This window comes from Bacteroides sp. K03 (genome assembly GCF_019734355.1).
In the GTDB taxonomy this organism is placed as follows: domain Bacteria; phylum Bacteroidota; class Bacteroidia; order Bacteroidales; family Bacteroidaceae; genus Bacteroides; species Bacteroides nordii.
The window spans coordinates 57,672-115,342 of record NZ_JAASHC010000008.1 but is presented as its reverse complement, the minus strand read 5'-3'; the positions used below and the strand labels follow the sequence as shown (position 1 = coordinate 115,342).

The 57,671-nt window shown below is 38.7% G+C and carries 41 protein-coding genes (2 of these 41 cut by a window edge); 10 read left to right on the top strand and 31 right to left on the bottom strand.

The genetic code is table 11. The features are described from left to right. The 5 genes from HCG69_RS08395 to HCG69_RS08375 form a co-directional block, all read right to left on the bottom strand. A protein-coding gene (locus tag HCG69_RS08395) for an IPT/TIG domain-containing protein (RefSeq protein ID WP_221649685.1) crosses the window boundary here: on the bottom strand, positions 1 to 2,255 show its 5' portion. The gene continues 49 nt to the left of window position 1, outside the view; only the first 2,255 of its 2,304 coding nucleotides appear in the window; the start codon lies at positions 2,253 to 2,255; its stop codon lies beyond the left edge, outside the window. A gap of 70 nt (positions 2,256 to 2,325) precedes the next feature. Continuing rightward, positions 2,326 to 3,750: a right-handed parallel beta-helix repeat-containing protein gene (locus HCG69_RS08390; RefSeq protein ID WP_221649684.1), complete on the bottom strand. Its 1,425-nt coding sequence runs from the start codon at positions 3,748 to 3,750 to the stop codon at positions 2,326 to 2,328. A 132-nt stretch (positions 3,751 to 3,882) separates the two neighbouring features. Continuing rightward, the gene (locus HCG69_RS08385; RefSeq protein WP_221649683.1) at positions 3,883 to 5,163 is read right to left on the bottom strand and encodes a hypothetical protein; all 1,281 of its coding nucleotides are present in this window, start codon (positions 5,161 to 5,163) and stop codon (positions 3,883 to 3,885) included. 369 nt (positions 5,164 to 5,532) lie between these two features. Next, on the bottom strand, positions 5,533 to 7,464 hold the full coding sequence (locus HCG69_RS08380; protein WP_221649682.1) for a sialate O-acetylesterase: 1,932 nt from the start codon (positions 7,462 to 7,464) through the stop codon (positions 5,533 to 5,535). Positions 7,465 to 7,476: 12 nt separating this feature from the next. Continuing rightward, positions 7,477 to 9,288, bottom strand: a complete 1,812-nt coding sequence (locus HCG69_RS08375; RefSeq protein WP_221649681.1) for a hypothetical protein — start codon at positions 9,286 to 9,288, stop codon at positions 7,477 to 7,479. A 254-nt stretch (positions 9,289 to 9,542) separates the two neighbouring features. On the opposite strand from HCG69_RS08375, the gene HCG69_RS08370 reads away from it, so the two are divergent. After that, positions 9,543 to 10,406, top strand: a complete 864-nt coding sequence (locus HCG69_RS08370; protein ID WP_221649680.1) for an AraC family transcriptional regulator — start codon at positions 9,543 to 9,545, stop codon at positions 10,404 to 10,406. A 91-nt stretch (positions 10,407 to 10,497) separates the two neighbouring features. Here HCG69_RS08370 and HCG69_RS08365 read toward each other — a convergent pair whose 3' ends face one another. Genes HCG69_RS08365 through HCG69_RS08345 form a run of 5 tightly spaced genes read right to left on the bottom strand, consistent with a single transcriptional unit; the run spans position 10,498 to position 18,696 of the window. Further along, positions 10,498 to 12,744 carry a glycoside hydrolase family 3 N-terminal domain-containing protein gene (locus HCG69_RS08365; protein WP_221649679.1) on the bottom strand — a complete coding sequence of 749 codons (2,247 nt, stop codon included), beginning with the start codon at positions 12,742 to 12,744 and terminating at the stop codon, positions 10,498 to 10,500. A gap of 12 nt (positions 12,745 to 12,756) precedes the next feature. Further along, entirely contained in the window at positions 12,757 to 13,959 is a 1,203-nt protein-coding gene (locus tag HCG69_RS08360; protein WP_221649678.1) for a hypothetical protein, read from the bottom strand. A gap of 39 nt (positions 13,960 to 13,998) precedes the next feature. After that, a complete protein-coding gene (locus HCG69_RS08355; protein WP_221649677.1) occupies positions 13,999 to 15,990 on the bottom strand; it encodes a glycoside hydrolase family 2 protein in 1,992 nt (663 codons plus the stop codon). A gap of 24 nt (positions 15,991 to 16,014) precedes the next feature. Continuing rightward, positions 16,015 to 17,658: a sodium:solute symporter gene (locus HCG69_RS08350; RefSeq protein WP_221649676.1), complete on the bottom strand. Its 1,644-nt coding sequence runs from the start codon at positions 17,656 to 17,658 to the stop codon at positions 16,015 to 16,017. A gap of 24 nt (positions 17,659 to 17,682) precedes the next feature. Further along, a complete protein-coding gene (locus HCG69_RS08345; RefSeq protein WP_221649675.1) occupies positions 17,683 to 18,696 on the bottom strand; it encodes a glycosidase in 1,014 nt (337 codons plus the stop codon). 322 nt (positions 18,697 to 19,018) lie between these two features. Between HCG69_RS08345 and HCG69_RS08340 the strand changes: the two genes are divergently transcribed. Continuing rightward, positions 19,019 to 19,171 carry a hypothetical protein gene (locus HCG69_RS08340; RefSeq protein WP_221649674.1) on the top strand — a complete coding sequence of 51 codons (153 nt, stop codon included), beginning with the start codon at positions 19,019 to 19,021 and terminating at the stop codon, positions 19,169 to 19,171. A gap of 339 nt (positions 19,172 to 19,510) precedes the next feature. On the opposite strand, the gene HCG69_RS08335 is transcribed toward HCG69_RS08340, so the two are convergent. From HCG69_RS08335 to HCG69_RS08265, 15 genes are all read right to left on the bottom strand, one after another. After that, on the bottom strand, positions 19,511 to 21,043 hold the full coding sequence (locus tag HCG69_RS08335; RefSeq protein ID WP_221649673.1) for an arylsulfatase: 1,533 nt from the start codon (positions 21,041 to 21,043) through the stop codon (positions 19,511 to 19,513). Positions 21,044 to 21,135: 92 nt separating this feature from the next. Continuing rightward, positions 21,136 to 23,319 carry an alpha-N-acetylglucosaminidase gene (locus tag HCG69_RS08330; protein WP_221649672.1) on the bottom strand — a complete coding sequence of 728 codons (2,184 nt, stop codon included), beginning with the start codon at positions 23,317 to 23,319 and terminating at the stop codon, positions 21,136 to 21,138. 5 nt (positions 23,320 to 23,324) lie between these two features. Continuing rightward, positions 23,325 to 24,410: an acyltransferase family protein gene (locus HCG69_RS08325; protein ID WP_221649671.1), complete on the bottom strand. Its 1,086-nt coding sequence runs from the start codon at positions 24,408 to 24,410 to the stop codon at positions 23,325 to 23,327. 36 nt (positions 24,411 to 24,446) lie between these two features. After that, positions 24,447 to 25,694: a GntP family permease gene (locus HCG69_RS08320; RefSeq protein WP_221649670.1), complete on the bottom strand. Its 1,248-nt coding sequence runs from the start codon at positions 25,692 to 25,694 to the stop codon at positions 24,447 to 24,449. A gap of 71 nt (positions 25,695 to 25,765) precedes the next feature. Next, positions 25,766 to 26,908, bottom strand: a complete 1,143-nt coding sequence (locus HCG69_RS08315; RefSeq protein ID WP_195449127.1) for a glycerate kinase — start codon at positions 26,906 to 26,908, stop codon at positions 25,766 to 25,768. A gap of 131 nt (positions 26,909 to 27,039) precedes the next feature. After that, positions 27,040 to 29,202, bottom strand: a complete 2,163-nt coding sequence (locus HCG69_RS08310) for an alpha-N-acetylglucosaminidase (RefSeq protein ID WP_025866834.1) — start codon at positions 29,200 to 29,202, stop codon at positions 27,040 to 27,042. 72 nt (positions 29,203 to 29,274) lie between these two features. Beyond that, on the bottom strand, positions 29,275 to 30,669 hold the full coding sequence (locus HCG69_RS08305; RefSeq protein WP_221649717.1) for an alkaline phosphatase: 1,395 nt from the start codon (positions 30,667 to 30,669) through the stop codon (positions 29,275 to 29,277). A 23-nt stretch (positions 30,670 to 30,692) separates the two neighbouring features. Further along, positions 30,693 to 32,225 (bottom strand): T9SS type A sorting domain-containing protein, encoded by a 1,533-nt coding sequence (locus HCG69_RS08300; protein WP_221649669.1) that lies wholly within the window; start codon positions 32,223 to 32,225, stop codon positions 30,693 to 30,695. 116 nt (positions 32,226 to 32,341) lie between these two features. Further along, positions 32,342 to 33,118: an endonuclease/exonuclease/phosphatase family protein gene (locus HCG69_RS08295; protein ID WP_221649668.1), complete on the bottom strand. Its 777-nt coding sequence runs from the start codon at positions 33,116 to 33,118 to the stop codon at positions 32,342 to 32,344. A gap of 5 nt (positions 33,119 to 33,123) precedes the next feature. Next, positions 33,124 to 33,978, bottom strand: coding sequence for an endonuclease/exonuclease/phosphatase family protein (locus HCG69_RS08290; RefSeq protein WP_221649667.1), 855 nt, complete (start codon positions 33,976 to 33,978; stop codon positions 33,124 to 33,126). Positions 33,979 to 34,057: 79 nt separating this feature from the next. Next, positions 34,058 to 35,785 (bottom strand): RagB/SusD family nutrient uptake outer membrane protein, encoded by a 1,728-nt coding sequence (locus HCG69_RS08285; RefSeq protein WP_221649666.1) that lies wholly within the window; start codon positions 35,783 to 35,785, stop codon positions 34,058 to 34,060. 20 nt (positions 35,786 to 35,805) lie between these two features. Beyond that, a complete protein-coding gene (locus tag HCG69_RS08280) occupies positions 35,806 to 39,210 on the bottom strand; it encodes a TonB-dependent receptor (protein WP_221649665.1) in 3,405 nt (1,134 codons plus the stop codon). Positions 39,211 to 39,250: 40 nt separating this feature from the next. After that, the gene (locus HCG69_RS08275; RefSeq protein ID WP_221649664.1) at positions 39,251 to 40,183 is read right to left on the bottom strand and encodes a FecR family protein; all 933 of its coding nucleotides are present in this window, start codon (positions 40,181 to 40,183) and stop codon (positions 39,251 to 39,253) included. A gap of 121 nt (positions 40,184 to 40,304) precedes the next feature. Further along, a complete protein-coding gene (locus HCG69_RS08270) occupies positions 40,305 to 40,859 on the bottom strand; it encodes an RNA polymerase sigma factor (RefSeq protein ID WP_195570075.1) in 555 nt (184 codons plus the stop codon). A 329-nt stretch (positions 40,860 to 41,188) separates the two neighbouring features. Next, entirely contained in the window at positions 41,189 to 41,677 is a 489-nt protein-coding gene (locus HCG69_RS08265) for an HU family DNA-binding protein (protein WP_002558429.1), read from the bottom strand. 364 nt (positions 41,678 to 42,041) lie between these two features. Here HCG69_RS08265 and ychF point away from each other — a divergent pair, with 364 nt between their 5' ends. Genes ychF through HCG69_RS08245 form a run of 4 tightly spaced genes read left to right on the top strand, consistent with a single transcriptional unit; the run spans position 42,042 to position 45,555 of the window. Next, positions 42,042 to 43,145 carry a redox-regulated ATPase YchF gene (gene ychF, locus HCG69_RS08260; protein WP_196039873.1) on the top strand — a complete coding sequence of 368 codons (1,104 nt, stop codon included), beginning with the start codon at positions 42,042 to 42,044 and terminating at the stop codon, positions 43,143 to 43,145. Positions 43,146 to 43,148: 3 nt separating this feature from the next. Next, positions 43,149 to 44,057, top strand: a complete 909-nt coding sequence (locus HCG69_RS08255; protein ID WP_221649663.1) for a ketopantoate reductase family protein — start codon at positions 43,149 to 43,151, stop codon at positions 44,055 to 44,057. Positions 44,058 to 44,074: 17 nt separating this feature from the next. Next, positions 44,075 to 44,917: a prolipoprotein diacylglyceryl transferase gene (lgt, locus tag HCG69_RS08250; RefSeq protein ID WP_221649662.1), complete on the top strand. Its 843-nt coding sequence runs from the start codon at positions 44,075 to 44,077 to the stop codon at positions 44,915 to 44,917. Further along, positions 44,914 to 45,555, top strand: coding sequence for a chloramphenicol acetyltransferase (locus HCG69_RS08245; RefSeq protein ID WP_221649661.1), 642 nt, complete (start codon positions 44,914 to 44,916; stop codon positions 45,553 to 45,555). The genes lgt and HCG69_RS08245 overlap by 4 nt, the downstream gene beginning before the upstream one ends. A gap of 75 nt (positions 45,556 to 45,630) precedes the next feature. Here the strand turns inward: HCG69_RS08245 and mutS are convergent, their stop codons facing one another. Further along, positions 45,631 to 48,246: a DNA mismatch repair protein MutS gene (gene mutS, locus HCG69_RS08240; RefSeq protein ID WP_221649660.1), complete on the bottom strand. Its 2,616-nt coding sequence runs from the start codon at positions 48,244 to 48,246 to the stop codon at positions 45,631 to 45,633. Positions 48,247 to 48,702: 456 nt separating this feature from the next. Here mutS and HCG69_RS08235 point away from each other — a divergent pair, with 456 nt between their 5' ends. After that, positions 48,703 to 50,715 (top strand): T9SS type A sorting domain-containing protein, encoded by a 2,013-nt coding sequence (locus tag HCG69_RS08235; protein ID WP_221649659.1) that lies wholly within the window; start codon positions 48,703 to 48,705, stop codon positions 50,713 to 50,715. A 140-nt stretch (positions 50,716 to 50,855) separates the two neighbouring features. Here the strand turns inward: HCG69_RS08235 and HCG69_RS08230 are convergent, their stop codons facing one another. The 5 genes from HCG69_RS08230 to HCG69_RS08210 form a co-directional block, all read right to left on the bottom strand. Next, positions 50,856 to 51,275, bottom strand: coding sequence for a DUF3836 domain-containing protein (locus HCG69_RS08230; RefSeq protein WP_221649658.1), 420 nt, complete (start codon positions 51,273 to 51,275; stop codon positions 50,856 to 50,858). A gap of 185 nt (positions 51,276 to 51,460) precedes the next feature. Further along, positions 51,461 to 52,036, bottom strand: coding sequence for a hypothetical protein (locus tag HCG69_RS08225; RefSeq protein WP_221649657.1), 576 nt, complete (start codon positions 52,034 to 52,036; stop codon positions 51,461 to 51,463). Positions 52,037 to 52,736: 700 nt separating this feature from the next. Continuing rightward, positions 52,737 to 54,089, bottom strand: a complete 1,353-nt coding sequence (gene creD, locus HCG69_RS08220; RefSeq protein ID WP_221649656.1) for a cell envelope integrity protein CreD — start codon at positions 54,087 to 54,089, stop codon at positions 52,737 to 52,739. Between the two features lie 143 nt (positions 54,090 to 54,232). Then, positions 54,233 to 54,529, bottom strand: coding sequence for a transcriptional regulator (locus HCG69_RS08215; RefSeq protein ID WP_002558440.1), 297 nt, complete (start codon positions 54,527 to 54,529; stop codon positions 54,233 to 54,235). 3 nt (positions 54,530 to 54,532) lie between these two features. Further along, on the bottom strand, positions 54,533 to 55,117 hold the full coding sequence (locus HCG69_RS08210) for a hypothetical protein (RefSeq protein ID WP_007483031.1): 585 nt from the start codon (positions 55,115 to 55,117) through the stop codon (positions 54,533 to 54,535). A gap of 309 nt (positions 55,118 to 55,426) precedes the next feature. Between HCG69_RS08210 and HCG69_RS08205 the strand changes: the two genes are divergently transcribed. From HCG69_RS08205 to HCG69_RS08195, 3 genes are all read left to right on the top strand, one after another. Continuing rightward, positions 55,427 to 55,918, top strand: coding sequence for a DUF3836 domain-containing protein (locus HCG69_RS08205; RefSeq protein ID WP_221649655.1), 492 nt, complete (start codon positions 55,427 to 55,429; stop codon positions 55,916 to 55,918). A 90-nt stretch (positions 55,919 to 56,008) separates the two neighbouring features. Further along, complete coding sequence (locus HCG69_RS20840; protein ID WP_221649654.1) at positions 56,009 to 56,224, top strand: transposase family protein; 216 nt, start codon at positions 56,009 to 56,011, stop codon at positions 56,222 to 56,224. A gap of 302 nt (positions 56,225 to 56,526) precedes the next feature. After that, positions 56,527 to 57,671, top strand: partial view of a T9SS C-terminal target domain-containing protein gene (locus HCG69_RS08195; protein ID WP_221649653.1) — the 5' portion only. 13 nt of this gene lie beyond the right edge of the window; 1,145 of the gene's 1,158 nt are visible here — the first part of the coding sequence; its start codon is at positions 56,527 to 56,529; its stop codon lies beyond the right edge, outside the window.

The following is a 57,671-nucleotide window of genomic DNA, read 5'->3' as shown; positions in this document are numbered from 1 at the left end:
TTTGTAATTTCCACAGTAATAGTAGTTGGACCACTTACATTTTGTAGTTTAATCTGTAATTTGCCATACCATTTATTTATTTGATTTTTTTGTTTCATAATTGATGAAAAAATGGGACGTGTTTCGTCCAAATAGTTGATATCTGTTTCTGTGTTATTTACAATTTCGAATGCTGCATCTGCGGGTGAAACTATTCTTATAATAGTACTCTTACCACTCTTGAGACAAGTTGCCACTTTTTTATCATTTGAAAGAGTCATACTTCCCGTTTGTGGAGTATGCCCAAGCCAATATACGGTTGAACCATTTTTTTTAGGAGTAAATTCATCTTGAATAGTAATAGTTTGAGTTACCCTGTTTAGCTTAATTCCCCGTATATATTTGTTCATATCACGTTTGTATATATCACTCATATCTAATATATAGAAACCACTATTATTTCCGGAATTTTGATTGGTCAGACGAGCTATCCCCTTCGGATTTTGTTCCGGACGGGCATCTGGATTGACAACCAAACAACTTTTTCCTTCAGTACGGACTCTGTAATAATAGAATCGCCCGGGAGAACTGGCTGTAGTAGTGGAATTACTTTCATAATAAGGTGCAGTTTCATCAAAGTAATCAGCAGGATAAGGATTTGTTGTACCCAGACTACCGATAAAAATGCATTCTCCATTAGCCTGAACATAGAATGAACCGGCATCTAAATGCCCGTGACTGGCACTGTTATCTCCCCCATGCATACCCACATAAAACGAATTAATATCTGAATTATTCTGGTTGATATACATATAATCCGCCCCTTTAACATACCCTTGTAATGGGATTTCGCTGACTATTCCCTGGTTAACTAATTCCGGATAATAGAACAAAAGGTCATGGTATCCATTCATCATTCCTTGGCGACTTATACATTCGTCGTAATGTTTCTTAGCCAGATTGGGATCGTTAAAAAAGTGAGCAAACCAAAAATAGGATAGGAATTTATTTGTTTTACCGTAGTATAAATAATCATCCCCAAAGGTTGCTGTTCCTACTGGTCCGGATACATTATATGGAAACCAACCTGTTTTTGAAATACCGTTTAAATCTGTTAATCCATAAGTTGTTGTCAGGTTTCGCTGCATAGCTTCCAATGCCAGGAATGCGTTGGTTAATCCGTAGGACCAATACATCAGTCCTTCTTCACTGGCCCCATCCGGTTCGAAAGATTGCATATATATCATCATTTTATTTGCAGCTAAGGCAATCAGCTGGCTCATGAAGTCGGGATCTGATTCATAGACAGCTAATGCCGCACAGATAAGTCCTCCATTGCATATTCCGTTCCAGTTGTTATTACTATTATACCAAGCCCATGCTTGTCCTTGTCCGGTTTCTATTTGTATTTTACCCGGTTCCAGTGCCAGACGACGAAGTCCGTCAATTAGCTCACTTCTTTGTTTATCATTTAAATAGTCATAAATTGCGTCATAGGCCATTGCAAATCCGCGTGCTCCAATTCCGGTATCGAGAAAATGGCGTGAGGCCCCCCAATCTTTCCAACTGCACATAGACTGCATTTGTCTATAACAACGTTCTGCATACTTCACATCTTTTGTGAATAGATAGGCTAAAGATAAAACCGGTAAATCGGTATTACCTATTTCATGGATTGTACTTATTCTTAAATTAGCATCATCCAATTTCCAAACTTTGAGTGGTGCTGAGAGTAAATTTTTGGCTTGATTTATGATATCTGCATAAGTTCTTGCCGCAAATTTTCGGTCGCCATTCACCACACTCATAATTTCAGCAATTCGTGCTTCGTTATAGAATAATCTGGGATGGATACCTTCTACTCCTGCTTTTAAGAAACCTTTTGTAACACTGTTTTTATCGATGGGAATTTTATCGGAAATCGGTTCGTCCGACTCTTTCTCTACATTGAATGAGTAATTACTTTCGAACTCTTTCCCACCTAACTTTATTTTAATAGGATAATTACCTGATGTAATATGGGCAGGGATCACGAAAGTGATTGTATTTTCATCGCCTCCAGATGGAATGATTTCGTTTTCACCCAGTAGAACTAATTCATACGCAAAATTTTCAGCAAAATTATTTCCGGTAATCGTAACTTGCGTGCCTGATCTTCCAGAAAGAGGTGAGATCTTCTCTATTGTTGGAATTTGAGTATCATTCCCATTATCTGTAACGTTATCTTTACATGCAAGAAGAAAAAATAGAAATATGAAGGGATAAAATATTCTCATATCAGTAGATTTAAGAAAAAGCAAAAGAGTGGTTCACACGGAGATCACCCTCCTTTGCTTTACAATAAATTTATTTTAAAATTTTACATACAACAGATTCGTTTCCACGTTCGACTTTTATTATATAGAGCCCTGCATTTAAAAGGGGTATATTGTATTCTGCATTTGTCTTGTTATAAATCATCATCCCAAGGCTATTAACAATAGTCACTTTATCAGTATTCTGTATACCTTCGAGATGTAATATATCATTTACTAAAGATATTTGAATATCCAACGTTACTACATCTTTTAATCCACTTAGAACAGAACCGTATTCATAAGCTCCCATATCGGGGGCTATTCCACTTATTCTCTTATTTCCACATATGTCGGTAATGAATACATCGGAATAAGATTGAGTATTAGGATTGGCTCCATTAATTCGAATAGGAATGTTTCTGTCTGTTCCGGTATTTATGCAAACTGAACCTTCTTTCAAGCTCCAGTCTGAATTTGAAATTTCATCCCAATCACCTTCCAGTAATTCTACACCACTAAAAGAAGTGGGTTTCACGAAAATATCATCTAAAGAATAATTAGCAGAAATCAGATTGTCTTTGAAATAATTTGTTAGATAGTCATCTTTAGCTGTTGGGTCATAACCTTTAATAGCTTCTGCACCTTCTTCTTGTATGAGATTATTAAACGTTGCCAATAATGGACCTTGTTTTTGATAAAGTTGTGAAACTCCGCCTTCATTACCAATAATAATATTATTTTGAATACAGCTCCAGCCATTCCAATCACCCAAGAATAAACCTCCACAACTACTATCCGAAGTATTATTGGCAATAACACAATTTATAACGTCGCCTACCGAACCGTTTTCAATAAATATACCTCCACCTTCGTCACCAGCATGATTATTAATAATAACACAGTTGTAAAGACAACCCGCTATACCAGGAGCACCTGCTGCCTGACATTTTTTCATGGCTACACCTCCGCCTTTTTGCCAGGCTTTTCCTTCGGTAGTGTTATTACGAATGACACAATTTGAAAGGACTGAACGATAAGATATAAACGCTCCCGCTCCTAAGTCATTTCCATTTTGAATATAAAAACCGTCCCAAGTTGTTGTATATTGGAATAATATATCCTGATTTTGAAAAAGGACACGTGATTTTTTCTCTCCATCCAAATAAGTTTTATTATTTTTCAAATCTCTTATTCCATTGTCAACTGCGGAATATGCCCCATATACATTAACTCCGTCTTTCATAAGGAAACCTCCGTAATAAGTACCGGCAGCTACCCGTACTTCTCCTTTATCTGCATTAGCCTCTACTTCATCTACCATGGCTTGTAAGTCACCCGAAGCATTTTCCCAAGACGTTCCGTTGCCTGTAGCATCTTGCTTCACATAACGGATAATTTGTTCTGCATCGACAGTAAAAGAATTTACTGTTAAGATACAAATTGCAACCAGCAATACTTTTGTAATTTTTTTCATGAAATGTAAAAGTTTAAAAATTAAACAAATATAAATTACTTTATGACAAAGATAGTGGATTAGAATATTGACACATTCCACTATTCAGTTCAACTATTGTATTATTTTGCTTTGATTATTCTCCAAGTTCTTTTATCTATATAATAAAGTTGGATTATGCATCAAGCAATCAAAATAATTAGCCGCAAAACTTTTAGATCCATCCGGACGGATAAGCCAGAATCCCCTCATTTCATCGGTCTTTCGTGTATCATTCAGTTTTCTTAATTCTTCGTTTTTAGGCTCATTACAGTAAAGTTCCCACTGAATTATATAAGGTACATTGAGTGATAGGCATACAGCTATATAAGTATCCCAGTTAGCTACTATAACCTCCTTAGTAGTCAGACCTTCATACCGTTGTTCAGGTATACCGATTTCTCCAAGAAATACTTTCTTCTCTTTATTCATATATGCACTTGGAGTAAAATTTTGTTTTACAAATTCAATACCTTTATAAAGGTTTATCCCCTCATCCAATCCCGTTGTAGAAAGAGCATCATAACATGACCACGATACCATATCTACCCGAACTTGTGGAAGTACCGAATTGATAATGCCCGGAATACCATTCATGCTATCCATCACCTTATTGGCTTCAATCGCATGGTATATTTTGCATTTAGAGTACCATATTTCCGAACGTGCTCTTTCTACGCCTCTTTGGCGGGCATTGAACCATTTTATCATACTATTGATACGTTGAGTCGAATCCGAAGGAACAAGAACTGTGTAACGATCTCCATCTACAGCTTTAATAAGTTCACCGGCTTTACGTGACCAACGAGCCTCATCTCCTGTTCCTCCGCGCATAATCCAATCACCCTCCCAATTATGTAGTACAAATTCAATTTCCTTATTTTTATATTGTTCAAGTAGATATTTAGAAAGTTCATAAATTTCATCCTCTTCCTGAATAGCTGTTTTATCAGTCGTATTGACTCCGGCTCCAGGGATACTCAATGCAATTGTACTAAAAGACATATCAAAACACGTCTTGTAATATGGGTGTTCTGCCAATTGTTTTAAAGTAAATTCTTTGGGTAAACTCCAGTTTGAGTTATACGGATATCCCCCTCCTCCTTTATTAAACCATAGCTTTACCACTCCATATCCCATTTCTTGCATTTTTTGGCATCCCTCTATAATATAAGGTTCTTTAGTGAAGTAATATTTGCCACCGACGTGAGTAGCTCCAAGACGTTTATACATATCTGTTGGAACCGGATATTTATTGGTAGGTTTGTGTTCATTAATAATGGATAAAATTTCTTTATCCGTCAGGCATTTCATTTCATTTTTAACCGAATTGCATGAACATACATTCAGCAACATTGAGAAAAGGAATAAGATTGATTCAATTTTTCTTTTCATAATATTAGTTTTGAGGAATTTTTGTATTGCATACTAACTTGTACAATACAAAATTACGGTAAAAGTTAAAGTCAATATGGACATATTTTGCTCAAACAATATACTATTTTGCCAATTTACTTTTGCAGAATAATATTATGATTTAAGAGTGCAGAAATTTTCATTCATATATAAAAACATAATGGAAGAATCGTATATGTGATTTTAGACTATAAAAGTGAAATATACACTATAAAAAATGGACTGACGAATACCGATAAGTATTATTATCAAGAATTCATGTTCCTATCCGGGGTAAATTATATAAAAGATATGGAATACGTATCTGTCCGAAATATTAGTAATACAAATCCTTTAAGTTATACTTTTTTAGTTCCAATTGTCTGTACGAAATGGTACAGCCGGTAAATCGTCGGAATTATATAAGTTTACTTCGGGATTATCAGCCCAACCGTAACGTAACGATACCGGATTGGGTACTTTGTCAGAATATACAACAATCGTTTCTCCTTCTATGTATGCCGTATCAGTCCAATAAAACTGCTGATCACTTCCAGCTATTGCAAACGATTTGGGTTGATTTCCATCTTTTGTTTTTAATCCGCCGGAAACATTATCGAAATAAATACGGATTTTATCTCCTTCAATTTCCATTTTACGGAAGGTGGGTCCCCTTCCAATGATCGAAGCATCATAGACAAGTGACTGTGCCTGCTGATAAAGTCTCCGCCCTACATCAAGTTTATTACGTGGATGAATATCGTTTGTTTCACCAATATCAATTGTAGTAACTAATCCCGTATTAGGATAGCGTAATGACATGGCTTGGGCCTCACGCAATTCTGCCCATTTAGACTCTAAAGGCTCGGATGCTCGTTTCATATAATTTGCCAATTGAATAGTAATAAATGGTAAATTACCCTGCTTGAAACCAATCCGCCAACTTTCTATCAGTTTAGGTAACAGACTTTGATATTGCTTGGCCTTTCCTACATTATTTTCTCCCTGATACCAAAAAATTCCGCGCATACTATAAGGCATTAATGGGTGAATCATTGCATTGTAAATTACGGTATGAGTATTATAATAGTTTTGCCAGCCTGGTAATTCTGGTTCAAGTGTAGCATTAAATTTCCATGAATTATCCAACCTGAATGATTGCATACCGTTTTGCGTGGTAAGAATGAGAGGCTGCTCGTCAGTACCAAGCCAGGCACTGCCCCAATGGATTACTACGCGTGCTGTAAGCTGGTTTTTGCGTTTTAACAGGCGTGCGGGAAATTCGAACTTTTTGCTAGGTAGTGGAGTTAGTTTGGTTCCATTCAACCAAAGTTCAATGTTTTGTACATTGATACTTCCGTCAAGCAATAAAGATTGTTTGGAGAGATTGGCTGGAACTTCAAAGTCCGTACGTAACCATGTCACCCCCCAATAATTATTGAGTTTCATCTTATTCGTATTTACAGGAGTATCCACCGTCAACCAATCATCATCTTTATAATTGGGGCTGAATACTTTCTTACGAATACCATGATTTGCATGTGTAGCGATACTGTCACGTATACGGTCATTCTTCTGGCTTTGGCATACATAATTCTGCCATTTTAGGCTATCCGTGTCAAATTCTTCAACCCATTTGGTATATGCATTATGGGTCCGGAGTACGTCAGCACTCATCCAGGCCTCAATATCAGTAGCTCCCCAGGATGCGGAGATAATACCTATCGGTACGTTGTGATGTTGATAAAGTTCCCGTGCAAAATAATACGCGATAGCAGAAAAACCTTTGACATGTTCCGGTGTACAAACTTCCCAATCAACGGGTGCAAGTTTTTCTATGGGAGTGGAGTGGGTTTCGTTTGGTACGTTAAGAAAACGTATCTGTGGATAATTTGCATCGGATATATCCTGATCTGTATTCGGACCTACTCCGTTTTGCATTTTCCAAGCCATATTGGATTGTCCTGATGCGAGCCATACTTCGCCAATATAAATGTCTTTTCTTTTTATTTGTTCATTATTACTTTTTACAATTAGCTCATAAGGTCCTCCTGCGGAACAGGCAGGTAGATAAAGAAGCCATTTTCCGCTACTGTCTGCACGACCATATCCCCGATTATCTCCTATTTCGGCCACTACAGTAGCATTTGGGAGTGCTTTTCCCCAAATAGGGATTGGTTTTTCTTGTTGTAGTACGCCATGGTCTGAAAAAGGAAAAGCTAAATATAAATTGTTTGAAGCCAAACTGGGTATAACTATGATAATTTTGAATACTAACAATATTAATTTGACTTTTTTCATGATCGTACCTGTTTAAAATGAATTCCAGTTTTTTGAATAGTATGCTTTATCTATTTTCTGGGCCAGTTCTTTATCCCCTTTCTGTAAGGCCACCTGTTTCATATCATGATAGAGGTAGAATGCAAGCCAATAGCCATATTGATAACGTTCTTTTACTGAACGTGGATGACGGTAAAAATTATACCATTCTACATTAAGGCGTTGCTTTTTAGCAATCTCAACTACTTCTTCCGCCTGTTTCCACATATTATCTGATACGGTTTTAAAAAGTCTATGCATATCATCATACGACTGTCTGGAAGTATCGATAATTGTATTCCGGTCGTCAATACCCAGTTCCAGTAAAGAAATGCGTTCTTCAAAATGCCGGTCACCATCCAAGTCATATTCTATAAGATCAATGAATCCATTATTATCGGTATCAGTATATTTTACCAAACCAAATTTCTCCGGATCGGGATTCATGCGAAAATAATTCCATTTGTCGTATAACCCTCCGAAACCTTGAAAATTGTAGGCTGTCTGGTCAATTCGCCAACATCCCCATTCTGCCCCATAAAGATGTATACGCCCATCGAAAGTTCCCACATAAAGACTTCCTTCACCTGAATTATCCAAATCCCATTCTCCGCGGTCACCTATTGCATCCGATTGGGCATTGTTGTCCAGTCCTCCCTTGTGCAGACCAATGGCATATAAATCTTTGGGCTCATAAAACTCTACCCTTTCCCAACGATTACAATCGTCATCTTCATCGAACACAAACCAACATTGGTCGTATTTTCCTTTTCCACGTTTAAAAAGTAATTCCAGTGCTTTTTTCGGGTCAGGATAAATTAGTTCAGTTTGCTGTCGCCAGCGTGGGTCGTAAATAAGTTTATCCGCTTCGGGTAATCCACGGAGTTTTTTGAAAGTATGTACCTGATCTGAATAATCGAATCCTTCTCCTCTAAAATGGAGGCTCATATCAAAATCGAACTCATTACCGGGACAGTTGTCATTGTCCAGATCCCATGACAGGGCAGCCCAATCTATTTTCTGAGTAAATTGAATTTCATAACGTTCGTCTATATCTTTAAAATGTGGCGAATTTCCTTCTTTAGGACGAAAATAAGGAGTATCCACCATTCGAATCGAGAATTCTGATAATCCATCGCCATCCTGATCGAAAAAGATAAAAGGATTTTCCCAATTATACCTCAAATCAGCAATATTGAAAGTTGAAGCATGCATCTTTAGAAAGAGCGTATTACCGTGATAGTCGGTAAAGAAATTGCAATGCCCACTGTGTGCCCAACACATTAATCGGATCTGGTTCCAATCAATATAATTATGAATTCCATCTTTCTCGTTAAAATCTATGATATACATGAAATCGGCACCCCAATCGAAATAACCGAATTTCTCTCCTTTTCCATTAGATACCACCACTTGAAGATCGGCAATCCCATCGTTGTTCTCATCAACCCAGTCAAGACATAAATCCATAGGGCCACCGAATACTCCATCGCGATTGAGATCTATCAGCAGACAGTCATCTATCATATCTCCTTCGGTATCTCCATATTCCATATTGTCATTATCGTCTATCCACATAACCGGGATATCACCAAATATGCGGGTAATAAGTATGTCCGGGTCGCCGTCCTGATCAAGATCAATATATTCTACCGGAGCATTTATCATAGGCATACGCCAAGGGGTGAGTTGTGTGTGCGTGTTCCAATAAGCAATGGAATCAGTGGTCTGTGCCATCATTCCGACACAGAGCCACCATCCAAAGGTGATTCCAAAAACAATCTTCCAACCTAATGTTTTATTCATATTTCAATAAGATTTTGACAAAGTGAAAATGCCACTATAAACAAGCAGCTTTCTTCTGCTCTTAATAGAGTATCCTGTCTCATAATATATAGTATGTTTTTTCATGAATGGTATTATAGTCGCAAAGTTAGGGCTTTAGCTATATCTATATGAATACTTTACGGCATAAGCATGATACTATTTTGCTTTTTATTTGGGATTTAAATAAAAAGACGTAATATTGTAACCATATTAATCTATAAAATACTGATATAATGAAACGCATTATTCGGGAAATAACCCCCATTAATAACGATGATTTTTTCGTCTTATTAAACCACCCGACCGCAGGATTTGATTTTCCTACTCATTATCATTATGAGTTCGAACTTAATATGGTGGAACATTTTGAAGGAAAACGTATTGTAGGCGACTCAGTGGAAAATATCAATGGTTCGGATCTGGTACTGATTGGTCCAAATACTTTTCATGCCTGGGAGGCTGATACAGAGTTTCGTACTCATGTTATTACAATACAGTTTAGTTCTGAATTGTTTGGTTCTTCTTTTATCAACAAAAATCTTTTTCGTCCGGTAAAGGAGTTACTCGATCTCTCTGCACGTGGTATCGTCTTTTCAGAAGCGGAACAAAAACGTATTTTGCCTCGTCTGCTTGCTTTGGCGGACAAAAGGGGCTTTGATTCGGTAATCGATTTTCTGATTATTTTGAATGAGCTTGCTATTTCGCCTGATAAACGGGTATTGTGTAGTCCGAATTTTACTCAGAATCATTATGAGGTAAAAAGTAGACGCATTAAAATCATACATCAGTATCTACAAAAGAACTATAGTAAAAGAATCACTGTCGGAGAAGTTGCCAAACTTATTAATATGACAGAATCAGGATTTTGTCATTTCTTTAAAAAGCGGACTCAAAAGAGCTTTATTGATTTTCTGAATGACTTGCGTGTTGGTGAAGCCGCCCGTATGTTATTGGAAACGACAAATACCATATCAGAGATTTCATATAATTGTGGCTTCAATAATATTTCCAATTTTAATCGCATTTTTAAGAAGAAAAAAGGTTCAACACCGACGGATTATAGGGAAAGAAATATGAATAAGATGACCATCTACTAAATTATAGCTTTTCATTTTTAGGATTGGCAAGGAGACGATTATATCTTTCAACATACTTACGATTCAGTGAGCGAATATTGCTATGCTTGGCCTATTTTACTGTTATTTCTCCTTCCAACCAAGGAGTCGTACCTAATTCTAGACTCCGGGCAATGGGTAAAGAAGTGGAAACAAAAAGTTTATGTGTTCCCGGTACCAGCATGCGATGTCCTTCCATATTGAAATCCGAAAAGCGGGCAGCAGGAATACGGAAAGAGTACTGATTTTCTTTACCAGGATTAATTCGGATACGCATAAAATCTTTCAAATCGAATTGCGGAGTCCGGAATTTAGCGTTTTTAGTCTGTTGATATAGTTGTATGACTTCTTCCGCAAGAACACTTCCGGGATTGCGGACGGAAAAGGACACCACCAGAGTATCGGTCAGAGTAAGGTATAAAGCCGACTTCTGTTTCTGAGAGTATGCCGGGAGTACTTTGATCTTTAAATTGCTTAATTCAATGGTGCTGTAACCCAATCCGAAACCAAACGGGAACATAGGGGTAACGGTAGAATATTTATAGGTCCTTCCTTCCATAGAATAGCTTTTATAATCCGGAAGTTGATTCTCATCCATTGGAAAAGTAATGGGCAACTTACCTGAAGGAGATACTTCTCCGAATAATATGTTTGCCAGAGCATCGCCTCCTTGCTCACCCGGATACCAAACAAATAATAATGCGTCGGATAATTGGTAAACCTCTCGTAAATCGACAGGACTTCCTCCCGTAACGACAACGATCAGTGGGGTATCTTTGATCGTTTCGCGCAACTCGCGTAAATATTTTAGTTGTGTAGCCGGCAGGGTGATATCTTTACGGTCACTATGAAAGTCTGAGGCAATGGCTTCCCCCTCTTCCCCTTCAGATAATGTACTTAACCCGATAACGGCTATTACTGCATCCGAGCCACGCGAGTCAGTAAATGCCCAGTTCTCACTATTCTTATTTTCCTGATTATATGTAAATCCTTTACGATATTCCAGTCGGGTTCCTAAGTCCACTTTGGCAGTAATTCCTTCCAGAATAGTACGTGCTTCTCCTGTTTGCCCGTTGTAATTGCCTAACAGCACATCGACATCTGAAGCATGAGGACCGAGTAGATAGAGACGTTTTATTTGGGGAGAAAGTGGAAGGGTTGGCATGTTGTTTTTTGAAGAAAGAGAATTTTTTAATAATACGATAGACTTCTGCGCAGCTTCGAGTGCCAGCATCTTATGTTCCCGGTTTCCCACAGCGGATAACGGAATCGCATTATAAGGACAATCTTCTTTCGCATCGAAAAAGCCCAGTTTAAAACGGGTACGATATATATTGGTTACAGCGCGATCAATATCTTTTTCATCTACCAATCCTTGCTTTACTGCATTTGGCAAGGCCCGGTAAGTATCTCCACAATTCAAATCGATTCCCCTATGTATGGCAAGGGCGGCAGATTCTTCGGGAGTTTTCGTCACCTTATGCCCTAAATGAAAGTCTTGTATGGCCCAGCAATCCGATACGACATGCCCTTTAAATCCCCAATCTTCGCGTAATAAATGATTAAGCAGGTCGTTGGCACAGGTTGGTTGTCCGTAAAGTGCCGAATAAGCCCCCATAGTTGCTTCAACATGGGCTTCTTTGACCAATGCTTCGAATGCCGGAAGATAGGTCTCATATAAATCCTTCATTGGAGGTTCGGCATTAAAGTTATGTCGTTCGCCTTCCGGTCCACTATGAACCGCAAAATGTTTCATGCAAGCCGCTGTTTTTAGGTAGTGTGGATTGTCTCCTTGCATACCTTTAACAAAAGCAATTCCCATTTGCGAGGTAAGCCAGGGATCTTCACCCCATGTCTCCATTCCTCTTCCCCAGCGTGGGTCCCGGAAAATATTTATATTAGGTGACCAGAATGTCAGCCCGGTGTATTGGGTACGGTTTTCCATTGCTTGTGCAGCATTGAATTTAGCACGTGCCTCATCGGATATTGCTACAGCCAGACGGTAAATCAATTTAGTATCGAATGTGGCGGCAAGTGCAATAGGCTGGGGAAATACAGTGGCACGTCCGAATCGGGCTACCCCATGAAGTCCTTCGCTCCACCAATTATATTCGGCAATTCCCAATCGTGGAATTGCAGGTGAATCATGTAGTAATTGAGCACATTTCTCTTCCAGTGTCATACGTGATACGAGGTCATGCAGACGTTCTTCCAAAGGGATACTCTTATTTTGATAAGGCAGTAACCCCTGCGCGGATACCATGAAGGAGATGCTGCAGAATATAATAATTCCCAATGTCTGCTTAAATAGTTTTTCCATAAATATCCGGTTCTATTTTAGTGCTTCAAAACTGATAGCGGCCTTAAGAAATTCTTCTTGAGAAGGCATCCGATTCTGCTTTTGTGTGAAGTTTATTATCCACTCACGGCTTTCAATATAGAATTTCTGATATGTATAATAAAGAGGAGTTTTACTTCCTTTTTGGTCGATTAGCCAAAAACCGCGGTTGGAACCGTCATCATTTAATTCATTGTTGTACATTTCCCAGAAAAGGATAAAAGGACATCCCCATTTCATTGCTGTTTTTATTACCCATTTGGCACGTTGGTCTATTTCTTCCTGCGAATAAGCAGCTTCGCTCCAACCATACTCACCAATGAAAAGACGCTTTCCTTGTATCCCAGTCTTTGGCTTCATTTTCGAAGCTATGTGGTTAAGGTGTATTGTAAGAGTTGAATCCATAGCTGCTTCTGTTGCAGGAGGATTGGTTGCTGTATAAGAAGAAAAAGAGACATAATCGGGATTGATTTGTGGCAAAATGGTATTAACGACGCAAGTGTCTCCTTTTACAGCAAGGTCCGAAAGGTTTACCTCTACATAATGATACATTTCTATATTACTATGTGGAGTATCCCGTTTGGCATCATCAATGGCTTTTTGGCGGACATTGAGCCAACGTGTCATTCCTTCGACTGTACGCGGATTTGCAGGTTTGTCCCGATTGTAATCCCAACGCAGATGCCAGTCTCCTTCCCAATTACCAAGATAGAAAACTTTTCCCGTTCCCGAATACTTTCTTAATAGATAGCAGGCTAAGTCATAGATTTCTCTATATGATTTATCAGCATATTCGTCACTCAGTCCATCAACAAATTTAATTTGGTATTCATCTCGTTTTTCGCCTTTGGGTTCTTGTGTATATTGTGAAAATTCATATATCCATATCTGGTAATATGTAAAATCCATATTGAACACTTGGGCTACTGACTTTTCTTGGGCTAAATCCTTGAGGCTTTTTATTTCCGGTTGGTAAGGGATATCATAGTTTTCCCAGTAATATCGTGGACTCAGACTCATTTTTAGTAAATTGGAACCCATTTTACGGATTTCCACGGCTGTTTCCACCAAATTCGTCTCTTCGGTAAATTTATATTTTGCTCCGACGGTTTGTGTTCCAATGACATAATTGTAGGAGTTGATTTCTTTTTCAAGATTGTTCCCATTAGTACAAGACAGGCAAATACAGCTACTCATCGCCAAGTATATTACAGTTTTTAGGATAAGATTCATAAGTTAATTGGAGTTTTGAGTTTTTAATTTCATTATTTCATAAAAAGATTGAGCTGCAGGTTTTAAATTTCCCTCGTAATCGATAATAGAAGTGTTGGAAGGACAGGGAAAGCAGTCGTGTCCCATCCAGATTAAAAACCCTCCACATGCAGGGAAACGGCGTTTTGCCTCAGTCAATGCAATGGATAAACCGCAACATTGCCTTTCCTGACTCCACTCCACATATTCTTCAATACTGACAGGAGCATTGCCTTGATGTGCTTTTCGAAAAGCATCTTCTTCCATCCACCATGAAAACTGTGCCCAAATGGGATTATCGACAGATATCGGCAGAGGTTGATAACTACCGCAATAACGCTTTATAAGGCTTACCGATGAAGCTCCGTTCACTCCGGCCTCAGAATGGAGCAAAGCGTCAGAATTTTGCCAATAACTCCGTATGTTACTCATAAATTTATCTATAGGCTCTTCAGGTAGTGTCCAAGGCCCATGTACATCCCATTGAATACCGCGCCCATAATGCTTTGGATCGTTGTATATCACCGGACCTGACGGCGAAGCTGGTAGTAAGCGATGGAACGGATCTTTTTCTTCTACTGTCCGGGCAATAGCTTTTAGCATGGCATGCTCAAAATTCAGTGGATGTTCATTGGTTTCGTCATATAGTTCGTTACCTCCACTCCATATGACAAGCGAAGGATGATAGTGGCGTCGAAGTATGTATTCGTCAACAATATCTTTCATTCGTCCGATTCGCTCGGAGTCGTCCGGAGGAGTATTGTTAATGCCCGATGACGACAAAGGAAATTCTTGCCAAACCAGCAAACCGAATTCATCACATAACCTATAAAAACACTCTTTTTCGAGGATAGCACCTCCCCATACACGTAGTATGTTAAACCCCAGTTCTTTATATTGTAAGAGTCGTTCCCGGTAGAGTGATTCGTCGACATCCGCAAAAAGTACACGAAGAGGAGTCCAATTGACTCCCTGTAGAAATGTGTCAATACCATTTATACAACAAAGCCATGGGGTAGCTTCGGGAGAAGCATTGGCACATGATTTCCATTCTATACGCCGGAACCCGACAGGCCGTTGCCATTGGTCATGTGGATTGTTTTCCGGGTCGAAGGATGTACAACGAAGATTATATAAAGTTTGGGAACCTTGGTTGTTAATATTCCAACGATTGATATTGGGAATATTAACGGTAAAACAATTCATTTTATTGGGCACAAGTTCGTTGCTACAGATGCGAAGTTCCGTAATTATTCGCCCATCTGTTTCGGACAGGCAAATATTGATATCTCCTTTTTGTTCATTCTTCCCACTTATCCTAATGTGAATTACTCCTGTTGTGAGGTCGGGTAATAATTCTGTATACGTATAAATGTCCGGTAATAGGTAGTCATCGGTTATTTCAATGAAAAGGTCATCCCAGATACCTGTTTGGACAATGCGGGGACACCAATCCCAGTTATAGTAAAACCGTGGTTTTACTATCTGTGTACGAGACGTCCAGTATACTTGTCCCTCGTAACGTTCGGGACTGGTAAAGAGAATGCAAAGACGGTTGTTGCTTAATTGTATTTTGTCTGTAATATCAAAACAATGGCTATGATAAGCAGTTTCGAAACCTCCTATCAATTGCCCGTTGAGCCATATCTCTCCACAGTTGTCAAGGCCTAAAAAGCAGAGGCTTACCCGTTCATTCTTTTCATGTTGTACAATTCTGTCGGGCAGATCGAGAAAATAAAGCCAGTGCCGATTCTCAACCCATTCACACTGGCGATAGTTGGTGCCGATATTCCAATCGGGTAGAATACCAGCATTGAATAATGCTTGTTGAACCGAACCTGGAACAGGAGCCGGAACTGGTTTTTCTTCCGGCTGAGTGATTTTCATTTGTTCCATCTGTCTGTCCAGCTTCCAATAATAGGGCTTGGTTCCTACCAATTCCCAGTTGAGTCCGGCAAGTGAAAAATGTCTTTTCATATCCGTTTTTTATTGTAAGGCTATTTATAAGAAAAAGAGATACTCCAATACACAGAGTATAAAAAGGATGAGGCAAAGAACACGGAAATTTTTATACCATATTACTCCTTTCAGTTCTTTGGTCTCTTCGGTCCATAAATATTTATTCCATGTATTTGAGGCAACTTGTTCTTCAAGAGGAGGAGGAGTGGCATAACTTACGATAACAGTTACAAGCATACTTGCCAACATCAGTAAAGGTGCCAGTATCAAATAGTGTATTGGTATTGAAATACCGATAATATACTTGGTCAGCATAATTCCTATTGCTGCTGTTAAACCAAACATTAATCCGGTAAAAGCTCCTTGTGCATTCCCCCGCTTCCAGAAAAGCCCCAGTAGAAATGCTCCCACGATAGGAGGAGCAATATAGGATACCATCTCCTGATAATAGCCGACCAATGAATCAAACTTTTGAATGAATGGTGCCCATGAGACAGCAATAACCAAAGCGATGAAGGAGGTGATTTGACCTACCCTCACTAATTTTTTGGGGTTGCTGTTTTTTACTATCCGGGGATAAAAATCCATAGTGAAGAGAGTTGATACCGAGCTTAATGTTGCACTTAAAGTTGAGGTCAGAGCAGAAATCATGGCAGCGATAATCAGACCAATAATTCCTGTCGGCAGTAATTTCAAGATGAGACGCGGATATACTTCGTCAGTGTTGATTCCATAAATACTTTTTAGTGTACTACCTGGGATAATATCATAGGGAAGTGAGTTTCCAAGCCCAAAAAGATCGATACCACGGGCTATAATTCCAGGCATGATGATAATAAACAGGGTAAACATGTATAGAAAGCCGACAAAAAGGACCCCTTTGCGCCCTTCATCAATAGACCGGGCGGATAATACACGCTGTACCATTACCTGGTTATTGCCCCAGAAATAAAAACTAAGTATGGTAACTCCAAATATTAAACCCGGCCATGGAACTGTAGGATCGTCGAGCGGGCGGATAAGCTTGAGCCATACTCCTTCATGAAAGTGTTCCATAAAACTGTCCCAGCCACCAATACTTTCGAAACAGAAGAGAGAGAGTATGATTGAACCAATTATTAAAATAATAGATTGTATAACGTCCGCATTAATTATGGAAGACAGTCCGCCTACAATTGTATAACTTCCTGCCACGATTGCCATACCCAATATAATATAAAAAAGGTCTATTCCGGGAAACATCATTTTTAATATCAATGCACCTGTATATAATGCGGCTGCCGCATCCAGAAAGATGTTTCCGATAATGGTAATGAATGAAAAGTAAAGCCTCGAACGGCTATCAAATCGACGTCCCAGATATTCCGGTATCGTGAAGATGCCCGACTTGATGTAAAACGGCAGAAAGAACATTGCAAAGAAAATCATTACAAATACTGCCATTAGATTATAATTGAATACTGCCACGCCACTAATGAATCCTTCACCGGCATGTCCTATCAGAGTGGAGCTTGATATACTGGCTGCAAATAGTGAAAGCCCGATCATTGGCCATGTGCAGCTTTTACCTGCTAAAAAGTAAGAAGCCGAGTCACTTGTCTTACTGTGGCGTAGCGCCCACCAAATAATGAAGACAATGAATAAGGCAATAATTATTAAATCGACGGTTGATAAGGATTCTGACATGTTCTTAAAGTATTGAATAAATTATTATTTTGAATCTGTTTTGATGAAAGTAATCAGTTCATCAATATTGCATGTGGCTACGCAACACCATTGATCCGAAGCGCCATAATATACGAATAATGTTTTGTCCCGCAATACAATTCCCGTAGGGAACACGACTCCCCATTTGTATAATCCGTTACATTCAATTTCTGTTTCAGGTTCGAGAATAAAATGGCGTGTACGGTAGAGAACAACTGTCGGATCTTCAAGACTAAGTAAACAGGCTCCTATCCGATACACATAATTGTCATCCACCCCATGGTAAAGTAGAAGCCAGCCTTCTGAAGTACGGATAGGAGGAGTATTACCTCCAACCTTTATTTCCCAGGATTCTCTTCCCTTTAATAGTAATTTGCTCGGAGTGTTCCAACTCATCAAATCTTTGGATGATTTAATCCATATGGCGGGATATTCTGTATCATAAATTGCTCCGATATAATCTTTTGGACGATGTAACATATAAAATAAACCATTAATTTGTTCAGGGAAAAGAATAACATCCCGATCGTCCAGCGAAGGTTCAGTCAGTCGACCTACCTTTTTAAAACTAAATAAATCTTTTGATATGGCCAATGCAGTATTCCCGATATTCTCCCGCAAACAACGAGGCGCCAGTTCATCATGTTCGGGGGCTTTGACCTGGTCGTATTTATATTTCCAGTATTGCCCGGGAGGATAAGGGCGAAAAGCATAAGTCATATAGTATTCCCTTCCTATTTTTACTATTCTCGGATCTTCTACTGAACCTGCGTCAAAGTTGTCTTTGGTCGGACTTAATACCGGCTTGTCCGAAACCCGGTTAAAATGGAATCCATCGTCACTAACAGCCAATCCAATATGTATATGATGTGCTTCATCATTACCTGCTGCCCGATAATAAAGATAGAATTTACCATTTTCATACCATGCGCCTGGATTACATACGACTAAACTTTCCCACTGATTATCTGTGTTAGGAGATAATATTGGATTTCCTTCAAACTTCTTTAATAGCATATTATTTAATTATACATTTAATGATGTTGCAAAGATAGGTGTTGTGAGTAATCTGTCTGAATACTATTTTGTTCATTCATTATACTTTATTGTACAATAAACAATTTCTTCATTTACATTCTACTATTTTCTAACTAAACTCAGACTCCAACTTAATTCTATTTTTTCTAAAGAACTATTGATATAATTCCACACTATTTGGTACACAAATATATAACATAACGACTTAGAAAAAGACATACTATTTTGATTAGACGCATAACCCATCATCAAGTTTCAAACCGGGAGGAATAAAAAGGGATACTTAAACAGACCGACGGAAATGGGCAAAGCAATGTCCAACAGATACCCGGTAAAACTGGACGAAATAGGAACATTCATGCCGGTACTAACCTTGCGCAAAGGGAAAGAACAGGAAGAAATCGGAAAGACGGGCAAACACCGTAATGCACAAAACATGTTGCGGGAAGTGTAAACTGGAAAATCGCAAGATTAAGATACTTGGGTTAGTTAATAATAGCCTTTGAAGCAGACAGACTATAGCTTTCAAAGAAGAGTTACCAAGTGGATTGAGTATACAAAACATCCGGGTGTTCTTATCAAAAACATCCCCATGTTATAAATCAAAACATCCGGGTGTTTTTGCACACAACATCCGGATGTTTTATATTCATGAAACAAGAATTATGAATGCAAAGATATGGTATACAACATCATAAGTATGTATATACTTTATCCAGCAAAAGAGTACCTTATTATACTATATTTATAAAACCAGATAAAAGAAAGAGAATCGATCTACTCCCACCAGTTTCTAATTGGTTTCAACTTCCTCTGACTTTGGATAGTTCGGACTGTAGAGCAATCTTTCTTTACGAACAACCAACTTCCCTTCTTTCACGAATCCTTCTCCCCGTTCACTCAAATGCTTCACCATTGCCTCACGTAAATCAGCCAGTCTTTTCCTATAATGTTTCTCCGACACAAGATTTTGCAATTCTCCCGGATCCTTTTTTAAATCAAAAAGTTCTTCTTCTCCTGTATAGAAATTCCACACATATTTAATTTTGCCATCGGTCAAAGCACACCAGTAATTTTCCTTCGCATAGCAAGTTGCATGCTCCAGATCAATATATTGTCTCCATGTATGCTTTCTGCTTTCGTCCACTAAAGCCAACAATGAGAGTCCATCCATCTCCTCGGGAATTTGTGCTCCGGAAGCATCTAAAAAGGTAGGCAAAAGATCTCGTAATTCCACCGGTTCATCCACTTTTATTCCTTCTTTAATACCAAACGACTTAGGCCATTTTACAATATATGGAACATGTGTGGAACCCTCATAAGGATAAGTCTTCCGCCAATGATAATGATCGCCCAACATATCCCCATGGTCGGAAACATAGCAAATCAAAGCATTATCATACATTCCTTTATCTTTCAGTGTTTGTATTATTTTTCCTATTTCCTCATCAATAAACGTAACATTGGCATAATAGTATTTTCGGGAATTTTTAGCATATTCAGCTCCAAAATTGGCAAACGGAGCATCCTTATCAGCTTTTTGCGGATCAAGCTGAGTAGCGTATTTACTACACCAGTCACCAATATAAGGAGCCGGAATTTCTTTCTCTTCATACTCATCCAAAAGACGTTGGGGAGGGTCATACGGACTATGAGGACGTGCAAAAGAAACTTTCAGAAACAACGGACTTTCATTATTATAATTCTGTATCAATTCACATGCCATTTTTCCTGTCCAGGCGGTAGGATGTAACTCTTCAGGTAATTTATAAGTACCTGCCCTGTGTTCATTCCAACCAATGCCTGTCAGATTAGGATTTACTCCCGGCATTTGCATCTGTAACCATAGCCGATAATCGCTGATAAAATATTTCGTCTCAGCACGCCCGCTTTCATCTATCAATGTTCCATGAAAACCATGCAAAGATTTTTGTGGAGACCAATGCATCTTTCCAATACCGAATGTATAATAGTGTTGTTCTCTCAGCATAGCAGGCATTTCGTATTTGTATTGTATAGCTACCCGACCATATCCCAACATACCATGCCGCCAAGGGGACATGCCGGTCAGTAATCCTGCACGGGCCGGTGTGCTACTTGGAGTAGACGAATAGCCATTACAGAATAGCGTCCCTTCTTCAGACAGCCTATCAATATTCGGTGAAATAACCGCCGGATTCCCCATACATCCCAAAGCATCGCCACGATGCTGGTCGGCCATAATCAAAATGATATGGGGTTTTTGTTGTGCTCTGACCTGTTGAATCGAAAAACCGATTCCGGAAGTTAAAACCAACATGCCATTTAATATTGGAATTATTTTCATTTTTATAAAAGTTGATTTATAGTATTATCTGATACACATTTTCTTAATTAAACGTATGAAAAGAGTTTTTCATACGTTTAATCTATGGTATATTACAAATCCTTTGGAATCCGTCGTCCGTATTTCTGTAATAAGAAACGAGCGTATTGCATCAACTCACCCTGAGGTACTACCCGAATAGGATCTGTAGAATCTACCCAGGCATCTTCAAAACTTTTTATTGATTCATCCAATTTTTTCTGATCAAACTCCCGGTTGTCTTCCACGGCAGAGATTACCGCATCCATATACATATCCCAACGTTCCGAATAGTAATCTTTAATGAGCCCCGCCCATGTACGACTGGCATAATCATTCAGACTACCTCCCCAAGTCGTAATCAGATTACGGGCATTCTTCTCATAATAATCTTTCACTTCAGGGGTCGTACCCAATGCACGGGCATCAGCCAACCATTTATCCAAGGCACAACGGCTATGAAAAGCATTCAAACGATCCAGATCATTAAGAATCTCTTTCATTTCCGCAGCTCTGGCTTTCAGCCCCGGAAGATCTTTGACTGTATACATACGGTCAAAATCATCTTTCACTATAAGAAAATAATTACCCAGTAATTGACGGCCTACAGTAATGATATCCAGCCGCAGAGCATCTCTGTTACAGTCTGTAGCCTGTAACAGTTTTTCCCAGGCTTGTAACAAAGTAGCATTTGAATAATCAATAACCGTACGTCTATTGGGTTTGTTCATCACCGGCCGATGGTTAGGCAACACTCCTAATGTTTTGGGAACCTGTACGTATATCTGGTTGAACAAGATATCCCATGCCTCACGAACTGGTTGGGAAACGGTTCCGGCATGGCGGTCGGCAAGATTTTGTAACCATGCCTCATTGTCGAGATTCAAATCCCACGCCTTCTCAAAGATATATTCATAGGGAAACTGCATAACATCCAAGCCTTCGAGCGTAGAACCGATACCCCGAAGGTTACTTCCACCATTTATTAACGCATTGTCAAGACGGTCACCACTCTCCTTTACATTACCGGTAAGAGTCGTATTTCCCCCAAAATTACCTAAATAGCACCAAATGTAAGGTTGTCCATGAAAGTGTTCAGTGTTTTTCCAAAGTTCTACATTCTCACAATGATAATCAAGTAAAAACATCTTATCCTGCGGCACTCCGGTTAGTAAAGCTTTGATACGCGGAGCAGTCCAGTCCTTGCGGTCATGATAAAACATCCAGGTCATCTGCATCCATTCCGCTTTCGGATCTGCTGCTGTCAATGTCCGATACATATCCGAAGATACCTGACTGAGATATTCGGGTTCCCAGCTTGGTGGATCTACCTCGTTAAAAGGATCTACGCCATAAATATGATCGGTACCGAATAAATGCGTCTGTTCCTGAAGAAAATGTTTTTGAATGGTAGCAAACAGAGGCTCTTCGGGATTCAGGAAGTAACAACGATACGTATCAGCAAAACCTGCCCACTTACCAAGATGCTGAATATTAGCTTCCGGATAAATTCGTTTCAGAGCTGCAGGTACATGACCGGCAAAAGCCGGCAATACCGGTTTCATATTCAATTCGCGTTCCCGTGCAAGTATCTTTTTCTGTAGTTCCACCTGATTATCCAACCACTCCATGGGTAGCGGACCGTTCCATCCATCAATATTTGCCATACGATGCCAGGGTAGATAAGTAGGACCCGTAAAATAGGAACGGATTTCTTGATCCGTCAAACCTAATTTCTTCCATACTTTATACCATACGGCTTCCTGACCTGTAATGGCCAGAGGCATATTAACCCCGTTCAGAGCCATCCAGTCAATAAAACGTTCCCAATCCTTCCATTGCCAATAAGGCATAGTATAGCCATAAGTACAGTAGTTCAAAAAAAAGCGCCTGTCTACTTTTGCTTCCGCACTAAAAGTTTTTTTCAACACCGGAAGAGTATCAGGCATTTCAACAGGGATATCAGCATACCATGAAATTGTGGTAAGACAATAATACTTTAAATAATAATTCAGCCCCATTGCCATTGAGTTAGCATTATTACCGCCAATCACTATTTTTCCAGAGCCGGAAGCATCCAACTGGAAGCAGTCTTTTCCATCAATGGGTTTTATTTTTTTAAACTGAAAATTCTCAGCATATGCCGGAATGAGACGTTTTACCATTGACTGCATAGCGGCTACATCTTTCTCCTTTGCCCCTGCTGATAGTGAGAGGAACAACGTTACGATAACCAGATAAATGTTTCTTTTCATCATTTCAATTATAGTTTTATGTAAATTTGTTTTTTAAACAGAATGTATCCAACAAGCCAGTTAAGCGATAGGAAAAGAACTGCATACATGAATGAACCGAAATAGTTGCCGAATAGGGGTTGCAGGCAGGCATCGAACAGGGACGTGTTAACTTTCCATATTCGCAACAGATCACCGAAGATTTCGGCAAATACATAAAGAACCAGTGGATTTACTCCGAAAACATTGAAGAAAGTGCACCATCTTTTCTTTTGTCGAACATCGATTATTTCGATCAATACAGCTAATGCTAAAGCTGCTATTCCGCAAGTAAGTAATACAAAACTCGGAGACCATAGACGCTTGTTGAGCGGACAGGTATAACTAAACAAGAATCCGGCGAACAACATTAAGGAACCAAGAAAGAATAGCTTTTGCATCCGGTCTTTGTTATCCTTCAAATCGATAATCATTCGTCCACATACAAAACCAATCATTACCTGGGCTATGGCAGGAATAGTACTTAAAATTCCTTCCGGTTCTACAAACTGACGCCCTTGCAAATACATATGATTTGTTCCCAGAACGGTAGAATCGACTATAGCCATAATATTACCAGGACTTTTCTCGAATCCGTTTCCTATCAACTGAAGAATAAAATATCCTGCTAAAAGTAGAAGGGCCACCTGAAAAAAGCGCTTGTGAGGGATAAACAACGCCATGATAGCTGTTGCTCCATAGCAGATGCCCAGACGTTGCATCACTCCTAAAAGCCGCATATGCTCCCAATCAGTCCAGATACCGGTTTCACTTGAATTTATAATCCATTTCATGGCAATACCTATCAGTATCAGGAGAAAAGCACGTTTCATAATCTTTCCGATAGCAAGGCGCCATTGGAAATCATATTTGCGCAGAGATATGTAGGTGGATATTCCCATCAGAAACATAAACATAGGAAACACAAGGTCGGCAGGAGTGAAACCATCCCATTTGGCATGACGCAAAGGGGCATAGCCGTACCCGCATGCACCGGCATTATTGACAAGTATCATTCCGGCAACTGTGAATCCTCGCAGGACATCGAGAGAGAGAAGACGATTATTGGCAGGCATGAGTTTATAATTTATGAATTATGATGTATTAGATGATCACCAAACGAGACATAAGAGGGTAGTAGAGGCTGCCAATACTGCTCCTATGAGGGTTTCATAAGGAATGAGTTTCAGACGTTGCTTAAAAGTCAATTCGCAGACTCCACCGGTAGCATGAAAAAAAGAGCCATGAGGTAAATGATCCAGTACTGTGGCACTGGAGTTGATCATGGCAGCTCCCCATGCAGCGGAAATGCCGACAGCAAGAATTGCTTCTGCAAAAGAGGCGGAAGCGAGAGTGGCTCCGGCAGTAGTAGAGGCTGTGGCGGCTGACATTAATGCACCAGATACGGGAGCTATCATTATTTCATTGAAATGGGCTTGTTCCAGTAGTTGCAGAATCCAGTCTTTTAGAGTAGAGTTTTTGATAACTCCTGCAATTGTTCCTGTACCGATTAAAAGTACAGCTACAGTGGACATTTTTTGGAGACCGTATTCCATACTCGGCAGAATATTTTTCCATTGTTTCATACAAAGGATGCCACAAATTCCGCCGATGGGTAGGGCAATTAAAGGATCGATGGTAATACCAGTCAAAGGACGCAGGGCAAGTAAGATGATAGTGACGAAAGGTGCCACCAGACTATTGGTAAGAGAAGGTAGTTGTTTATCATCTGTGATTTCTTCCTGTCCTGGAGCGACAATAGTAAGTTTTTGGGGGATAAGGCGGATAATAACAAAAACCGTAAACACTAACCCGATAATTGCCGGAAGAATATTGTAAAACATGACCGATGATAAATCTGCTTTAAAGTTTTCGGCTGCAATAATTGTATTCGGATTCGGGGAGACTATATTACCGCATTTTCCTCCACCAATCATGGCTATCAATAGTACGGATGGTGACAAGCCCAAACGTTTTCCGATAGACAATGCAATAGGGGCTACTGTAATAACAGCCACATCAATAAAAACACCAACAGCACATAGCAACATAGTTGCCAAAGCTAATGCAGCAAATACCCGTTTCTCTCCTAATGTATTTATAATAGCATTAGAGATGGTAGTCGCTGCTCCTGTTTTAATAAGCACACCGGACAATACCCCTGCTGTAAGAATACGGATGATGGCTGGTGTAACGTCTTTGACGCCATCTGTCATCACCTTTACTGTCTCTGTCAATGGTAATCCGCCTAACAACCCGCCAACAATTGCTCCGGCTATTAAACTATAAGCCGGAGATATTTTTTTTATGATTAAAAGAACGGATACTAACAATCCGATTAAAGCGCCAATTGCTGTCATAGAAAAGATTCATAGTTTATGCTTCATAATCGTGACTTTTATTAACCACGACACTTAAGCTGATTTACACTTTACGACTTAAAGCATTTAATAATACGTATAAGTTGAGTCACGGTTCTTTCGATATTCTTAAGAGCAAATTCCTGTTGCATAGCCTGATCTAAAGAGACAGGAGCCGGCTGAACAGACAATACAGCCGTAAATCCCATTTCATTCAACTGCTCTACAGCCTCTACACATCCTCCTAAGGCTATGACGGGGATATTTTCTTCAACAGCTATTTTCAAAATACCACCTAATGCCTTCCCCATACCAGTTTGTGCATCCAGTTTTCCTTCACCCGTAAAAATAAGGTCTGCAGACTGAGCATACTCCCTGAAATGAAGAATATCCAAAATTGTATCAATACCCGACTTCAATGTTGCATTCAGAAAAGGAAGTATTCCCCCACCCATACCACCAGCCGCACCAGCACCGGCTATTAAAGTAATGTCCATCCCTTTCTGTTCTTTAAGAACCATAGCATAGTGTTGTAACCCCTCATCCAATGCTTTAACTTCATCCGGGTTTGCTCCCTTTTGTGGAGCAAAGACAAAGGCAGCCCCTTGTGGCCCATAGAATGGATTATTTACATCACATGCTATTGTAAAAACAGACTCTTTTAAAGCAGGATGTAAAGTAGCAGTATCAATAAGTGCAATATGGATAAGATTACTCCCTTTCGGTTCGAGTTCTTTCTTTTCTTTGTCCAGAAAACGAACCCCCAAAGCGTGCATCATACCTATACCGGCATCATTTGTTGCACTACCACCTATACCCATAATAAAATGACGGCATCCACGATTCAATGCATCCAAAATAATTTCTCCTGTCCCGAAAGAAGAAGTATGCATTGGGTTTCTCAAAGCAATAGGAATCAGAGGAAGCCCACTGGCAGAAGCCATCTCAAAGACTGCTGTTTTCCCATCTTTGGTTATTCCATACGAAACTTCTATCGGATTCATCAGCGGATCATGGGCAATACAAGAAACCCTATTTACATCCAATTGAGTACAAATTGCTTCAGTAGTTCCTTCTCCACCATCTGCAATCGGGAAATGGATCAATTCACAATGAGGATACTCTTTCAAAATAGCTTGCGCAGCATATCGGGCAATATCAAGTGAACCTACAGATCCTTTAAATGAATCAAAAGCAAGAATAATCTTTCTCATACAGCATAAATTGCAAATTAAAAACTTATCAAAGATAAGACTTTATTACTCGTATCAAATAAAAAGACAGAGTACTTCTCTTGCAATATTTACAAGAGAAGGGGGGATACTCTGCTTACCTGAAAACTAAATCAAAATACCTTTGCTTTATTCACAAGTTCAACGGCAATATTAACAGGATTTTCAAATGGTTTTGTTGTGTTGTGCCATGGAGTATTTATCCATGTTTCTTCCCAACGATCCAAATCTTCCCACTGTTTGGAGAAATAAAGTTTTAAACGTGGTATATAGTAGTCTTTTATTAATCCACTCCAAAAACGAGCAGCATAATCCTCTTGAAACCCTCCCCAAGTAGTAATAAGGCGTTTTGCATTTGATTCATACTTATCCTTTTCTTCAGAAGTGGTACCGCTATTTCTTGCTAATTCTACCCACTCTTCAAGACGATAAAGAGGATGTGAAGCAAGAAGCTTATCCACATCTAACAGCAAGTCAACAACCTGTCTCAATGTGTATTGTGCCGCAAGCTTATCACCAATCGTATTTTCTTCAAGAGCTTTCACATAAAGTTTGTCTGCTTTGGCAGCCACATAATATGCAGCATACTCTATGGCATCATTCACATAAAGTTCCGAGTTTTGCAAACTGTCTGCACAAGTGAGAAACAATTCAACAGCACGTAAAAAATCATCACTGGTATCTATCTTGCTAATTCGTCTCTGATCCGGAGTCACTGTCTGCCAGGTAAAACGAGGATAAGAGTAAAGTGAACTATAAGCACTTTTTCTAAATAATACCCAAGCCTCTTTCATTGCATCCGGATATTTCCCATAGCGAGCTTCACAATATGACTTTAACCATTTATCAAGATCTATACTCTGGTCCGTCCACCCCATATCGGCCAATAGCTCATAAACTACTTCATTATTTTCAAGCCCCTCCGGAGCAGAACCAAATCCTATAAGATTTCCACAAGATTTAGAATGTAACGCTTCAGAAGAAGAAGAAGCATACATCTGCAAATCACCAGTCATAGGAGTTTTGCCACCAAAATTGGGAACATAGCTAAATATCCATTTCTTACCGTAGAAACCATCGTGTACTTTCCAAGTCTGTTCTGTGTTCCAAACCCATTTGGGGTAATCATTGCCCAAATCTACAATAATCATCTTATCATCCGGTACCCGGCTCAACAGAGCCTGTAAACTCTCTTTGTCCCAGAAAGAATGCTGGTATCCAAAAGTCCATCCTTGCGTAACCCATACTGCATCCGGATTACCAGCCGTGATAGAACGATAAATCGATTCACCATATTGAGCCAAAAGTTTATGTTTTCCTTCTATATCCTCTTTTTCTATCGGAAGTTCCATTTCATTAAAACTGTCTGAAAGATAATAAGTATTTCTACCAAATTCTTTCTCCCATTCCTCAATAAACATTTTCCCAATCTCTTCAAAGAACGGAGAATCCGGAGGAAGTACATAAGCATTATATTTATCATCAAATCCTCCCCATTTCAAATGTTTGAATTTTACAGCAGGGTGTTTCTCTGCAAAAGCCATTGGTACAAATCCCGCAAATGCCGGAGCTATCGGCTGCATCCCCAGCTCACGCATACGATTAATGATAAGATGTTGCATCTCAATCTGACTTTCTTGCCATTTATCGGACAAAGGCCCATCCCATGTATTCAGGTTGCCCATACGATGCCATGGCAAATGAGCTGGTGCTGTAAAAAACGCCCGAATTTCTTCTTTTGTAAGTCCCATACGTAACCATACTCTTTCGGCAATCGCTTCACTCGCCACAGTAGCCAGAGGCATATTTACACCTCTAAGTGCCATCCAATCTATTTCTTTTTCCCAACGATCCCAATTCCAATAGGGAGTAGTATAACCATAAGTGCAAACATTCAGAAAGTATCTGTACGAATAAGGAGTCGTTTGCTTTTTAGCGATATAATCAGGCCATATTTCAGGTAGCTCTATATGTTCTCCACTCCAGGTCTTCATAGCATGGCAAGCCTCCTTCAGGTAGGTATGAAACGCATAACAAATAGCTACAGTACTGCTTCCTTTCAAAACCAGTACCCCATCCCGAGCCTCTATCTCAAAGGTTTCTTTTCCGTTAACCGGTTCTATAACCTGACAAGTAATTTCATTAGCCCGGATTCCAATCTGACGCTCTATAAGTTGTTTAGCAGGAACCAATATATCATTTGATTCCATGTTACAGGCATATAAAGCAATAGACAAACAAAAGATAAACAAATACTTCAATATAGAATATCTCATAATATAAAATCAAAATTAAAAAAGAACCAATAACCGAAATCCAAAGCAGACCCGGAAATTGGTTCATACTCATTATTGTATCAATGCCCGTATTTTCTTAGGAATATCAACGTTATCCAATTTACCACAAAACTGTTCCGAACCTGCTCCTATAGCAAAAACAGGAACATATCCAGCAGAATGCGTACCACCTGCCCAACCTAAAACAGCAATTTGATTCATCACTTTTCTGGCACATACAGCCAATGGTTCGATTTTTGAATACAATCTTTCTTCAAACTTCACTTTATTTTTCACAAAAGAAGTTTCAAATACGGTATACAACAACTTTTCTTGCTCTTTATCAATAGAAAGTTTACTCCAGAATCCCATCTCCATACTTAATAAGGCCTTAATGTCATCCCAGCTAACTTCATTCTTCCGCATTTTTCTAAGCTCAGAGATTTTATTTGAAAGCATCTCTATCGAGCATTTCTGATATTGCAACGCCTGTAAATTAAGATTGTACTTTTTTGTACCCAATACAATGCCACCCGTTTCATGATCAGCCGTAATAACAATCAACGTTTCCTGAGGATGCTTCTTATAGAAATCATAAGCCACAGCAATAGAACGATCAAAATCTTCCACTTCCCAAAAGACAGTAGCAGCATCATTACTATGGCAGGCCCAATCTATTTTTCCACCTTCAACCATCAGGAAAAATCCTTCTTTATTATTTTCCTTCATCAAAAATTGTATAGCACTTTGGGTTATCTCGGGTAAAGTCAAATCATCATCATGCTGATCGATAGCATAAGACAAACTCAAATCCGGTTTGCCCTCTTGCTGTATCAAAATCATTTTATCGGCTTTATCTACCTGCTTTCTAAAATCTTCGATTCCCCGAGCCACGGTATAACCCGCCTTTTCTATTACTTGATAGATGTTAGAACCATCTTTAACGTCAGATGTTTTATTAGGACTCAGGAAACCAGAACCGGCATAAAAATCAAAACCAGCTTTGGGCAAATCACAAGCTATTTCATAAAACATCTTTCTATCGGGTTGATGAGCATAAAAAGCTGCCGGAGTAGCATGGTCTATACTAACACTAGTGGCAATCCCGACTTTTTTACCTTTCGTTTTAGCACATTCGGCCACGCTCACCAATGCTTGTTTACTCATATCCACACCAATGGCTCCATTATATGTTTTCTTTCCCGTGGCCAACGCTGTTCCACCAGCAGCCGAATCCGTGACAGGATGAGTTACCGAATAAGTACTCACCACACCTCCGCTGGGAAATTGAGTAAATAATAAAGGATCAGTACCTATATGACCTTTTAAAGCCGCTCGGTACATCTCCGTTCCGTTTACCTGATTTACTCCCATCCCGTCGCCTATAAAATAAAATACATATTTGACCTGCCCTTGGACCGTTATTACAATCCACAGGAAACATAACAAACTAATCAGGCGTCTTATTTTCATCTATCAGTTCTCCTGTTTTATTCAGAAACAACGAATTTCACAGTCTCATTATCTACCTTGGCAATATACATACCTGTACTTATATTTACCGTTGTTGCCACGTCGTTTTTTACCACATTTTCAAAAACCAATTTTCCTGTTAAGTCATATATCTTTATAAGAGCCATTTCCTGAATGCCACTCACATATATGTTATTACCTACGCTATAAACTTTAATCTCACATTCATCTGCAGTAGTATTTCCAATGCCACTAGGTACAGAATATTCTACCGCACCCACAGAAGGTGTAGCAGGGCGTACTTTACCCAATTGATCTGTAGTCGGAATTTCAATACCGCTTACAGTAGCAACTCCTGCACCTAAAGCAATACTATTCTCGGCAATCATAGCAACCATCCTATCACTTTCCAGCACACTCGTTTGATGATTAAATGACATATCACCTTCATCCCATGGATTCTTTTCTATGGCTTTAAAAATAGTATTATTGTTAAAATCTATTTGCTTATTAGAAGAGTCCTTGAAAAAATCTTTAGAAGCAAAAACATACAAGTTATTCATACAAGTCGGAAAAACCGTTTGCGGTATTGGCTGATTGTTTCCATCTAACTCACCACCCATATAAAAAGCTAAAATATCATATTGAGTCTCATCCTCCAACCACGTGCTACTATAATTCTCAGCAAATAAATTATTAACGAAAGTCGGTTTCATAGAAGTTGTAGCTCGCGACCATACACAAAGAGCTCCACCATTATTCCCCAGATTTCCTACAAACGTACAATTGACAATTACTGGAGAAAAAATATCTACCGTAGTTCCTGTCTGCATATAGATAGCCCCACCACGACCATCAGCAATGTTATTAGCAAAAGTTGAGTTAGCAATGTAAACAATAGGAGAAACATTTTTAGCTGTCGCGTTTATTCCAATAGCACCACCTGCAGCACCTTCATTTTCTACAAAAGAACAATTCTCAACGCGCAATTCCGATGCTGCATAAGCACAGACCGCTCCACCACCATAGGAACCTCCACATCTGTTCTTGATGAACAAAGAGTTCTTCAACACGGCTTTTGCACTACTGACACGTATCACTCCACCGTTATTAATTGCACCTGGAACTGCTTCATAATTATTTGAGAACTGACAGTTGTCAACATTCAAAACAGAACTACCACTCAATCTGATGGCAATACTTTTGAAACCATCAATTATCAGGTCATTCAAAGAAAGTTCTGACGATTCACTGACCGTAAACAGGGATTGTACCCCTTTAATAAACACACGTTTCCCGTTTTTTTTGTTTATACCATTTATTGTCAGATTTTTACCCTTGATAATAATCCCAGTCCCTTCACCATAATCAAGCTCTTCACCATCAAAATTAAATTCAATAATACTGCCCGATTCAGCATTTTCAATCACATAAGGCAATGAACCGGCAATTGTTACATCCATTTCAGATGTAGTTACTTCAATAGATTTTGCACATAATACACTTGTAAAAAATGCAAATACAAATAATAAACCTGTAATTTTTTTCATAATAAAATACATTTAAATGTTTAACATAAACGGTATAGTAATGTAAGTCCGATGTTAATTTATCATTTCATATTCTTCACTTATCAGACTCAAGTTATTTTAAGAGCTTTCCTTATTTAAGGCCTTATATATTCCAATTCCGTGATAATAGGCAAATGATCGGACAACACGGATTGGATTGTTTGGGTACGAATTACTTTCCAACCTTTCTGCGGTTTGGCAAACAGGAAATCTATCTTTCGATAAGGTTTCCATGCCGGTACAGTAGGAGTCATATCAGCATCACAGAACCATTCCTGTTTTAACTCTTTAATCACTTTAGAGGAAACATCAGAATTAAAATCTCCTCCAAGTACAGTAGGATAATCCACTTTTCTAAAATGATTATTAATAAATTCAGCTTGTAATTCCCTCGTTTTTGTAAGCTTAGCATCCAAATGGGTAGAAGCAAAAACAATGGTATCGCCGTTCATTTCAAAAAGCCCCTCTAACAAAACACGTTGTTCATAATCTTTTCCAAGTTGAGGTAAAAGCGTTTTCTGAATCTTGATATAAGGGTATTTTGAGAGAATTCCAATACCATAATACCCTCCTTTATATTCTATTGTTTTGCCATATAAACCGAACATGCCAGTATAATAGGCTAATTCCGATATAAAATCCTTTCCTCTCTGATGAGGTGTACGATCACGATTGGTTTTAGAGTCAACTTCCTGAAGTGCTACAAAATCAGGATTAAAAGACTTTATATGTGCAGCCAGATCTTTCAACTCTGCCAACTCACCAAATCTTAGATTATAAGTCATAACTTTCATTCTCAAAGTATCCTGAGCATATGTATTTCCAACCAATAGCAAATACAAAATCAATAAGCAATTTCTTAATATTCTCATCTTTGTTAGGGTTTTGATACGTTTAATACAGATACAATAGGTAAATGATCAGAAGCATTTATACCTGTAAACACAGTATGAGAAATCACACTAAATTGTTTTTCAGGTTTGTAAGCAATGTAATCCAACTCCCGGTTAGGTGCATTAGAAGGTATTGTAAACTTCATCGGATCAGTGTTCGTTCTAATAAATCCTGCTTCATCAAGCTTTTTGATAATCGAATTATCCGGTTTTGAATTAAAATCGCCTGCTACAATAATCGGTGCATCTCCCTTTGAGGATAATTCTTTCAATATAATCGGAAATTGCCTGTCTTTCTCCGCTTGAGTAACAGATAAATGCGTCACCGCCAGATAAATAGTAGTCTCATTAAATTTTATCTTGGCAGTACCTAAAACATTGCTACCTGTAATTGTCAACCCGTCAATTACTTTTGGTAGCTCATGATTCACTATTTCACTCATATAAAATGAAGAAAGAATAGCGGCTCCGTACGCACCACCTGTTTCAAGATCTTTCTGTTTAAAGAAATAGTAGTACGGGTAACCAGCTAACTTTGCCAGTTCTTTAGCTTGATCTATTCCGAGACTTCGCTTAGTACACTGATCGACTTCTTGTAACAAAATCACATCGGGTTTAATCCTTTTGATAACTTCAGCTACATTATTAACATTTGCTACAGTTGCTTCTGACGTACCATAATAAGGGGCACAATGCCTGATATTATAACTCATCACTGTCAATTTACTTTCTACACTACCACCTGTATCCCATCCAGAATCAGTTCCAGGTTCATCATTCTGGCTACAACCAAAAAATGAAAAACTCAAACAAAGAAATATCAATAAAATTTTTTTCATAATTATTTTTTTAGTTTTTAGTAGAAGTATCGTAAGTCATAGATTCCGACTATACGAAATCTATGACATTCTGATTCATTTATTCAGGCCATCCGGGATTTTGTCCTAGAAGTGGATTTTTCACTCTCTCTTCGTAAGGGACCGGCCATAGATAATGCATAGCTGGATCAAAATAACGAGCTCCACCTTCAACCACTGATTTCTCATATATCACATCTCCAAACTCATCAACACCAGTATCAGGATAAGGATTAGCACCCAAATCATTCATACAGACTTTAAGACTCGGCCCTGTTATAGCACGTCCAAATCTAAGTTCACCTTCTTTCCAACGCATCACATCAGCGTATCTCATTCCATCAAAAGACAATTCTACTCGACGTTCTCTTTTCAATTCTGTCCAAAGATCAAGATTCCATTCAGTCAATTCATCCAGATTCATTCTATGCATCCCCACACGGTCTCTTAATTTATTGACTGTATAGTCGAGATCATCTTGAGATAAAGTACCTTTCGTTTTATAAAGGGCCTCCGCATAAATCAACAAAACCTCAGGAAAGCGAATTACATTCAAATTATTGTGAGATATATTATAATTACCCGCAATTGATTTTACATTGTATTTTTTAAAATAAAATCCAGTAATCCCGTTAGCTCCGTTTCTTCCAGGTTGAAGAGAGGAAAAACGAGGCAGATTAAATATCGGATTGGGCTTACGATATTCTGCATCTCCGTCATCACCACCCGGCCATTCATCTCCGGGGGCATACAAGGTCATTTTCATACGAGGATCTCTATTCTGAAAATAATCAACATAGTGCTCTTCCGGATATTTATAAAGAGGAGAAGTTTTAATATTCGTCTGCTTATAATACTCCAACCCCGCTTTAGCAGGCATTCCATCTGTACATAAATAAGCATCCACTAATGTTTTTGAAGGATTAAAACGGATAAAATCCGTAGGGCAACAAGTTTCATTAGGCATATTATTCATACGCACATCCTTGATGTAAACACTATAAATAATTGATTCATTATTATCTGGGTTAACTTCTACATCACCTTCTAACTGGTATATCTTTTCATAATCATATAACCCATAAGGTCCTTTATCTATAACCTCCTTCGCAGCTTTCGCAGCAATATCATATCGTTCATTTTGCAATGCTATACGTGCTTGCATAGCCAATGCCCCCCATCGGTCAATACGTCCAACATTAGTTCCCAATTGTCTTTCCTCAGGTAATTTAGATGCGGCCCATTCCAAATCATCCATCAAATAATCAATAATTTGATTTCTCGACGTACGAGGTACATAGGCTTCATCAGCTGTTATCACATGATCAACCCAGGGTACATCACCATAAAAAGTAGTTAACATAAAATAGAGCCATGATCTTATCACTTTTACTTCAGCTGCATATACATCCTTTACATCCTGTTCAATCTCTGCTTTATCATAATTATCCAAGAAATTATTACATGTATAAATATGACCATAAGAATACCGCCAATAGGAAGTAAATGGAAAACCATCCGTATAAGCATGTTTTCCTCCGGAAACTTTACTCAATCCACTATTTTTATCTCCCCACATTACAGTTTCCGCAGTAGACTCAGCCCATTTTATCATTAATTCATATTCAAAAGCTCCATAACAGGGATATAGAGCTGCCCGTAGCTGTTCTTCTGTTTTCCAATATGTTTCATTAGTAACAGAATCTTGTGGATATCTGTCCAAGAAGTCGGCACATGAAGTATTAACCCAAAACAAAAGCAATACTAAAATATATTTTATAGTTTTCATATCAGTATTTATTATCTTTATTAAAATGAAACAGATAAACCAAACACATAAGTTTTCACCTGCGGATAAGAATCACCAGACGTTTCACGTACTTCCGGGTCATAAGCTCCAAAATATTTAGTAAATGTCAACAAATTATCAGCAGAGGCGTATACCCTTAAATTGGAAAGTCCCAAACTATTAATCCATTTTTTTGGAAAAGTATATCCCAATTGAACATTTTTCAGCCGTAAATATGAAGCATCTTCCAGCCAATAGTCACTAAATAATAAATTATGAGTCTGAGCTTGATACAGTCTTGGATAAGCTGCATTCGGATTATTAGGTGTCCATCTATCCAAATGCTCTACTTTAGGTACAGAATAATCATTAATAAAACAATGACGAGCCTCATCTTTCAGATAACCATTCACTTTACCTACACCTTGTAGATAAAAACTAAAATCCCAACCTTTCCATTCCACAGCACCCTTGAAAGAATAAGTATAATGAGGATAGGGATCCCCAAATACCACCTTATCATAATTGTCAATTACTCCATCCGGACTACCATTCGGACCACTAATATCTCTGTACTTAATATCACCTGGTTGTACTATACTTTCCGAAGCCTTAGGTATAGCAAAATTAGGATTAATATATCTTCCATCTGCATTTTGTCCACCAAAATCAGATATTTGCGCCAACCCATCGGTCAAATATCCATAAAAAGCATTGATAGGATCACCCACTCTTCTTATTTTATCCGCTAAAGTCGGTTCACTCTTTCCTAAGTCAACAATTTTATTCTTTGCATCAGATATGTTAAATGACATACTATATTTCACCTCTCCGATTCTATCACGCCAAGAAATATCCCATTCCCAGCCTTTATTCTCAATTTTACCCATATTCTCAAATGGTAAATTAGCTGTTCCCGTTACACCAACGATAGTAGGATAAATAGGTTTTACCAAAGCATTAATATTCTCTTTCTTAAACCAATCAAATGATGTAGTTAGACGATTTTCAAAGAAGCTCAAATCAATACCGATATTCAACATCCGGATGGTTTCCCACTTAATATTCATATTTCCCAATTTTTTTTGGGCAAAACCAATATTATTAATACCTCCAATAGGATAACTCTTTTCAATTCTTTCAATTGGTGTCAGATAAGGATAATAATCACTGCCAACATTTTGATTACCAAGTTCACCCCAAGAAGCTCTAAGTTTTCCTGATTTCAGAACAGAATCAGCAAATCTCATAAAACTCTCACGAGAAAAGTTCCATCCAACAGAGAATGAAGGGAAATATCCCCAGCGATTATTCTTTGCAAATCGAGAAGTACCATCAATACGCATATTAGCTTCAAACAAATATTTCTCATTATAAGCATAATTAATACGCCCAAAATAAGAACGTAATGCCCAAGAATCTTTACCACCACCATTTGTGATATCTTCAGTTCCAGCATCTAATACATAAATATCATCTAAAAGAATATTTTTTCTACTACCATCTAAATCACTAAAATCATACCATTCCTGAGAAAAACCCAATAATGCACCAAATTCATGTAATTTGATACTCTTATTATAATTCAACGTTAATTGGAAACTTTGCGTCAGAGCATCCTGATGTGCCTGATATACATAATTACGCAAATTTTTATTTTGAGGATCAGGTGTTCCATCTGCATAAAACTCTGGTAAAACCGGGTTATATTCATCCGTCTCTCTAAAATAGTAATTAGCTGCATATTGCCCACCTAAATTTAAACCTTCTATAATTTTTAAATCAGCACCTATAATCGTATTTAATGTTCGTGACTTCCTTTGTTCTGTACCACCATCATAAGCTATAGAAAGAGGATTTTTTACAGAACCATTTGACCAATTCTCTGAATCGACCCAATTTCCGTTTTCATCTTGCTGTTGCCACTTAACAGGTAATAAAGGAGAATTTCGTTGGGCTAACCTAAATACACCGGATGCACCTGAAAAGCCCGAAGCACGGCGATAATAATCAACAAAACTAACAGTGCCATTCAATTTTAATCTATCAAAGACCTCTGTATTTACGCTAATTCGAGCATTATGTCTTTTAGAATCAAAAGCATCTCCTACCACTAGACCATCTTGGTTTAAATATCCGTAAGACATAAAATAACCACTTTTCTCACTACCACCTCTAACACTTAAAGAATGGCTTGTTTGCAAACTACTCTTTTTGAATATTTCACCAATCCAATCCGTATTCGAATATTCATTAGGATAATTTCCTGAATCATATTTTGAAAATGCTTCATCATTATAAGGTTTTGAAAATCCCGCTGCAGCCATCGCCTCATTAGACAACTCCATATACTGCCTACCATTAACCAATTCAGGAAGTGCCGTCGGAGTTTGTAAACCGATATAGCCAGAATAAGTCAATGTCGCTTTTTCTTTCTGCTTACCTTTCTTTGTTGTAATCAAGATAACGCCATTTGCTGCACGTGCACCATAAATAGAAGCAGAAGCAGCATCTTTAAGTACTGAAACACTCTCAATATCACCTGGATTCAGAAGGTTCATATCACCACCAGCCACACCATCTATTAATATAAGAGGAGAAGTACTACTGTTAATAGTATTCACACCACGTATCTTAATATCAGGAACAGCCCCCGGCTGACCAGATGAAGAAGTAATTGTAACACCAGGCAAAAGTCCTTGCAAACCTGTACTTACATTTGAGATTGGCCTGTTTTCTAAAACATCTCCTTTTACCATAGATACGGCACCTGTCAGATTTACTTTCTTCTGCACTCCATAACCAACCACAACTACATCATTCAGTTGAATTGCATTTTCCGCTAAAGTCACATCCAGCTTTCCCGGTTGGCGAACAACTTGTTTTACCTCTGTGTAACCTATAAAAGAGAAAAGTAACGTACTTCCTTCATCTACTTTCAACGAATAATTTCCGTCAATATCAGTAATTGTACCCGTAGAAGTACCTACAACTGATATTGTAGCACCTACAATCGGCTCTCCTGTCATTTTATCAACGACTTGTCCATTTACTGATACTTCTTTCTTTTTATCAGAAGAAGTATCTTCTTTTTTTTGTTCATTTTTATTATACAACAGAATACTATTGTCCAAAAAACGGAAACCAATATTCATTCCTTTCAATAAAGAAGAAAGGGCATCCTCTAATTTCACATTTTGAACTTTCAAAGAAACCGTCTTATTGGTATCAACAAACTCTTTACTATAAGCTACATTCATTTCAGCCTGCTTACTGATCTGTTCCATAGCCTGTTTGAGAGACAAATTACGAATAGTCACAGAAATTTTCTGTTGTTGAGGGTAAGCTATGAGCGGAAAAATAAGACATAATCCGCACACCATACACCATTTTCGGATGTATGAAAACAAGTGATTTTCATTCATAAAATTAGAAATTGATAAAGTTACTAGATTAATTATTTTTTTACCTTACTTCATAGATATCTTCTGAAATTTTATTAAATTTAATTGGAGTTATCGAAGACATTGTCTCCAGAATGTTTCCAAGATCATTGGCTTTACAAACAAAATTATATGTGAACGTGGTTATCTTAGTCCCACGGATATCAAAATTAACATCAAACTGCCTTGAAAGTACTGCCAGCACTTCTTCCAAAGGGGTATTTCGAAAGACCAACCTATTCTCTTTCCATCCGGAAGCATCTTTATAATACTCATTTGCCCGAATTTTGCAGAGTGAACTACCTTTTTCATAAACAGCTGTTTGTCCCGGGCGCATCTCATACAATGGAGATTTAGAACCATAATGTCCTATCATAATCTTTCCTTCATCAAGTGTGGTGGTTATTTTTTTGTCGGAAGGATAAGCAGATACATTAAAACTGGTTCCAGTCACTTTTATCTTCATCTCATCCGCCTGTACCATGAAGGGATTATCCGGATTCTTTTTTACCTCAAAATAAGCTTCACCAACCAAGGAAACCTGACGTTCTTTCCCCGTAAATTGTTCCGGATAAACCAGCTTTGAATCAGCATTCAACCACACGCGGCTACCGTCAGGCAAGAGCACAATCAACTTTTCTCCTTTGGAAGCACATATCTCTTGATATTCAGGAGTACACTCTTCCATTATTATATAGGTAAAGTAACTGATATTGAAAAGGAGCAAAGCGATGGCACACGCCCACCTGAAAGCTGGCCAAAACGCTCTCTTCTTTCTTTTATCTACTTCATCAAGTATATTCTGATAGACTTTATATTCATCAAACTCCGGCATCTCACGCCCGCCCATAGCCAAAGGTTCATTCTTTAGCAAACAATCAATATCGCTGTCTATATGTTCAGCAATATAATTAATGATTTCCGGAGCTGTATTTTTATGTTTATTCAAACGCATGTTTTTACTGATCTTTATATATAGTACACAAAGAGGACAGAAAAGTATTATATAAAATTATTGATTTTAAAAAAAGATTTTAAGAAAGATAAAAAAGAATGCCCGTTGGACTATCCGAAAGTTACATTAACAGCATAATTGCACGCTCACGAACCAACTTTTTAATTTGTTTCAAAGACTGGCTATATTGAAATTTAATGGTATTTATAGACAGATTTAATCTGTTTGCAATCTCCTGATTAGAATACTTCCCGGATATTTTCATAGAAAAAATCTTTTTCCTTTGAGGAGACAATTGTTCTACGGCACTACGTATCATTTCAACTTGCTCCTGGTCAAATTCCTGAGAATCTGTATCCTCTCCATCCAGATAATTGAGAATTTCCAAACAATCATCCAATACAAAAATATTACTTTTTGAATCCCGCAGAATATTCAATAGATCGTTCTTCAAAACAGTAAATAAAAAACGATTAATAGGACGACCCTCTTCCAGTTCTTCACGTTTTATCCAGATTTTCATAAACAAATTCTGTACAGCATCCTCAGCCAACTCTTTATTGCACAGGTATTTAAAAGACAGTGCAAAAGCTTGTGCACCATACTTTTTATAAAGAGTGGTGAAAGCAAGTTGATTTCCTTTTTTTAGTTGCTGAACGAGTAAAATGTCATCCATAATAATTCCCGATACACGATATGGGTGCAATATTCGCAAAAATATATGAGAAATACAAAACATTTGCTGGCAATCTTGTCAATAGATCGGAAAAGAAAAAAATAAGGACAGATGTGTTACATATTAATTAAAAAAAAGAGAAAAAGTACAGAAACAGTGCACTTCTTACACAAAAAGGTACACAAGAGATAATTACATAAAGCGATATGCATAACAACAGACATCACGCCATGCAGCAAAACAAGCCAGTGTCCACCCGATAGAAACTTCCGGTTAAGAAACTTCCGGTTAATTTTGTGATAAACCTGTATACTCGTAATTCCTTTTAATTATTCCACCCCTTGTCCGAAGTCTTCTTCGAACTCTTCTTCAGCCTCTTTTACTAAAGTTTCTGCCCGCAATGCACTTTTCGGAAAATACTTCGACAAGGGATAACGGAAGAATTTCATCTTGCCGACACGGTTGGTGAATCTACGGTCGGCCACAAAGTACACTCTGGACAAGCGCACCTCATGAGGAAGTACATCCTCAGGATGCTCAAAACCGTCACTCGTAACAGCTGCATGAAACGAACCGAGTCCACGAATAGTGACTGACTCTCCGCTTTTCAATATTTCCTCCATCACCTTAGGAAGGTCAGTAAGTATACTCAATACATCACCTTTACTCCTACCGCTTTGCGAAGAAAGCATATCCGCCAGGTCATTCTCATTCTTACCCCCACGTTTCTGGAGCTTCTTCTGTACAGCGTAATAGAGTTCCTTAAATCCTTCTACTGTGCTGAATCTCTTCTTTCTTACCAGATAAATCAATCCCATAATCTTTCGTATTAGATGTTGTAATCAAACGTATTGAAGGTCGTAACAGAACGTTGTACGACATGTGCATCTCGTACAGTATGACATGTACATCTCGTACAGCACGACATGTGCATGTCAGCATGTTCCAGATGCGCATGTCGTACAACGTTCTCTGCAAAGGTAATGAATATATCCCGGCAACAAAAGAAAGCTACAATTATTTCCCCTAAAAGTACACTCCGGGGAGTACAACTCACATATAACCCTTTTTTAAGATGTTATCACCTGTATTTTTAAAAGAATAGTTATCTTTGCAGACATATTTTAAACAGAACGTACTGTTTACAGGCATTGATAATAAATATAATAACGAAATAGATAAATGGCATTGCAATGTGGTATTGTCGGACTTCCCAACGTAGGAAAGTCGACACTTTTCAACTGTTTGTCGAACGCGAAAGCACAGGCGGCAAACTTCCCTTTTTGTACAATAGAACCGAATGTAGGCGTAATCACTGTTCCGGACGAACGTTTGAATAAACTGGCGGAGCTGGTACACCCGCAACGAATTGTACCCACTACCGTAGAAATTGTAGACATCGCCGGACTGGTAAAAGGTGCCAGTAAAGGTGAAGGATTAGGTAATAAGTTTCTCGCAAACATTCGTGAAACAGATGCCATCCTGCATGTACTTCGTTGCTTTGATGATGATAATGTGACACATGTAGACGGAAGTGTAAACCCTGTGCGTGACAAAGAGATTATTGACTATGAACTACAGTTGAAAGACCTCGACACTATTGACGCACGTATACAGAAAGTGCAAAAGCAAGCACAAACAGGAGGTGATAAGACTGCCAAACAGACTTATGACATCCTCGTTAAATACAAAGAAGCATTGGAGCAGGGAAAATCGGCCCGTACTGTAAAGTTTGAAACCAAAGACGAACAGAAAATAGCCCGTGAACTCTTTCTGCTTACCAGCAAACCGGTAATGTATGTTTGTAACGTGGACGAAGCAAGTGCCGTAAACGGAAACAAATATGTAGACATGGTTCGCGAAGCAGTAAAAGATGAAGATGCAGAAATTCTTATTGTTGCTGCCAAAACAGAATCGGATATTGCCGAACTGGAGACTTACGAAGACCGCCAGATGTTCCTTGCCGAAGTAGGACTGGAAGAATCAGGCGTAGCCCGGCTTATCAAATCGGCTTATAAATTATTGAATCTCGAAACTTATTTTACAGCCGGTGTACAGGAAGTACGTGCCTGGACTTATGAAAAAGGTTGGAAAGCACCTCAGTGTGCGGGAGTAATCCATACCGACTTTGAAAAAGGATTTATCCGTGCAGAGGTTATCAAATATGATGATTTTATCCAGTATGGTTCAGAAGCTGCCGTGAAAGAAGCCGGTAAATTAGGTGTGGAAGGAAAAGAATATGTAGTACAGGACGGAGATATCATGCATTTCCGTTTTAACGTATAAAGAATGAATTATCTTATAGCAGGAACCGGAGGTGTAGGAGGCAGTATTGCTGCCTTTCTTGCACTGAGCGGAAAGGATGTTACCTGTATAGCCCGTGGGGCGCACCTGGAAGCTATACAGAACAATGGACTGACGTTAAAGTCAGGCCTGAAAGGCAATCATACCATTCCAGTGAAAGCTTGTACAGCAGAAGAGTACACAGGAAAAGCAGACGTAATATTCGTTTGCGTCAAAGGCTATTCCGTTGACTCTATCACGGATCTGATAAAACGGGCTTCTCACGAAAAAACAATCGTAATTCCCATACTCAATGTTTATGGTACAGGACCACGTATTCAGCGCCTTGTTCCGGGCGTAACCGTTCTGGATGGTTGTATTTACATTGTAGGGTTCGTATCCGCCCCGGGAGAAATTACTCAGATGGGAACCATTTTCCGTTTGGTATATGGAGCGCATAGAGGCACAAATGTACCCGCCGGACTGCTTGAAGCCGTACGTGACGATCTGGTAGAAAGCGGAATCAAAGTGGATCTGTCACCTGACATTCAACGGGATACATTTGTCAAGTGGTCCTTTATCTCGGCTATGGCCGTCACCGGAGCTTATTTCAATGTTCCTATGGGCGAAGTGCAAAAGCCGGGTAAAATACGTGATACTTTCATAGGCCTGTCTACCGAAAGTGCCATGTTAGGAAAGAAACTCGGTATTGAATTCTCCGAAGATCCCGTCACCTACAATCTCAAAGTAATTGATAAACTCGACCCACAAAGCACCGCATCCATGCAGAAAGATATGGAGAAAGGACATCAATCCGAAGTACAAGGGTTACTTTTTGACATGATAACAGCTGCCGAAGAACAGGGAATAGAAGTACCAACCTATCAGGAAGTAGCCAAGAAATTCAGAATATAAAATTAAACTCAATAATTATGAATACCATTTTATTATCTATTAACTGGAACCCGAATCCCGAATTGTTCAACCTCTTCGGACTTCCCGTTCGCTATTACGGACTATTGTGGGCCGTTGGTATCTTTCTGGCCTATGTTATAGTTCACTATCAGTTCCGGGATAAAAAGATAAGCGAAAAGAAATTTGAGCCCCTGTTTTTCTATTGTTTCTTTGGTATTCTGATTGGGGCCCGACTGGGACATTGTATATTCTATGATCCTCAGACCTATCTCACCAGTTTCCGGGGATTCTGGGAAATGATACTTCCTATCAGATTCCTGCCCGACGGAGGCTGGAAATTCACAGGTTATGAAGGACTTGCCAGCCACGGTGGAACGTTAGGACTGATGATTGCCCTCTGGCTCTATTGCCGTAAAATGAAAATGCATTATATGGATGTAGTAGATATGATTGCTGTAGCCACTCCCATCACTGCCTGCTGTATCCGCCTGGCCAACCTGATGAACTCTGAAATCATTGGTAAACCGACCGATGTACCCTGGGCTTTCATCTTTGAACGTACAGATATGCTTCCACGCCATCCGGCGCAGCTATACGAAGCTATCGCTTATTTCCTGCTTTTCCTGGTGATGATCTATCTTTATAAGTTCTATAACAAAAAGCTACACCGCGGCTTCTTTTTCGGACTCTGTCTGACGGCCATCTTTGTATTCCGCTTCTTCGTTGAGTTCTTAAAGGAAAATCAGGTTAGCTTTGAAGACAATATGAGCCTCAACATGGGGCAATGGTTGAGTGTCCCCTTTGTGATCATCGGCCTCTATTTCATGTTCTTTTATGACAGGAAATCCATTAAAAAATGAAGCATATTATAGACATAGAAACCTGGGAGCGGAAAAGTAATTATGAGTTCTTCAAAAGTTTTCAGAATCCCACTATTTCCATAACCTCAGAGGTAGAGTGCGGAGGAGCCAAAGCCCGTGCCAAAGCCGCAGGACAATCATTCTTCCTCCACTATCTCTACGCCGTGTTACGCGCTGTCAATGAAATACCGGAGTTTCGTTTTCGCATAGATGCAGAAGGCAATGTAGTCTATTTCGACAATGTAGATATGTTGACTCCTATAAAGGTAAAAGAAAACGGACGTTTCTTCACCATCCGTCTGTCATGGAACAAAGATTTTAATGCCTTTTATGCGGAAGCCAAATCGGTCATAGATGCCATCAACCCTGATGGCGACCCGTATGATATGGAAAAAGTGGGTGGTAAAGACCTGCTTGATGTTATATTGTTAAGTGCTACTCCCGACTTGTATTTCACCTCACTGACCTGTACACAAGAACATCGTCACGGTAGTAATTACCCTTTGATGAATGCGGGAAAAGCAATATTAAAAGAAGGCAAATTAGTAATGCCAATTGCGATGACTATTCACCATGGGTTTATAGACGGGCATCATCTTTCGCTGTTTTATAAGAAAGTGGAAGAGTTTTTAAAATAGAGCACTTTCACTTGTAATTGATATAAAAATGCCCGATGATCATGTACAATCATCGGGCATTTTTTTCTTTCATTTCTACTTCCCTCTCACTATCTTCTTTATATCACTCAGCTTATTGAGCGCTTCAATCGGAGTAAGGTTATTCACATCCAGATTGAGTATCTCATCTCTGATCTGGCACAATATAGGGTCGTCCAACTGGAAAAAACTCAACTGCATCCCTCCCCTGTTCTCACTTACTCCACCTAATGGTTTACCGGAAATGCCTTGCTGACGATTGTCCGATTCGAGCTGCTTCAGAATTTCATTGGCACGCTTTACAATACTTTTCGGCATACCTGCCATCTTAGCTACATGAATACCGAAAGAATGCTCGCTACCGCCACGTTCCAGTTTACGAAGAAAAATAACTCTATTATCAACTTCTTTCACCGATACATTATAATTCTTTATCCGCTTGAAAGATTTCTCCATCTCATTCAGTTCATGATAGTGCGTGGCAAAAAGGGTACGTGCTTTTGCCTTAGGATGCTCATGGATATACTCTACAATAGCCCAGGCTATCGAAATACCATCATAGGTAGAAGTTCCACGCCCCAACTCATCAAACAATACAAGACTTCTCGAAGAAACATTATTCAGAATATCCGCCGCCTCATTCATCTCTACCATAAACGTAGATTCGCCAACGGAGATATTATCACTGGCTCCCACCCGGGTGAAAATCTTATCCACCAATCCGATGTGAGCACTCTCGGCAGGAACAAAAGAACCGATTTGAGCCAGCAAAGTTATTAATGCCGTCTGACGCAAAAGAGCAGATTTACCGGCCATATTGGGACCCGTAATAATAATAATCTGCTGCGTTGTACTATCCAGCATCACATCATTAGCAATGTATTTCTCACCTATCGGGAGCTGCTTTTCAATCACCGGATGGCGCCCCTGACGGATATCCAGTACGTCATTATCTTCAATCACCGGGCGAATATAGTTATTCTCACGTGCTACATTGGCAAATGCCAATAAACAGTCGATACGCGCTACCTGATTGGCATTAATCTGGATGGCAGGAATAAATTCACTCAAAGCTTGTACCAGCTCCGTATAAAGCCGGGTCTCAAGCACCAGAATCTTATCTTCTGCTCCGAGGATTTTCTCTTCGTACTCTTTTAACTCCTGAGTGATGTAACGCTCCGCATTGACCAGCGTCTGTTTGCGAATCCACTCCTGAGGTACTTTATCTTTGTGTACATTGCGTACCTCTATATAGTAGCCAAATACACTGTTATAGGCAATCTTCAGACTTGGAATCCCTGTCTGTTCACTTTCACGTTGCTGTATTTTCAAAAGGTAATCTTTGCCCGAATAGGCTATCTGTCTCAGTTCGTCCAACTCGGCATTTACCCCACTTTGAATCACGCCTCCTTTGTTTATCAATAAAGGAGGGTCATTGTTGATTTCCTTACTTATCCGGTCACGTATAGAAATACAAAGATTCAACTGCTCTCCTATCCGGTTCAGACTGGCATTATCTGCCTGCAGGCAAGCTTCTTTTATGGGTTCGATAGCCTGCAAAGCTATTTTTAACTGTACTACTTCGCGCGGTGACACACGTCCTACCGCCACTTTCGAAATAATACGCTCCAAATCTCCTATCAGATGCAGTTGCTCCTCAATCAGCTCTTTAAACTCCGGTTCACGAAAGAAATACTCCACTACATTCAAACGGTCGTTAATCGGCTTTTCATCCTTCAACGGAAATACCATCCAGCGCTTCAGCAAACGGGCTCCCATCGGACTAATCGTTTTATCAATGACATTGAGCAAACTGCTGCCGCCATCATTCATACTGCCGATAAGCTCAAGACTACGTACGGTAAATTTGTCCAGACGCACATACTTATCTTCTTCAATGCGGGCCAGCGAGGTAATATGACCAATCTGTGTATGCTGTGTCATATCCAGATATTGCAGGATAGCACCCGAAGCAATTGTACCATTCTTCAGATGTTCCACACCAAAACCTTTCAGATTTTTCGTCTCAAAATGTTTCAGCAGCTTCTCACGGGAAGTCGTTTCCGTAAAAACCCAGTCGTCCAGTTCGAAAGTGAAGAATTTACTTCCGAAGTTACCCTCGAACATACCACGTTTACCGCGTTCAAAGAGTACTTCTTTGGGACCAAAATTATTGAGCAGCTTATCCACATAATCGAAAGGTCCCTCTGCCGTCAAGAATTCACCGGTAGAGATATCAAGAAAGGCAATACCACAGGCTGATTTACCAAAATGCACTGCGGCAAGGAAATTATTTTCTTTATAGTTGAGAATATTATCATTGATAGACACACCCGGAGTAACCAATTCTGTAATGCCACGTTTCACCAGTTTCTTTGTCATCTTCGGATCTTCCAGCTGGTCACAGATAGCTACACGTTTACCGGCGCGAACCAGTTTTGGTAAATAGGTATCCAGCGCATGATGAGGAAAACCGGCCATCTCAATAGTCTTTCCTTTTCCGTTGGCACGTTTAGTCAGGGTAATTCCCAGTATCTCAGCTGCAATAATTGCATCTGTTGAATAAGTTTCGTAGAAGTCCCCGCATCGAAACAGCATCACCGCATCCGGGTGTTTTGCTTTCAGGTCAAGGAACTGTTTCATCATAGGGGTTAGTTCAATATCGTTGCTCACAGGTAGTCTCCTCTTCTTTTTTAATTCAGTAATCAGTGGGCAAAGATACTGATTTCCCACTAATCTACCATCCCGTCAACACCAAGATTTATTGGGTTATCTTATCGTAAAAAAGTCTTTAAACAAGCTCCTGAATTATTAACAACCCGCACAGTATTCTTAAAACGTGTTATAAAACATACTATTTTTCTTGGATTATTTGCAGATACCGCCAAAAGCCGTACATTTGCAATGTGTTTTTCATAGTATTAGATTTAAGGTTAACAAAGGTTGGAGCAAGGCGTTGCTCCTTTTTTTATGTCCGTACCTTTTCACCTCCTTTCATCAATATTCTCTTTTGATGATAGCAGGAATTAAAAAGATAAAAACAAAATAGTAGCCACTATCGTTCTTTTTTTATTATATTTGTAATATGCATGCAAAAAAACAGAAACTACCAATTTAATGCTACATATTATGAAAAAACTTCTACTCCTCATCACAATCCTTTTACCCGCCTTACAAAGTACATACGGGCAAGAGCAACCCTGGATCTCCGCAGGCAAACAATGGTCAACACTTGTACGTCCTTCAGTCTCACCCGAATATTATCACGAATGGACTACTACCTCCTTTTTAAAATCAGATACAATTATCAACGATTTACATTATTTCAATATCTACACAACAGAAAATGAAGATTTAACTGAAGCCAAATGGTCAGGACTTTGCATCCGACAAGATGGTGATAAAGTATACCACTACAATACAAAAAGTCAGCAAGAATTATTATTATTTGATTTCAGTAAAGAATATGGAGATGAATTTACATATTATGACGGTGTTCAAGTTAAGGTAACCGCCGCTTATACCTACATAGATATAAATGGAATACGCCGGAGGGCTATTAATATAGTATCTGTTGACGGGGGAGGAAGAGACGAATGGATAGAAGGCTTTGGCTCTATGCAGAATGGAATAGGGCAACCTTGCCTTTCTAAAGCAGGAACAGGTTACAAACTTCTGTGCTGTCGCGATAATAAGCAACAATTTTACCATGATCCAGACTATAAAACTTGCTATAGAAAGACCTATCCTCCTTTTTTTCTTTTGACCGACCACACAAAGTGGAGAGAGATCAATTACTGTGAATCCAACAACGAAATACCGACAAAATACAATTTACATGATTATGAAGTTCTGGGAGATACCGTAATAAACAATCAAATGTATAAGAAAGTATACTTAACCATTAATGGAGAACATACAGATTACTATACAGCCATCCGCGAACAAAATAATATATTAGTGTGTAAACCGGCAAATAACGATAAAGAATATACCTTAGCAGACTACAGATGGACCGGCAGTGAGCAACTTCAGTTTAACGATATCTCATGGACCCCTTATGAATTCGAATGTAATATAACCGGACAGATAGAGTCAGAGAATAAATATCTGTATGATTATATTCAATTAGCTGACCATTGGGGCAGGATACAAGCACCCTCCAAAGATGTCCGTTTCATAAAATATTTCGGTTCTACATTAGGATTATTTTCTTATCTGCTAATGGGAGGACAGACTATCGATCGTCAAATGTACAATGAACTTGTTTCGATTCATATCGGAAATGACCTGATTTACCAAAACCCTTATTTTACAGAAGACGGTGTACTTATCAGCACAATACTCGAAAACCATTGGTTGGGGCAGGATACAAAATGGACAGAAGTAAGATACCGTACAATGTGGTGGCCTGTCTTCTTTAATAAATATCACTATAAACTGAAAGGCGTTGAATATATAGATGGAAACTATTACTGGAAAGTCTATTGTGGGGATAGGGAAACAGGCAAAATGCGCGAAGATAAAGAAGGCAACATATATTACAGAGACCAGCAGACTGACAATGGAAATAATATCTCCAAAGAGTTTCTGCTATATTCATTTGGAAAAGAGCCCTGGAAAATAGGAGACAAAATACGATATGCCGGCGAATGGGATGCCGATGGAGTTAAAGAGGTAGAACATACCATCACGTATTTGGAAAATTACACATTAATAAATGGCGAAGTAGTGCCTGCAACTATCACCAACATAGGATTCCTAATATATGGCATCGGGAACACAACAGGAATAGTCGAAGGAATATATCCACAACCCACAGATGGAAGTCAGGCTGCCCTATATGAATATTATCGGAAAGGAGAACTGCTCTACCGCAATAAAAGCGTTGGTATAGAACCGGTCAATGCTTCTACCCAACTAATGATTCGAAATGAAGGAAACAGCGTCATTTTTAAGCAAATTGCTACGAACAGCAATGCATCACTTTTAATCTACAATATCAACGGGCAAAACATCGGAATTTATCCAATGACCGATAATGAAGTAATCATCAATCATCTGCCAGCGGGAATTTATTTATATCGGCTATCTTCCACTACGCATGAAGAAACCGGACGGTTCGTTATTCTGGTAAAATAAAATAATGCTTTATAGAGTATTCATTGGTTCAATCCCAATACCTACTCCATTATTTTTCACTTATAAACTCTGATATAAAAATACGGCTGCAAAAACTTTTGTTTCTTACAGCCGTATTCTTTTGATCGTTTTCCTTTATCTCATTTTACACTTGCCAAAAGGCGAACAGCATTGCCGTCATTCAGTGCATAAGTGCTCTTTTCCATATTCTTATCGAAAGTACGACTTCCGGCATTCCAAAGAGCATAATTCATTTCAACCTCATTGGTATTGTAAGTGATATCAAGTTTGAAATAAGGAGTCCAAGCCTCTTTCACGCTATCCCATTTTGCAGCTTCTTTACAAACTACACGGTTTTCATTGTCATAAGTATAAGTGTAGCGAAGATGACGGAACAGATAGCCGGATTCATTTTTAAAGATAGTCTTAGCTACCAGTAATTCACCATTCATCTCATCATTTTTCACATAGTCAACAGGATTACTTGCATTAGCACTCATTACACTTGCCATTAACACTGCTACCATTACCACTGCTTTGAAAAATACATTTGCTTTCATAATCGTTATTTTTTTATTGTTATTATTCTTTGGGTTTGTGGCTGCTGTTTTTTTCTCAACCGCCTTCGCATATAGATAGTCAATAGCCGTGCCAAAGATATAATAACCTGATTATCAACGATTATAAAAATAAGACATGCGTTCATTTTCGAACAGATGTCCGCTCAAAAACGGACATAATCATATCACTTAGATGTAATGACCGTTTCTCCATCAGCTTTGCACATAATGAATACTTTCCTCCTGTAAGTAGGTTCATCTGCGGAATAAATAAGTTTTCCATTTACTTTCCAGGATACTATATCACTGATATAATCACCATTTACTTTACGTTTGCCCTGATATCTGTGTTGAAGAGCCACTTCATAAGGCTTGCCCTTGAAGTATACATAAAAGGTAAAATCACTGTACCGCGAATCGCCGTACGCATAAGTAAAGAAACTATTCAGATTTTCATCCTTATCCATTACTATATTATTTATCTCATTATTATACCAAAGTCCATCAGTTGTTGTAGCAAACTCAGTAGGAGGTGCCGGTGGTGTATCAAGCAGAGTCTCACAGGAAATGGGCAATGCAATCATATTAATAAGATCATGCCCTTCTTCATCAATAAAATAGAAACGTACAACATGACCGCTAAAAAAAGGTCTCCCATCTTTCATACTATCATACCAATGCTCTTCATCATCGTTGCATGACGCAAAGCCAACTGCCAAAAGGAGAAGTAATACCAGTCCGGATAAATACTTTGTTTTCATAATTCCTTAGTTATTATAGTTCAGTCTTTTTATCTCCCAATCCACACAAAAATAAGAAATAATATTCAAGCAGTAGCTTGAAGGAGCAATCAATTTAATAAAAACACACAAAATAATAGATTACACTGTGTCGATGCACTTCCCCGTAGAAAAAATACTTTTTGTTAAAATACCCCTTCCGGAAAGCCTTCTTTTTATAAATTTATAAATGCAAATATTAAAGCATGTTATAAAACACACTTTTTTATTTGGATTATTTGCGAATACCACAAAAGGCCGTATCTTTGCAATGTGTTTTTCATAGTATTAGATTTAAGGTTAACAAAGGTTGGAGCAAGGCGTTGCTCCTTTTTTTATGTCTATACCTCAGATTACATCTTTTTCTCCTGTCTAAAAATTTACTTCTGAACGATTATACCTCATCTATCCGAAGTTATCATAATAACAATTACAACGAATGATCTTGATTGAAACTTCCTGATTCTTAAATACGAAAGAAACATATAAAACACTGATTTTCAACAGACTTAAATAACCTATTATTTATGATGCAAAAGTACGTACTTAAGTATGTGTTAAATGTACACTTTTATATAGCAAAAGTACGTACTCTTAGTATATAAAAGTACGTACTCTTGTCAGTACAAAAATTATAGTTAAGGAATACTGTTAATAATGTTAATGATCAGAGTTCGGTTGTTCACTCATTAAACCAGTCAATCTTCTTTGAAAAATACATTACGGCGGCAAGTATTACAAACAATCCCAAACTTCCGGCAAGCAAAGCAAAAGTCTCTAACTGGATAAGAATAAATATGTAAATGTACAGTACACTTAATAGTCCCGACATAATAAATGCCGGCTTCTTCTTTTTAATAATACCCAGCATATAACCTCCTACCAGGCCGATTGTCAATACTGCCGAAATCAGATAAGCCATATTGAATCCCACATGTTCGGATATAGATAACAACAAGCTATAGAATAAACAAAGCGCCAATCCCACTAACAGATATTGCAAAACATGGATACGTGTCTTTTCCATCATCTCCGTAAAGAATATCACTGCAAACGTCAGTAATATTATGAGAATAGCATATTTGGCAGAACGCATCGATTGTTGATATTGCTCGACGGGAACTTTCAGATTTACTCCGAAATTAGAATTTTCGATATCCTTAACACCCGCATTACGATAATCAATTATCACCTGCGAATAATTCCGGTTCAGATTCAACACCTGCCAGTGTGCAGAAAAACCTTCCTCAGTTACTTCTCTGCTATCCGGCAGATAATTACCGGTAAAACTTGGTGTACTCCAATTAGCTTTCAGATTTATCTTCGTTGTTTTCCCCAGTGGAGCAAAGTTAATAGATTGCGAACCTTTCAGTTTAATCTTCATTTCATAGGGCAGTTTTTTATTCTCTTTCAAAGCAGAAAGATCCACCACAGCATGTACACCCACATTCTTAATTCCCCTGCCATCCATACCCGGTTCAAATATGTAGACAGAATCGTTCAAAGTAATGCTGATCTGTTCACTGATTCCCCGCATATCGGTGAGATTGAAACAGATAGCCGCTTTCCGGAGATAAAGTGCATCTATATCTACTCCGCTTTTACGAAGTTCTTCCGAACTAAAGAAGCCTTTAAAAACCAGCTCCGACTGATATACATTCACCTCATAAATTCCCCTTTTAAGAATTTCTGTACGCAACTGCCCATCAATAAACAGCTCATCAGGAAATAGCATGATACTTCCATTACTGATCTTCTGCTTTCCATTGTCTTCAGAGACAATCGGATATTGCAGATTAATATATGGGCCTGTAACAGTCTGTGCCAGACTCCACTTCTGACTAACCTCGTCGATGGCATCTACCTGCGTCTGTCCACGCTCGGTAATCATACTTTCGATCATAACCATTGGTATTAACAGAAGAAGAACCAATGCAGCAATAACCAGTACTTTAACAGTTTTGGAAAAACTCCGGGAGCTACTTGTATGCACCGGTTTTTCCACTTTGTTCAAATTTTCATTAAAATCGTCCATAGTAGAATAGTGTTTAGTAAATAATTAAGAAACTTTTTTTTGAATTCTATAAAATGCAAAATAGTTTCTAAGTCTAGTTTAGTTTTTGTATAATACTCCCTTTTCCTCCAAAAAGAAAAAGCAAGTTGTGTAACGCCAAGCGTTCAGGTTGATTTCAATAAACTTTCCAATGCAGCAATGTGCTCTTTAAAAGCTTCCTTCCCCGGAGGTGTGGCCTGGAAAGAAGTTTTTGTTTTCCTACCCACAAAGGCTTTTTTACAAACAATATAGCCAAGTTCTTCCAGCGCACGGGTATGACTCGCCAAATTGCCGTCCGTCAGTGAAAGTAATTCTTTCAACGTATTAAAGTCGGACTCCTCATTGACCATCAAGACCGCCATAATACCTAACCGGACTTTGCTTTCAAACGCCTTATTTATATTCTGAAATCCTTCTAACATCAACTACTTGCTCCTTTCATATTGCAAATAAAACAATATACCGTACAATATATGAAGTCCTCCAAACCCAATGGTCCAGAACATGAGTGCATAACCCTCGAAAAAGCAGTCTACAACTCCTAAAAGAAGAAACCCATATCCCAGCCAGGCTACATTGGAATAAGTAAATTTAGAGACGTTGACCAGAGAAAGCCCGTAAAACAGTAACATGACCGAAGAAATCACTCCATAATTCTCATGCAACAGCAAAGCGATACAAAACAGCCCCCCTACAAGCAAGGGAAGCGAAAAGTTCCATAAAGTCCGGTATGTCAGTTTACTAAAAATCTTCTGTCCGGTTTTTCTCGCCTTATAGCAAGACAGTATACAAGCCGTAATAACCGAAGCTATCAGCACCAACGAAGCTACCAGTATCATCTCTGCCAGAGAAGCTTCCGATTTAAAGACCCGGGCGACTACATAAGCGCCAACCAATGAATAAGTACCAGCCATAACAGCTGTCATACCACTGAGAGATACAAATCTGGAGGACTTTTCCATCAACTCCTTTATCTCATTTACTGATTCTAATGCTTTATCTTTATTCATATAAAAAGTACTTTGCGATACAAAGTAAAATAGAAATTATCAGAATACAAAGAAAATATCAGAAAAAAATAAAGAGTATAGTCGAAAACCAGAAATAATGTGCCAATGTGCTAATATGCCAATGCCTTTCAGCAATACAGCGCAGCCAATTGGCACATTGGCATATTAGCACATTGGCACATTATTTTCGCCAGATAATTTATTAACGTAAAGATAACGTTGCAATAACATACTATGATTAAGCCACCCTCTATCTTTGCAACATCGAAAGAAACAAATAAAAGTATAAACCCATAAAACAGTAATAGTATGAAAACTTTAGTATTATCAGTAGTAATTGCAATGACATCCGTATTGAATACAGTAAGTGGCAACAATCTCCCCGAATTTGCTTACAACACCACAACAAACGGAGAACAAGTGGAAAGTCAGACCGTATATACAGTAGAAAACGGTAAATACCTGCATCCGCATCTGAAATATAACTATACGTATAATGCTGATGGAAGCGTTTCGAAAAAAGAAGTATTGAAATGGAGTGAGATTATGCAGGTATTTGAAAAGCAATACTGCCTGAATTTCACACATGACCCTCAGGAGAATAGTATCGAATACGCAGCATGGGATGCTAAGACGGATTCTTACTCAGATATAAAATCGAAAGCTGTCTATCAGACCAGAGATTCCGGACAGATACTCAACTACCAGAGCTACGAATGGAATAAAAAAGAAAACAACTGGAATCTGGCTACCGAACACACGATCCTGAATGGAAATGACGGTTTGTTTGCCAACAAATAATCTCTCTTTACAATAACTCTGACAAAAGCAACAGGGCTGCAAGACTTTACATCTCGCAGCCCTGCCATTTTAATACCTGCTGATCTTATTTTGTACTTCCCGGAAGGCAAAGAGCCTGTCAAGAAAAGAAAGGGAAAAGTACTTACCGAAGAACAAAAAGAGTTCAACAGGGAAGTTTCTCGCATAATGGTGCGAGTAGAGCATGCCATCGGAATTGCCAAGTTTATGAAAATTGTAAAAGACAAATGCCGACTTAGGGCAAACCAATTCGTGGAACGCATTTTACTACATGTGCTGCTTTCATAATCTGAGAATTAAAATCAAACCATGGACATAAAAAAACTAATTTACGTAAACTCTAATGATCCAGGGATATGAAAAATATCAACTTCATCACTTCATCCTAAAGAAATACAAAATAAATATACATTTTTCTTACAATTTAAAATATAATTACTATTTTTGTAAAATACTTGCAATAAGTAAATTGTATAGTCAAATCACAAACCGGACAAATGTCATATAACATTTGTTTTTCTTATTGTTTCGTATGAATGGAAGCAAGATGTGGTAATTCTATTATGTTAATCATTATACTCTAATCTATTATGAAACTTAAGAAAAATATCTGGTTGTTGATCTGCTGTATTCAGATATTGACGGGTAAATCCCAAAATATATTGAACGAATCAACTTCATTATTTCGCTCGGGTGATATAATCACAAAACAAGAGTTACAGTACAAAACTCCCGGTCCGACCGGTAAAGGTGTCATTTGGGATTTTAAAGAACTTATCCATTTAGGAAGCGAATACACAGAATGCTTTGTCGGTAAAATCGATTCCTCACTGACTTGTCTTGGAGGAGACAACGGTTATAAGTATAAGTTTTCCGGTGATTCTTTATTTTGTATAGGCTATCAGACCCCCACTTTGCATATTGACTATCTATTACCGGAGTTACGACAAATTTATCCGACAGTTTACAAAGACTCTATCCATACTTTTTATTATGGAGAGGGAGTATATAGCCAAATGCTTCCCATTACGGTCTACGGGGAAATCACCCATGTGGCAGATGCGGAAGGAACCTTGCTACTACCCGACGGTGACAGTTTGAAAAATGTATTACGAATACGAAGTACCGCCCATATCGGACAGCAAATGTCCGCTTTCACCTCCATTTATGCCAACGGCGATACTTCCCGCTACTCAATAGACTCTCTTCTCTATCGGCTGCAGAACAACAAAGTCACTTGGGAAGTAACGACCTACAAATGGTATGCACCCGGATACAGATATCCCCTCTTTGAGACGGTACAGAACAAAATCATTGATTCTTCAGGAAGCAGATCTCATTTCAACCGCTCTTATTATTCTCCTTCTGTCAATCAGAATTATTTGTCCGAAGATGTATCCAACCAAGAAATTCGTACCAATCTAATTCTTCAGGAAGAGCGTTTACGCTCAAAACATGCTTCTGATAAACGCAAAGGTACCGGAAATGAGAATCAGACCTATAATTATTCAATAGGAGCCAATCAGATGCTACATGTGAACTATCTTTTAGTAGAAACTTCTACGGTAGAATTTTATTTGTATTCCCCGAATGGAGCTATCTTGTGGCACAAGCATCTTGCTGACCTTTCGTCAGGAACTTACACGGCCGACCATGATCTTTCTCCGTTAATCCCGGGAACTTATTTATTGACCATTCTTATAAATGGAGAGCCACATACAGAAAAAATACAAAA

Excerpts from the sequence above, each read along its gene's own strand:
- HCG69_RS08310 (WP_025866834.1), bottom strand. The coding sequence starts at position 29,202 with ATGAGATATTCTATATTGAAGTATTTGTTTATCTTTTGTTTGTCTATT.
- HCG69_RS08340 (WP_221649674.1), top strand. The coding sequence starts at position 19,019 with ATGGGCAAAGCAATGTCCAACAGATACCCGGTAAAACTGGACGAAATA.
- creD (WP_221649656.1), bottom strand. The coding sequence starts at position 54,089 with ATGGACGATTTTAATGAAAATTTGAACAAAGTGGAAAAACCGGTGCAT.
- HCG69_RS08315 (WP_195449127.1), bottom strand. The coding sequence starts at position 26,908 with ATGAGAAAGATTATTCTTGCTTTTGATTCATTTAAAGGATCTGTAGGT.
- HCG69_RS08350 (WP_221649676.1), bottom strand. The coding sequence starts at position 17,658 with ATGTCAGAATCCTTATCAACCGTCGATTTAATAATTATTGCCTTATTC.
- HCG69_RS08210 (WP_007483031.1), bottom strand. The coding sequence starts at position 55,117 with ATGAATAAAGATAAAGCATTAGAATCAGTAAATGAGATAAAGGAGTTG.
- HCG69_RS08360 (WP_221649678.1), bottom strand. The coding sequence starts at position 13,959 with ATGAGTAGCTGTATTTGCCTGTCTTGTACTAATGGGAACAATCTTGAA.
- HCG69_RS08270 (WP_195570075.1), bottom strand. The coding sequence starts at position 40,859 with ATGGATGACATTTTACTCGTTCAGCAACTAAAAAAAGGAAATCAACTT.
- HCG69_RS08365 (WP_221649679.1), bottom strand. The coding sequence starts at position 12,744 with ATGGAAAAACTATTTAAGCAGACATTGGGAATTATTATATTCTGCAGC.
- HCG69_RS08215 (WP_002558440.1), bottom strand. The coding sequence starts at position 54,529 with ATGTTAGAAGGATTTCAGAATATAAATAAGGCGTTTGAAAGCAAAGTC.
- HCG69_RS08300 (WP_221649669.1), bottom strand. The coding sequence starts at position 32,225 with ATGAAAAAAATTACAGGTTTATTATTTGTATTTGCATTTTTTACAAGT.
- HCG69_RS08265 (WP_002558429.1), bottom strand. The coding sequence starts at position 41,677 with ATGGGATTGATTTATCTGGTAAGAAAGAAGAGATTCAGCACAGTAGAA.
- HCG69_RS08390 (WP_221649684.1), bottom strand. The coding sequence starts at position 3,750 with ATGAAAAAAATTACAAAAGTATTGCTGGTTGCAATTTGTATCTTAACA.
- HCG69_RS08255 (WP_221649663.1), top strand. The coding sequence starts at position 43,149 with ATGAATTATCTTATAGCAGGAACCGGAGGTGTAGGAGGCAGTATTGCT.
- HCG69_RS08325 (WP_221649671.1), bottom strand. The coding sequence starts at position 24,410 with ATGCCTGCCAATAATCGTCTTCTCTCTCTCGATGTCCTGCGAGGATTC.
- HCG69_RS08245 (WP_221649661.1), top strand. The coding sequence starts at position 44,914 with ATGAAGCATATTATAGACATAGAAACCTGGGAGCGGAAAAGTAATTAT.
- HCG69_RS08375 (WP_221649681.1), bottom strand. The coding sequence starts at position 9,288 with ATGAATAAAACATTAGGTTGGAAGATTGTTTTTGGAATCACCTTTGGA.
- ychF (WP_196039873.1), top strand. The coding sequence starts at position 42,042 with ATGGCATTGCAATGTGGTATTGTCGGACTTCCCAACGTAGGAAAGTCG.
- HCG69_RS08370 (WP_221649680.1), top strand. The coding sequence starts at position 9,543 with ATGAAACGCATTATTCGGGAAATAACCCCCATTAATAACGATGATTTT.
- HCG69_RS08225 (WP_221649657.1), bottom strand. The coding sequence starts at position 52,036 with ATGAAAACAAAGTATTTATCCGGACTGGTATTACTTCTCCTTTTGGCA.
- HCG69_RS08355 (WP_221649677.1), bottom strand. The coding sequence starts at position 15,990 with ATGAAAAGACATTTTTCACTTGCCGGACTCAACTGGGAATTGGTAGGA.
- HCG69_RS08330 (WP_221649672.1), bottom strand. The coding sequence starts at position 23,319 with ATGATGAAAAGAAACATTTATCTGGTTATCGTAACGTTGTTCCTCTCA.
- HCG69_RS08295 (WP_221649668.1), bottom strand. The coding sequence starts at position 33,118 with ATGAGAATATTAAGAAATTGCTTATTGATTTTGTATTTGCTATTGGTT.
- lgt (WP_221649662.1), top strand. The coding sequence starts at position 44,075 with ATGAATACCATTTTATTATCTATTAACTGGAACCCGAATCCCGAATTG.
- HCG69_RS08235 (WP_221649659.1), top strand. The coding sequence starts at position 48,703 with ATGAAAAAACTTCTACTCCTCATCACAATCCTTTTACCCGCCTTACAA.
- HCG69_RS08230 (WP_221649658.1), bottom strand. The coding sequence starts at position 51,275 with ATGAAAGCAAATGTATTTTTCAAAGCAGTGGTAATGGTAGCAGTGTTA.
- HCG69_RS08345 (WP_221649675.1), bottom strand. The coding sequence starts at position 18,696 with ATGCTATTAAAGAAGTTTGAAGGAAATCCAATATTATCTCCTAACACA.
- HCG69_RS08380 (WP_221649682.1), bottom strand. The coding sequence starts at position 7,464 with ATGAAAAAAGTCAAATTAATATTGTTAGTATTCAAAATTATCATAGTT.
- HCG69_RS08335 (WP_221649673.1), bottom strand. The coding sequence starts at position 21,043 with ATGAAAATAATTCCAATATTAAATGGCATGTTGGTTTTAACTTCCGGA.
- HCG69_RS08320 (WP_221649670.1), bottom strand. The coding sequence starts at position 25,694 with ATGACAGCAATTGGCGCTTTAATCGGATTGTTAGTATCCGTTCTTTTA.
- HCG69_RS08285 (WP_221649666.1), bottom strand. The coding sequence starts at position 35,785 with ATGAAAACTATAAAATATATTTTAGTATTGCTTTTGTTTTGGGTTAAT.
- HCG69_RS08385 (WP_221649683.1), bottom strand. The coding sequence starts at position 5,163 with ATGAAAAGAAAAATTGAATCAATCTTATTCCTTTTCTCAATGTTGCTG.
- HCG69_RS08275 (WP_221649664.1), bottom strand. The coding sequence starts at position 40,183 with ATGCGTTTGAATAAACATAAAAATACAGCTCCGGAAATCATTAATTAT.
- HCG69_RS08290 (WP_221649667.1), bottom strand. The coding sequence starts at position 33,978 with ATGAAAAAAATTTTATTGATATTTCTTTGTTTGAGTTTTTCATTTTTT.
- HCG69_RS08280 (WP_221649665.1), bottom strand. The coding sequence starts at position 39,210 with ATGAATGAAAATCACTTGTTTTCATACATCCGAAAATGGTGTATGGTG.
- HCG69_RS08205 (WP_221649655.1), top strand. The coding sequence starts at position 55,427 with ATGAAAACTTTAGTATTATCAGTAGTAATTGCAATGACATCCGTATTG.